The 55291-nt window shown below is 65.0% G+C and carries 56 protein-coding genes and 1 pseudogene (1 of these 57 cut by a window edge); 30 read left to right on the top strand and 27 right to left on the bottom strand.

Translation table 11 applies throughout. From position 1 onward, the window contains the following. The 5 genes from QYL93_RS28265 to QYL93_RS28245 form a co-directional block, all read left to right on the top strand. Positions 1-482, top strand: partial view of a restriction endonuclease subunit S gene (locus QYL93_RS28265; RefSeq protein WP_370877057.1) — the 3' portion only. 835 nt of this gene lie to the left of the window's left edge; only the last 482 of its 1317 coding nucleotides appear in the window; its start codon lies off the left edge, out of view; it ends in the stop codon at positions 480-482. Continuing rightward, entirely contained in the window at positions 479-3502 is a 3024-nt protein-coding gene (locus QYL93_RS28260; protein WP_305746791.1) for an AAA family ATPase, read from the top strand. The genes QYL93_RS28265 and QYL93_RS28260 overlap by 4 nt, the downstream gene beginning before the upstream one ends. After that, entirely contained in the window at positions 3499-4800 is a 1302-nt protein-coding gene (locus QYL93_RS28255) for an McrC family protein (RefSeq protein ID WP_305746790.1), read from the top strand. The genes QYL93_RS28260 and QYL93_RS28255 overlap by 4 nt, the downstream gene beginning before the upstream one ends. Before the next feature lie 39 nt (positions 4801-4839). Then, the gene (locus QYL93_RS28250) at positions 4840-5748 is read left to right on the top strand and encodes a DUF3800 domain-containing protein (RefSeq protein WP_305746789.1); all 909 of its coding nucleotides are present in this window, start codon (positions 4840-4842) and stop codon (positions 5746-5748) included. A 547-nt stretch (positions 5749-6295) separates the two neighbouring features. Continuing rightward, the gene (locus QYL93_RS28245) at positions 6296-9556 is read left to right on the top strand and encodes a type I restriction endonuclease subunit R (protein WP_305746788.1); all 3261 of its coding nucleotides are present in this window, start codon (positions 6296-6298) and stop codon (positions 9554-9556) included. A 58-nt stretch (positions 9557-9614) separates the two neighbouring features. Here QYL93_RS28245 and QYL93_RS28240 read toward each other — a convergent pair whose 3' ends face one another. Next, positions 9615-9926 carry a hypothetical protein gene (locus tag QYL93_RS28240; protein WP_305746787.1) on the bottom strand — a complete coding sequence of 104 codons (312 nt, stop codon included), beginning with the start codon at positions 9924-9926 and terminating at the stop codon, positions 9615-9617. Between the two features lie 62 nt (positions 9927-9988). Continuing rightward, on the bottom strand, positions 9989-10243 hold the full coding sequence (locus QYL93_RS28235; RefSeq protein WP_305746786.1) for a hypothetical protein: 255 nt from the start codon (positions 10241-10243) through the stop codon (positions 9989-9991). Between the two features lie 64 nt (positions 10244-10307). Between QYL93_RS28235 and QYL93_RS28230 the strand changes: the two genes are divergently transcribed. From QYL93_RS28230 to QYL93_RS28220, 3 genes are all read left to right on the top strand, one after another. Continuing rightward, on the top strand, positions 10308-10913 hold the full coding sequence (locus QYL93_RS28230; RefSeq protein ID WP_305746785.1) for an NAD(P)H-dependent oxidoreductase: 606 nt from the start codon (positions 10308-10310) through the stop codon (positions 10911-10913). Between the two features lie 35 nt (positions 10914-10948). Next, entirely contained in the window at positions 10949-11566 is a 618-nt protein-coding gene (locus QYL93_RS28225; protein WP_305746784.1) for a TetR/AcrR family transcriptional regulator, read from the top strand. A 165-nt stretch (positions 11567-11731) separates the two neighbouring features. Continuing rightward, positions 11732-12283, top strand: coding sequence for a hypothetical protein (locus QYL93_RS28220; protein WP_305746783.1), 552 nt, complete (start codon positions 11732-11734; stop codon positions 12281-12283). 21 nt (positions 12284-12304) lie between these two features. On the opposite strand, the gene QYL93_RS28215 is transcribed toward QYL93_RS28220, so the two are convergent. The 5 genes from QYL93_RS28215 to QYL93_RS28195 all read right to left on the bottom strand — a co-directional run bounded on the left by QYL93_RS28215 (position 12305) and on the right by QYL93_RS28195 (position 18011). Beyond that, positions 12305-13159: a hypothetical protein gene (locus QYL93_RS28215; RefSeq protein ID WP_305746782.1), complete on the bottom strand. Its 855-nt coding sequence runs from the start codon at positions 13157-13159 to the stop codon at positions 12305-12307. A gap of 290 nt (positions 13160-13449) precedes the next feature. Beyond that, positions 13450-14955 carry an MATE family efflux transporter gene (locus tag QYL93_RS28210; RefSeq protein ID WP_305746781.1) on the bottom strand — a complete coding sequence of 502 codons (1506 nt, stop codon included), beginning with the start codon at positions 14953-14955 and terminating at the stop codon, positions 13450-13452. A gap of 316 nt (positions 14956-15271) precedes the next feature. Next, on the bottom strand, positions 15272-16117 hold the full coding sequence (locus tag QYL93_RS28205) for a hypothetical protein (protein ID WP_305746780.1): 846 nt from the start codon (positions 16115-16117) through the stop codon (positions 15272-15274). A 6-nt stretch (positions 16118-16123) separates the two neighbouring features. Further along, a complete protein-coding gene (locus QYL93_RS28200) occupies positions 16124-16891 on the bottom strand; it encodes a hypothetical protein (RefSeq protein WP_305746779.1) in 768 nt (255 codons plus the stop codon). Positions 16892-17030: 139 nt separating this feature from the next. Then, entirely contained in the window at positions 17031-18011 is a 981-nt protein-coding gene (locus QYL93_RS28195) for a LuxR C-terminal-related transcriptional regulator (RefSeq protein ID WP_305746778.1), read from the bottom strand. A gap of 899 nt (positions 18012-18910) precedes the next feature. Here QYL93_RS28195 and QYL93_RS28190 point away from each other — a divergent pair. Beyond that, positions 18911-20443, top strand: coding sequence for a methyl-accepting chemotaxis protein (locus tag QYL93_RS28190; RefSeq protein ID WP_305746777.1), 1533 nt, complete (start codon positions 18911-18913; stop codon positions 20441-20443). Between the two features lie 83 nt (positions 20444-20526). On the opposite strand, the gene QYL93_RS28185 is transcribed toward QYL93_RS28190, so the two are convergent. Together QYL93_RS28185 and QYL93_RS28180 are read right to left on the bottom strand one after the other, a co-directional pair. Then, positions 20527-21069 carry a carboxymuconolactone decarboxylase family protein gene (locus QYL93_RS28185; protein ID WP_305746776.1) on the bottom strand — a complete coding sequence of 181 codons (543 nt, stop codon included), beginning with the start codon at positions 21067-21069 and terminating at the stop codon, positions 20527-20529. Positions 21070-21124: 55 nt separating this feature from the next. Continuing rightward, positions 21125-21928 carry a hypothetical protein gene (locus QYL93_RS28180; RefSeq protein ID WP_305746775.1) on the bottom strand — a complete coding sequence of 268 codons (804 nt, stop codon included), beginning with the start codon at positions 21926-21928 and terminating at the stop codon, positions 21125-21127. Between the two features lie 163 nt (positions 21929-22091). On the opposite strand from QYL93_RS28180, the gene QYL93_RS28175 reads away from it, so the two are divergent. The 3 genes from QYL93_RS28175 (at position 22092) to QYL93_RS28165 (ending at position 24717) form a co-directional block, all read left to right on the top strand. After that, a complete protein-coding gene (locus QYL93_RS28175) occupies positions 22092-22967 on the top strand; it encodes an AraC family transcriptional regulator (RefSeq protein ID WP_305746774.1) in 876 nt (291 codons plus the stop codon). 104 nt (positions 22968-23071) lie between these two features. After that, positions 23072-23317, top strand: a complete 246-nt coding sequence (locus QYL93_RS28170) for a hypothetical protein (protein WP_305746773.1) — start codon at positions 23072-23074, stop codon at positions 23315-23317. Positions 23318-23643: 326 nt separating this feature from the next. After that, positions 23644-24717: a metallophosphoesterase gene (locus tag QYL93_RS28165; protein ID WP_305746772.1), complete on the top strand. Its 1074-nt coding sequence runs from the start codon at positions 23644-23646 to the stop codon at positions 24715-24717. A gap of 17 nt (positions 24718-24734) precedes the next feature. On the opposite strand, the gene QYL93_RS28160 is transcribed toward QYL93_RS28165, so the two are convergent. After that, positions 24735-25097, bottom strand: a complete 363-nt coding sequence (locus QYL93_RS28160; protein WP_305746771.1) for a hypothetical protein — start codon at positions 25095-25097, stop codon at positions 24735-24737. 908 nt (positions 25098-26005) lie between these two features. Between QYL93_RS28160 and QYL93_RS28155 the strand changes: the two genes are divergently transcribed. Next, the gene (locus QYL93_RS28155; RefSeq protein ID WP_305746770.1) at positions 26006-26605 is read left to right on the top strand and encodes a DUF2939 domain-containing protein; all 600 of its coding nucleotides are present in this window, start codon (positions 26006-26008) and stop codon (positions 26603-26605) included. 43 nt (positions 26606-26648) lie between these two features. Here QYL93_RS28155 and QYL93_RS28150 read toward each other — a convergent pair whose 3' ends face one another. Continuing rightward, on the bottom strand, positions 26649-26975 hold the full coding sequence (locus tag QYL93_RS28150) for a hypothetical protein (RefSeq protein ID WP_305746769.1): 327 nt from the start codon (positions 26973-26975) through the stop codon (positions 26649-26651). Beyond that, the gene (locus QYL93_RS28145; RefSeq protein ID WP_305746768.1) at positions 26975-27373 is read right to left on the bottom strand and encodes a hypothetical protein; all 399 of its coding nucleotides are present in this window, start codon (positions 27371-27373) and stop codon (positions 26975-26977) included. Before QYL93_RS28145 ends, QYL93_RS28150 begins: the two co-directional genes overlap by 1 nt. Before the next feature lie 390 nt (positions 27374-27763). Here QYL93_RS28145 and QYL93_RS28140 point away from each other — a divergent pair, with 390 nt between their 5' ends. Then, positions 27764-29227 carry a DUF2867 domain-containing protein gene (locus QYL93_RS28140; RefSeq protein ID WP_305746767.1) on the top strand — a complete coding sequence of 488 codons (1464 nt, stop codon included), beginning with the start codon at positions 27764-27766 and terminating at the stop codon, positions 29225-29227. 25 nt (positions 29228-29252) lie between these two features. Here the strand turns inward: QYL93_RS28140 and QYL93_RS28135 are convergent, their stop codons facing one another. From QYL93_RS28135 to QYL93_RS28120, 4 genes are all read right to left on the bottom strand, one after another. Next, positions 29253-29885: a hypothetical protein gene (locus tag QYL93_RS28135; protein ID WP_305746766.1), complete on the bottom strand. Its 633-nt coding sequence runs from the start codon at positions 29883-29885 to the stop codon at positions 29253-29255. Positions 29886-29954: 69 nt separating this feature from the next. Beyond that, on the bottom strand, positions 29955-30566 hold the full coding sequence (locus tag QYL93_RS28130; RefSeq protein WP_305746765.1) for a hypothetical protein: 612 nt from the start codon (positions 30564-30566) through the stop codon (positions 29955-29957). A gap of 921 nt (positions 30567-31487) precedes the next feature. After that, positions 31488-31634 (bottom strand): hypothetical protein, encoded by a 147-nt coding sequence (locus tag QYL93_RS28125; protein ID WP_179679631.1) that lies wholly within the window; start codon positions 31632-31634, stop codon positions 31488-31490. Positions 31635-32176: 542 nt separating this feature from the next. Then, the gene (locus QYL93_RS28120) at positions 32177-33406 is read right to left on the bottom strand and encodes an MFS transporter (protein WP_305746764.1); all 1230 of its coding nucleotides are present in this window, start codon (positions 33404-33406) and stop codon (positions 32177-32179) included. Between the two features lie 86 nt (positions 33407-33492). On the opposite strand from QYL93_RS28120, the gene QYL93_RS28115 reads away from it, so the two are divergent. Continuing rightward, positions 33493-34119, top strand: a complete 627-nt coding sequence (locus QYL93_RS28115; protein ID WP_305746763.1) for a TetR/AcrR family transcriptional regulator — start codon at positions 33493-33495, stop codon at positions 34117-34119. Between the two features lie 180 nt (positions 34120-34299). On the opposite strand, the gene QYL93_RS28110 is transcribed toward QYL93_RS28115, so the two are convergent. Further along, the gene (locus QYL93_RS28110) at positions 34300-34782 is read right to left on the bottom strand and encodes a thermonuclease family protein (RefSeq protein ID WP_305746762.1); all 483 of its coding nucleotides are present in this window, start codon (positions 34780-34782) and stop codon (positions 34300-34302) included. A 490-nt stretch (positions 34783-35272) separates the two neighbouring features. Between QYL93_RS28110 and QYL93_RS28105 the strand changes: the two genes are divergently transcribed. Together QYL93_RS28105 and QYL93_RS28100 are read left to right on the top strand one after the other, a co-directional pair. Further along, positions 35273-35974, top strand: a complete 702-nt coding sequence (locus QYL93_RS28105) for a DUF6796 family protein (RefSeq protein WP_305746761.1) — start codon at positions 35273-35275, stop codon at positions 35972-35974. Between the two features lie 230 nt (positions 35975-36204). After that, positions 36205-36693 carry a tetratricopeptide repeat protein gene (locus QYL93_RS28100; RefSeq protein ID WP_305746760.1) on the top strand — a complete coding sequence of 163 codons (489 nt, stop codon included), beginning with the start codon at positions 36205-36207 and terminating at the stop codon, positions 36691-36693. 9 nt (positions 36694-36702) lie between these two features. Here the strand turns inward: QYL93_RS28100 and QYL93_RS28095 are convergent, their stop codons facing one another. Beyond that, positions 36703-37512, bottom strand: a complete 810-nt coding sequence (locus QYL93_RS28095) for an exodeoxyribonuclease III (RefSeq protein WP_305746759.1) — start codon at positions 37510-37512, stop codon at positions 36703-36705. Positions 37513-37565: 53 nt separating this feature from the next. Then, complete coding sequence (locus tag QYL93_RS28090) at positions 37566-38519, bottom strand: Ku protein (RefSeq protein ID WP_305746758.1); 954 nt, start codon at positions 38517-38519, stop codon at positions 37566-37568. Between the two features lie 139 nt (positions 38520-38658). Here QYL93_RS28090 and QYL93_RS28085 point away from each other — a divergent pair, with 139 nt between their 5' ends. Both QYL93_RS28085 and QYL93_RS28080 read left to right on the top strand, forming a co-directional pair. Beyond that, positions 38659-38997 (top strand): hypothetical protein, encoded by a 339-nt coding sequence (locus QYL93_RS28085; protein WP_305746757.1) that lies wholly within the window; start codon positions 38659-38661, stop codon positions 38995-38997. A 171-nt stretch (positions 38998-39168) separates the two neighbouring features. Next, entirely contained in the window at positions 39169-39540 is a 372-nt protein-coding gene (locus QYL93_RS28080; RefSeq protein ID WP_305746756.1) for a hypothetical protein, read from the top strand. 492 nt (positions 39541-40032) lie between these two features. On the opposite strand, the pseudogene QYL93_RS28075 reads toward QYL93_RS28080, so the two are convergent. After that, positions 40033-40296: pseudogene (locus tag QYL93_RS28075) on the bottom strand (VOC family protein); the annotation flags it as partial. Positions 40297-41077: 781 nt separating this feature from the next. Between QYL93_RS28075 and QYL93_RS28065 the strand changes: the two are divergent. Together QYL93_RS28065 and QYL93_RS28060 are read left to right on the top strand one after the other, a co-directional pair. Next, positions 41078-41491, top strand: a complete 414-nt coding sequence (locus QYL93_RS28065) for a hypothetical protein (RefSeq protein WP_305746755.1) — start codon at positions 41078-41080, stop codon at positions 41489-41491. Between the two features lie 10 nt (positions 41492-41501). Then, positions 41502-41711: a hypothetical protein gene (locus tag QYL93_RS28060; RefSeq protein WP_110533505.1), complete on the top strand. Its 210-nt coding sequence runs from the start codon at positions 41502-41504 to the stop codon at positions 41709-41711. Between the two features lie 1005 nt (positions 41712-42716). Here QYL93_RS28060 and QYL93_RS28055 read toward each other — a convergent pair. Further along, a complete protein-coding gene (locus QYL93_RS28055; RefSeq protein ID WP_305746754.1) occupies positions 42717-43142 on the bottom strand; it encodes a hypothetical protein in 426 nt (141 codons plus the stop codon). A gap of 879 nt (positions 43143-44021) precedes the next feature. Here QYL93_RS28055 and QYL93_RS28050 point away from each other — a divergent pair. Together QYL93_RS28050 and QYL93_RS28045 are read left to right on the top strand one after the other, a co-directional pair. Next, positions 44022-44621 (top strand): hypothetical protein, encoded by a 600-nt coding sequence (locus QYL93_RS28050; protein ID WP_305746753.1) that lies wholly within the window; start codon positions 44022-44024, stop codon positions 44619-44621. Between the two features lie 208 nt (positions 44622-44829). Then, positions 44830-45237 carry a hypothetical protein gene (locus QYL93_RS28045; protein WP_305746752.1) on the top strand — a complete coding sequence of 136 codons (408 nt, stop codon included), beginning with the start codon at positions 44830-44832 and terminating at the stop codon, positions 45235-45237. A 111-nt stretch (positions 45238-45348) separates the two neighbouring features. Here QYL93_RS28045 and QYL93_RS28040 read toward each other — a convergent pair whose 3' ends face one another. The 3 genes from QYL93_RS28040 to QYL93_RS28030 form a co-directional block, all read right to left on the bottom strand. Continuing rightward, positions 45349-45498, bottom strand: coding sequence for a hypothetical protein (locus QYL93_RS28040; protein WP_305746751.1), 150 nt, complete (start codon positions 45496-45498; stop codon positions 45349-45351). Between the two features lie 405 nt (positions 45499-45903). Continuing rightward, a complete protein-coding gene (locus QYL93_RS28035) occupies positions 45904-46716 on the bottom strand; it encodes an AraC family transcriptional regulator (RefSeq protein ID WP_305746750.1) in 813 nt (270 codons plus the stop codon). A 59-nt stretch (positions 46717-46775) separates the two neighbouring features. Further along, the gene (locus QYL93_RS28030; RefSeq protein ID WP_305746749.1) at positions 46776-47063 is read right to left on the bottom strand and encodes a hypothetical protein; all 288 of its coding nucleotides are present in this window, start codon (positions 47061-47063) and stop codon (positions 46776-46778) included. Between the two features lie 227 nt (positions 47064-47290). Here QYL93_RS28030 and QYL93_RS28025 point away from each other — a divergent pair, with 227 nt between their 5' ends. The 3 genes from QYL93_RS28025 (at position 47291) to QYL93_RS28015 (ending at position 48612) form a co-directional block, all read left to right on the top strand. Further along, entirely contained in the window at positions 47291-47626 is a 336-nt protein-coding gene (locus QYL93_RS28025) for a DUF1330 domain-containing protein (RefSeq protein WP_305746748.1), read from the top strand. A gap of 68 nt (positions 47627-47694) precedes the next feature. After that, positions 47695-48102: a hypothetical protein gene (locus QYL93_RS28020; protein WP_305746747.1), complete on the top strand. Its 408-nt coding sequence runs from the start codon at positions 47695-47697 to the stop codon at positions 48100-48102. A 258-nt stretch (positions 48103-48360) separates the two neighbouring features. Further along, entirely contained in the window at positions 48361-48612 is a 252-nt protein-coding gene (locus QYL93_RS28015; RefSeq protein ID WP_305746746.1) for a hypothetical protein, read from the top strand. A 63-nt stretch (positions 48613-48675) separates the two neighbouring features. Here QYL93_RS28015 and QYL93_RS28010 read toward each other — a convergent pair whose 3' ends face one another. After that, positions 48676-49911 carry an MFS transporter gene (locus tag QYL93_RS28010; RefSeq protein WP_370877054.1) on the bottom strand — a complete coding sequence of 412 codons (1236 nt, stop codon included), beginning with the start codon at positions 49909-49911 and terminating at the stop codon, positions 48676-48678. A gap of 177 nt (positions 49912-50088) precedes the next feature. On the opposite strand from QYL93_RS28010, the gene QYL93_RS28005 reads away from it, so the two are divergent. The 4 genes from QYL93_RS28005 (at position 50089) to QYL93_RS27990 (ending at position 52992) form a co-directional block, all read left to right on the top strand. Beyond that, positions 50089-51012 carry a LysR substrate-binding domain-containing protein gene (locus QYL93_RS28005; protein WP_305746745.1) on the top strand — a complete coding sequence of 308 codons (924 nt, stop codon included), beginning with the start codon at positions 50089-50091 and terminating at the stop codon, positions 51010-51012. 148 nt (positions 51013-51160) lie between these two features. Next, on the top strand, positions 51161-51496 hold the full coding sequence (locus tag QYL93_RS28000) for a hypothetical protein (protein ID WP_305746744.1): 336 nt from the start codon (positions 51161-51163) through the stop codon (positions 51494-51496). A gap of 80 nt (positions 51497-51576) precedes the next feature. Continuing rightward, positions 51577-51957 (top strand): hypothetical protein, encoded by a 381-nt coding sequence (locus QYL93_RS27995; RefSeq protein WP_305746743.1) that lies wholly within the window; start codon positions 51577-51579, stop codon positions 51955-51957. Between the two features lie 576 nt (positions 51958-52533). Next, a complete protein-coding gene (locus QYL93_RS27990) occupies positions 52534-52992 on the top strand; it encodes a putative immunity protein (protein WP_305746742.1) in 459 nt (152 codons plus the stop codon). Between the two features lies 1 nt (position 52993). Here QYL93_RS27990 and mnmH read toward each other — a convergent pair whose 3' ends face one another. Both mnmH and selD read right to left on the bottom strand, forming a co-directional pair. Further along, on the bottom strand, positions 52994-54112 hold the full coding sequence (mnmH, locus tag QYL93_RS27985) for a tRNA 2-selenouridine(34) synthase MnmH (protein ID WP_305746741.1): 1119 nt from the start codon (positions 54110-54112) through the stop codon (positions 52994-52996). Further along, positions 54109-55191 (bottom strand): selenide, water dikinase SelD, encoded by a 1083-nt coding sequence (gene selD / locus QYL93_RS27980; RefSeq protein WP_305746740.1) that lies wholly within the window; start codon positions 55189-55191, stop codon positions 54109-54111. Before selD ends, mnmH begins: the two co-directional genes overlap by 4 nt. Positions 55192-55291 lie beyond the last annotated feature (100 nt).

Genomic DNA, 55291 nt, shown 5'->3' with positions numbered 1-55291 from the left:
CTCGGACCAGTGAATTTCTGACTGACGAAGCTGTGTCGAAATTCAACGTCCGGCGCGTGCCAGGCGACACGGTATTGATGAGTTTTAAGATGACCATTGGTCGCGTAGCTATCACTGACGGTGAAATGACTACCAACGAAGCTATAGCTCATTTCAAGTTGGAGCCTGGTGCGCTTCTTTCATCGGAATACATCTACTTGTACCTAAAGCAGTTCGACTTTTCTAAGCTGAGCAGCACTTCTTCCATTGCAGACGCTGTCAATTCCAAGACCGTGCGCGAGATCCCGATACTTGTACCTGGCGCTGACGTGTTCGGTGTATTTCAGAGCCAAGTACGCGTGCTCTTTGCAACACTGAAAAATGCTGAATTGCAGATGCAAACGCTCTCCACGCTACGGGACACCCTCCTTCCCCGCCTAATTTCTGGGCAACTCTGCCTCTCTGAAGCCCAAATCATGATGGAAAGCATTGCGGCCGCATGACTATCGAAACCAATGCCGCCTTTGACCGTCTGGTGGCAGAACTGAAACGCATGGGGCCGGACGCTTGCCAGTCGCCCACGCAGGACCCCAAGTACCAGACCTTCATTCAACGCTTTCCGGCGAGGACGCTGACCAGCCTGACGCTAGACACCTACTGCGTGGGCAAGGGTGACGGCGATTCGTTCTGCTGGTGGTTGGAGCGTGGGCTGGAGCCGATCCTGGGCAGGTATTCGCCGGGCACCTCGCGCGGGCACCTGCTGTACTTTGCCAAGGACCAATCGGTCTACAAGAATGGCAGCCTCAAGGACCTGTCCGACCAGGAGGCTCTGGCTTACACGCTGCGGGTGCAAGCGGCCATTGCCTGGGCCGACCCATCTCAGGATTTGCGCTGGGTGGATGACGATGTGCAGATCTATGCCCGTGCCGGCGTAGTGCCCCGCGTGACGATGGGCGAGGGACGCAAGCTGCGCGTGCTGTCGGCCTACCACCCCGATGCGGTGCTGCCTATCAGTTCGTCGGACCATGTGGCGCACTTCCTGCGCGCGCTGGGTTGCCCGGGCGAGAAAGTTCCACCAGCGGATGCCCCGGTAGCGCGCATGCTGCTGCTGCGCGACTATTGCGACAGGGCGCGGCAGGAATGCCCTGGGGTTACCGTGCATGGCTTTGTGAAGGCTCTTTACGCCCAGGCGCTGGGCCTGGCCCCGATGCGCGAGTTGCTGGAGCACTTCGAGGCGTTGCCTGAATTGATCACCTGCCTGCAGGCGGCAGGGCAGACCGACGTGTTCTGCCAATTGGCGCAGTTGCTGCATGAAGCCAAATTCGATTGGTGGGTGGGGCACTCAGGCGTGATCCACGCTGGCCGTACCGATGACGCCAAGGTCCAGCTCACGGTAGCAGCCCTGGCGGTGGAATGCACACCGCAGGGGGTACGCGCGCGACTCCATGGTTCGGCAGAGGTCGGCGCTGTAGAGCACGGGTGGCAACGGCTGGACGCGAATGGCGCCATCCGTTTGGCCGAGGCGGCGGCGGCTGACGAGCGAGTGCCTGAGTTGGAGGGCCGTGAGGCCTACTGGCCCGATGACTACGACGGGTCTGACACGATGCTCTCGGTGCTCCTTACGGGTGGTGCTGTTCGCAATGGCTACATCAAGGTGCCCAAGCTGCAAGCCTTGTTTCCCAAGGGATGCATTGCTGCCGATGAGAAGGCACGGCCCGAGGCTACGTTCATGCTTGCATTGCCTGATGGAACGCAGATTGAAACCTGGCTACAAGCTGACCGTGGCCGCATCAGGGCGCGCTTCAATGGGTTGTTCACCAAGTCCGGTCTGAAAGAAGGCGACCGCGCAGTGATCCAGAAAGAAGGCGACGGCATGTACCGGCTCAGTTGGGGCCGAAAGGTTGAGACGCATGGCATGCCAGCGACTGTGCCCGCCAAGCCCGAAACCACGAATACACAGACCCAGCCCATGACCGCCCCTTTGAACCAGATCCTTTTTGGTCCCCCTGGTACCGGCAAGACACATGCCACAGTGGATACCGCACTCGCCATTCTGGACCCGTCGTTTCTTGAGCAGAACAGTGCTGACCGCAAGGCTCTGAAATCGCGCTTCGATGCCCTGACCAAAGAGCAGCGGGTGCGCTTCGTGACCTTTCACCAGAGCTTCAGCTACGAGGATTTTGTTGAAGGCATCCGTGCCTCGGTGTCGCCGGAAGAGGGTGAGGCCGCCACGGCGGTGAGTTACGAGGTCAGGCCCGGCGTGTTTGTGGAACTGTGCCAGGACGCCAAGCGGGACAAGCAACTCGACGAGCGCCTGGGCGTGCGCGAAGGGGCCAGGGTGTGGAAGCTGTCCATCGAGGAGGCGAGCAGCGCGGGCGATACGCGCAGGTACTGCCTGGAGCATGGCCAAGCGCGCATTGGCTGGCCTGATTCGGGCAACCTCAAGACGGCGGATTGGACGGCTCTGGAGTCGAAGCTGGGCAGCAACGAGCGCCATTCGCTGAGGGACTTCGGTTTGAACATCGTGCCCGGCGATGTGGTGGTGTGCCTGGCATCGAGGACCACGATTGGTGCGGTGGGCGTGGTGTCGGGCGAATACGAGTACACGCCCGAAGTGCCCGAGGGCGTGCGTGCCGACTATGTGCACAAGCTGCCGGTGAACTGGTTGGCCAAGGGGCTGAGCTTCGGCATGCTGGCACTGAACCAGGGCAAGCAGTTGACGTTGAAGACGGTCTACCAGTTGGGCCGGATCGAGTGGCCGGATCTGCTCAAGGCATTCAAGGATGAAAACATCCCCCTCGCATCTGCCAAGCCAGCGCCTTCATCGGAAGCACAGCCCCATGTGCTGATCATCGACGAGATCAACCGGGGCAATGTGTCGCGCATTTTTGGCGAGCTGATCACGCTGATCGAGCCGTCCAAGCGAGCCGGTGCCGAAGAGGCGCTGGAGGTGGTGCTCCCCTATTCGAAGAAGCCTTTCAGCGTGCCGAAGAACGTCTATTTGATCGGCACCATGAACACTGCAGATCGGTCGCTGGCGGGCCTGGATGTGGCCCTGCGACGGCGGTTCGTGTTCAAGGCCATGCTGCCGCAACCTGGCCGGCTCAAAGGTGCTGCCGTCGAGGGTATTGAGCTGGATCAGATGCTGGAGCGAATGAATCAACGCATCGAGGCGTTGCTGGACCGTGACCACTGTATCGGGCATGCGTATTTCATGCCGCTGTTGAACGGCGAGCGCCGCTTCGCCAGGCTCGGTGACATCTTCCGCAACCAGGTGCTGCCGTTGCTGCAGGAGTATTTCTTTGACGACTGGCAGCGTATTCAGTGGGTGCTCAATGACCACCGCAAGCCGGAGGACCTGCGTTTCGTGCAGGCCCGTGAGGTACCGGTCAATGATCTGTTCGGCGAGGGGGTGGATGTGCAGCAGCGTCCCAGGATCTGGACGATCAACGACAAGGCTTTCGGCCAAATCGGCAGTTTCCTGGGAATCATCGGCAAGGTAGACGCCGTGAGCGGAGAATGACGAAAGCCCAAGGCCCCATCTGCGTTCGCGAGCATGCCTGGCTGTGCACCCACGATGTGCCCGTGTCGCTGGATTGCGCGAAGATCGATCCGACTGCTTTTGACCACCTGTGTCGGCTGAGCGAAGGCTTCTCGGCCAGCGGCGCCAGGCTGGTGCAGATCGAAGGGCGCCAGCGGCTCAGGCTCGACAACTTTGTGGGCGTGGTGCAGACGCCGTGCGGCACGGTGATCGAGATAGTGCCCAAGCACCATGCCGAGGGCGGCAGCCTGGCAGATGCCCGTGTGCTGCTGCGCAAGCTGCTGCTGGCGCTGATGGACCTGGTGCCCACGCGGGATGCAGGCGCTGCTGCGCTGCAGTTGTTTGACGCGCCTTTGTCCGAGTGGGTGATGCAGCAGTTTTTGCAGGCGCTCGACACGCTGGTAGGCCGGGGCCTGCGCTTTGAGTACCAGCGGGTGGAGGATGAGCGGCCCTTTCTGCGCGGGCAGTTGAACCTGACGGCCCAGCTGCGGCAACCGCCGGGCCGGGGCCACCGCTTTCATGTGCGCCACGATGTGTACCTGCCCGACCGGCCCGAGAACCGGCTGTTGAAGCTGGCGCTGGAGCGCGTGCGCCAATCCACGCAATCGCCCGAGAACTGGCGCCTGGCGCAGGAGTTGAGTTTTCGCCTGACCGAGATACCGGCCAGCCGCCAGGTGGCACAGGATTTTCGCGCATGGGGCACGGACCGCCTGCTGGCGCACTACCGCGCGGTCAAGCCCTGGTGCGAGCTGATCTTGAACCAGCACATGCCGCTGGCGATTGCGGGCGACTACCAGGGTATGAGCCTGCTGTTCCCGATGGAAAAGCTGTTCGAGCGCTTTGTGGCGCGCTGGCTCCGGGGCATGCTGGCGCCCGGCGTTGAGATGCGAACCCCTGCGCGCAGCCTCTCGCTGTGTGAGCACCTCGGGGCGCCCATTTTTCAGTTGCAGCCAGACATCCTCATCGCTCACAGCGACCATCAACGTTGGGTGCTGGACGCCAAGTGGAAGCTGCTGGATGCGGGCAACCGCGACGGCAAGTACGGGCTCAGCCAGTCGGACTTTTACCAGCTGTATGCCTATGGCATGAAGTACCTGGGCGGCACCGGGCGCATGGCGCTGGTCTATCCCTTGACGGAGCGCTTTGCGCAACCACTTGCGCCTTTTGCTTTTGGCGACGGGCTGAGCCTGGAGGTGTTGCCGTTTGATCTGGATCGGGAGCGGCTGGTGGGGGTGGAGCGGCTGGGGTTGCCGATGGCGGGCCAGATACTGGCTGCTTGAATGGCAATGAGCACGCTGAATTGTTTGAGGATAAGGCGAATGATCACACCAGGTACCCAATACGCGCTATTTGAATCCGTTGAAGCCATCCCGGTGGAGCCACTCTCCCGAGATCCCATGGCAGCGCGTCGCTTCAGCGATTTTGTTGTGTATGTGGATGAAAGTGGTGACCACTCTCTTGCGAGCATCGACAAGGACTACCCCGTTTTTGTATTGGCGCTGTGTGTTTTTCACAAACGCCACTACGCAGAAAAAATAATTCCTGCAGTCGAAAAATTCAAGTTCAATTATTTTGGACATGACAGCGTGGTGCTCCACGAGAATGAGATTCGCAAGCAGAAAGGCGACTTTGCTTTTCTGAGTCATCGCCCGACACGGGAGCAGTTCATGGCAGGACTGTCCTCGATCATGGATGCCAGCAACTTCATTCTCATCACTTGCGTGGTGGACAAGACCCGCTTGACCCGGAGTGCGGGATCAGCTTCCAACCCGTACCACATTGCGCTTGGCATTTGTTTGGAGGCGCTGCGTGGGTTCCTGGCGGAAAAAAGCCAGGATCAACTCAAGACCCATGTTGTGGTGGAGTGCCGGGGGAAGAAAGAGGACGCCGAATTGGAGCTGGAATTTCGTCGCATCTGCGATGGCGACAACCCTGGGAACCGCGTACTGCCATTTGACGTCGTGTTCGCGGACAAGAAAACCAACTTGGCAGGGCTGCAGTTGGCCGATTTGGTGGCACGGCCAGTGGGGCTGAGCTACATCCGGCCGGAGCAGACCAATAAGGCGTTTGAGATGCTGAAGAACAAGTTTTTTTGCGACGGGGGACGTTCGCAGGTAGGAGCAGGCTATGAGAACGTTGGCCTGGTGGTCTATCCACCCCAGAAAGCGAAAAGCCCCGATGAACCCACCGAGGCTGTAGCGCCGACCGGGAACCCCCAATCCACTTAGGTTGTTAGTTTAGCCTAACTGTCCAGAAGTGCAATTTAGGCAGTGCCGGGAGCACGCTGTGCGGACAGACCCGCTGCCAGCAAGTGTTGACTGCAGTCAGGTCTATAGGCGATGGCATTGCTGTCTGCACTTGCCGGTGCAGGCCCATCCCTGGGCTGCTCGGTCGATGGTTGCGAGCTCCGGTAGTAGCGCTTCCAGCTCCGGTAGTTGGAGAGGGGCGCTCCGGGAACAACACAGGCCGCCGCAATGGCTGTGTTCCATGCATTGTTCTCGGAGGACCTCCTGACGGCGCTCTTGCATAAAAAACGCCTGTTTCTATGTATATGGCGTTTAACATGCATAGAAAACGCGATTTTCTATGCACTTCCAAGGTTTGCGCACTGCTCGACCAAGGGGGATATGGTTACTGCGCGCTGGAGCGCGAACTGTGCAGGGAAAGCGAAATGACGAAAGAATCGACATGTAGTGAGGATGTGTCGATTCCGGGCCAAAAAATAAACATATCCAGAATTCATGTCGATGGCATGAACATGAGGGACTGCGCAGGATGACCGAAGACCAGCTCGAAAAAGAAGCCCTCTCCTGGCTGGCCGAGGTGGGGTATGCGGTGCACTACGGCCCTGACATCGCGCCCGATGGCGCCAGCCCGCAGCGCGCGGACCACCGCCAGGTGGTGCTGAGCTTTCGCCTGCGCGAGGCCATTGGGCGGCTGAACCCCGGCATTCCCACCAGCGCGCGCGAAGACGCCTTGCAGCGGGTGATGGATCTGGGCATACCGGCGCCGCTGTCGGCCAATCGCGCGTTGCACAAGCTGCTGGTGGGCGGGGTGCCCGTGCAGTACCAGAAGGGTGGCGAGACGGTGGGCGACTTCGTGCGCCTGATCGACTGGGCGGAGACCGCGCGCAATGAGTTCTGGGCGGTGAACCAGTTCACCATCAAGGGGCCGCACCACACGCGCCGGCCCGACGTCATTCTCTTCATCAATGGCCTGCCACTGGTGCTGCTGGAGCTGAAGAACCCGGCGGACCTGAAGGCCGATATCTGGAAGGCCTATGACCAGATCCAGACGTACAAGCACCAGATCCCTGACGTGTTTTTGTACAACGAGTTGCTGGTCATCTCGGATGGCTCGCAGGCGCGCATGGGATCGGTATCGGCCAGCCCCGAGCGGTTTTTGCAGTGGCGCACCATTGATGGGGTACACCTGGACCCGCTGGGCCAGTTCAACGAGCTGGAGACGCTGGTGCGCGGGGCGTTGGCGCCGCAGGTGCTGCTGGAGTACCTGCGCTACTTCGTGCTGTTCGAGGACGACGGCACCCTGGTCAAGAAGGTTGCGGGCTACCACCAGTTCCACGCGGTGCGCTCGGCCATCGGGCATGTGGTGGCAGCGTCGCGCGCCGACAGCCCGGCCGGCGTGCAGGGCAAGGGCGGCGTGGTGTGGCACACGCAGGGCAGCGGCAAGAGCATCACCATGACCTGCTTTGCCGCGCGGGTGATGCGCGAGCCTGCGATGGAGAACCCGACCATCGTGGTCATCACCGACCGCAACGACCTCGATGGGCAATTGTTCGGCGTGTTCAGCCTGGCGCAGGATCTGCTGCGCGAGCAGCCGGTGCAGGCCACCACGCGGCCCGAGCTGCGGCGGCTGCTGGCCAACCGGCCGTCGGGCGGCATTGTGTTTGCCACCATCCAGAAGTTCATGCCGGGGGAGGACGAGGACATGTTCCCCGTGCTCTCGGACCGGCGCAACATTGTGGTGATTGCCGACGAGGCGCACCGCACGCAGTATGGCTTTGAGGCCAAGCTCAAGACGCGCAAGCTGGCGGCTTCGGCTTCGGCTTCGGCTTCGGCATCCGGGAGCCAGGGGGCACTGACCACGGGCGATGGCGCAAGCACCGCCGCCACGGTGCAGTTTGCGCCGCCCGAATACAAGGTGAGCTACCAGGTGGGCTATGCGCAGCACCTGCGCGATGCGCTGCCGCAGGCCACCTTCGTGGCCTTTACCGGCACGCCAGTGAGCAGTGCCGACAAGGACACGCGCGCGGTGTTTGGCGACTACATCCACGTGTACGACATGCAGCAGGCCAAGGAGGATGGGGCCACGGTCGCCATCTACTACGAAAGCCGGCTGGCCAAGCTGCGGCTCAAGCGAGAAGACGAGCTGGCGCTGATCGATGACGAAGTGGATGAGCTGGCCGAGGACGAGGAGGAAGACACGCAGGCCAGGCTCAAAAGCCGTTGGGCGGCCCTTGAGAAGGTGGTGGGCGCCACGCCGCGCATCGCCAGCGTGGCGGCCGACCTGGTGGCGCACTTCGAGCAGCGCAACCAGGCCCAGGACGGCAAGGCCATGGTGGTGGCCATGAGCCGCGACATCTGCGTGCACCTGTACGACGAGATCACCCGGCTGCGCCCCGAGTGGCACCACGCCGACCCTGACCGGGGGGCGGTGAAGATCATCATGACCGGCAGCGCCAGCGACAAGGAGCTGCTGCGCCCCCATATCTACAACCACCAGACCAAGAAGCGCCTGGAAAAGCGCTACAAGGACCCGGCCGACCCGTTGAAGCTGGTGATCGTGCGCGACATGTGGCTCACGGGTTTTGATGCGCCGTGCGTTCACACCATGTATGTGGACAAGCCCATGAAGGGCCACAACCTGATGCAGGCCATTGCGCGCGTGAACCGCGTGTTCAAGGACAAGCAGGGCGGCCTGGTGGTGGACTACATCGGCATTGGCAACGAGCTCAAGGCGGCGATGAAGGAGTACACAGCCAGCCAGGGCCGGGGCCGGCCCACGGTGGACGCGCACGAAGCCTTGTCGGTGCTGATGGAGAAGGTGGATGTGCTGCGGGCCCTGCTGCACGGGTATGACTACTCCGGCTTTCTGACCGGCGGGCACAAGACGCTGGCGGGGGCTGCCAACCATGTGCTGGGCATCAAGGCCGAGGGCAAGGACAGCCAGCGCGATGGCAAGCGGCGCTTTGCGGACCAGGCGCTGGCCATGAGCAAAGCGTTCAGCCTGTGCTGCACGCTGGACGAGGCCAAGGCGTTGCGTGAAGAAGTGGCGTTCTTGCAGGCCGTCAAGGTCATCCTGACCAAGCGGGATGTGTCCGCCCAGAAGAAGACCGACGAGGCACGCGAGACGGCCATTCGCCAGATCATCAGCCAAGCAGTGGTGAGTGATCGCGTGGTGGATATTTTTGACGCGGTGGGGCTCGACAAGCCCAACATCGGCCTGCTGGACGAAGAGTTTCTGGCGCAGGTGCAGCGCCTGCCCGAGCGCAACCTGGCCGTGGAACTGCTGGAGCGCCTGCTGGAGGGCGAAATCCAGTCGCGCTTTGCCAGCAACGTGGTGCAGCAGCGCAAGTTCTCGGACATGCTGAGTGGGGTTATTGCCCGTTACCAGAACCGCAGCATCGAGACCGCCCAGGTCATGGAAGAGCTGGTCGACATGGCCAAGAAGTTCAAGGCGGCTGCGAGCCGGGGCGAGCAACTGGGGCTGACCGAAGACGAAGTGCGCTTTTACGACGCCCTGGCCAGCGACGAATCAGCAGCGCGGGAACTGAGCGACGAGACGCTCAAGAAGATTGCCCACGAGCTGACCGACAACCTGCGCAAGAACATCACCGTGGACTGGAGCGCGCGCGAGAGTGTGCGCGCAAGCCTGCGCCTGATGGTCAAGCGCATTTTGCGCAAGTACAAGTACCCGCCCGACCTGGCCGATGCGGCGGTAGAGCTGGTGCTGCAGCAGGCACATGCCTTGGGGGATAGCTGGGACGAGCAGGGCGAGCTGGAGCCGGCAGCCTGAAAGCCGTTTTGAGGGGGCATACGCGGTGGCGCTTGCGCGCTGTAGCCTTGCCCTCAGCTCACCCTGCACCCACCTTGCGCAGCAAGCCCGGCGAAACCTTCCAGCCCTGGCCTTCGTCGGTGCGCACGCTGGCGGTCTTCTTGTTCAGGCGCTGCACGACGCCCTGCTTGATGCTGCCATCGGTGGCGGTGAACTGCACCCGGTCGCCTTCGGCGAACTGGGCCAGCGCCACGGTGCTCTTGGCCTGGGCCAGCAGGTTCAGGCGTTCGATCACCATGCGGTTGAGGTAGAGCAGGTCTTCTTCGCCCATGTGGCGCAGGGCTTGGGTGAACAATTCGCGGTCCACAATGGTGTGCTTGGGGCTCGTCATCGGTGCATGTCTGTGCCGCCCGACGTGGCGGATCGGGCCGATTTTATGGCAAAGGGGCGGCCTCAATGGATGGCTGCGCGCCCTGCCGCCGCTGCCCCCAATGGTCCGTCCACGGTGCTGCCATGGACTGCACCATCATCACCCAGGCCCGCACGGGCTGCCGGTCGCCGGGGATGGGCCGGGTGGGCCAGGGTGAGCAGCATGAGGCAGGCGATGTGCACAGCGGGGTACCGCAGGCAGGCGACAAGGGTATTGGTGCGCCGGCGGCTACCCGTTCTGCCGCGAGATGCCCCGGCGGTGATGGGGCGAAATTCCACGGGGTCTTCTATATACCAATAGTAAGTTACGATGGGTATATAGCAATCCAATGGAGTCTTTCCCATGCACGCGCTCATCGTCGTTTCGCACCCCGACCCGGGTTCCCTCACCCATGCCGTGGCTGCCCAGGTGGCGCTGGGCGCAGCGTCCGGTTGTCAGGTGAGCCCGCACACCACGGAGACTGCCGACCTCGCCGCAGAGGGGTTCGATCCGCGTTTCACCGCGAACGACGTGGCCCTGCACCTACAGCAGGCAGAGCCTGCCGCCGACGTGGCGGCGGAGCACGCCCGGCTGGACCGCGCCGACGCCCTTGTGCTTGTGTACCCGGTGTACTGGTGGTCGTTTCCGGCCCTGCTCAAGGGGTGGATCGATCGGGTGTTCACCCAGGGCTATGCCTATGAGGAGGGGGCTGACGGCAAGCTGGCGAAGAAGTTCGGGCACCTGCAGGTGCACCTCTTGGGCATTGGCGGGGCCGATGCCGGCACCTATGAGCGGCACGGCTACGTCGACGCCATGAACACGCAGATAGACCATGGCATCTTTGGCTACTGCGGCGCGCCGGTGGCCACGTCCAGGCTGCTGCTACAGTCGTCGCAGGAGGGCATGGCCGCAGCGCATCTGGCGGCAGCGCGGGAGCTGGGCAGCCGCCTGTTTCCATCCTCGTCCTGACCCGTTCCTTTCTGTCTTTCCTTCATCGCATCCGCATGCCCCGCAAGCTGACCGCTGCACCGCCACCAGAGCCCGCACCTCGCCGCCGCATGGCGCGGAGCGAGCGCGCGCGCCAGTTGCTCGATGTGGCGTGGACGCTGCTGCGCGCCGAGGGCGCCGACGCCCTCACGCTCGGGCGCCTGGCCGAAGAGGCCGGTGTGACCAAGCCCGTGGTGTACGACCATTTCGGCACGCGCGAGGGGCTGCTGGCCGCGCTGTACCAGGACTTCGACGTGCGCCAGACGGCGGTGGTGGATGCCGCCATCGCCGCTGCGCGGCCCACGTTCAAGGACAAGGCCGGTGCCATTGCTGCGGCCTATGTGCAGTGCGTGCTCACGCAGGGCAGCGAGATACCCCAGGTGCTGGCGGCGCTGCAGGGCTCGCCCGAGATGGCCGCCGTCAAGCGCCAGTACCAGGAGGCCTTCATCGCCAAGTGCCAGGCCATTCTGGCGCCGTTTGCCGGTGGCCAAGGCCTGGCGCGCGCCGGCATGTGGGCGATGCTGGGCGCGGCCGATGCGCTGTCGGATGCGGCGGTGGGCGGGGATATCACCGAAGAGGCGGCGCAGGCCGAGCTGTTTGAGACCATTGTGGCGATGGTCAAGCGCAGCAAGTAACCGGGCAAGGAACGCGCCGCCCGCTACCATGCACTGCCGCCGGTGCATGGGCGCCGACATCCACCCCATCGGGAGCTATTCCAATGCAACAACGCCAACGGGGTGCCCATGGCCCCTTGACCTCCGCCATTGGCCTGGGCTGCATGGGCATGGAAGGTTGATGCCGTGCACAGGCATGCCGCGCTGTTGCTGGCCCTGGCCATGATGACCAGCGGCGCGCACGCTGCCGATGGGGGCGTGCCGGCCGAGCCGGCCCGGCCCCGGATCGACCCGGTGGTGAGCGCGGGGTTCGAACGCATTGTGGCGCGCTGCCGGTTCATCTACACGCAGCCCTTGCGGCCGCTGCGGCGGGTGATGCTGATGGAGCGGGAAGACGTGCCCGCCACCTACGCGCTGGCGGGCATGGCGCACGACCTGGTGATGACCTCGCACCCCGTGCGGCCCTACCTGGGCCGGGTGATGCTGCGCTACGCCCTGGTGCTCAAGGAGCCGCCCGTGGATGCGCAGGCGCAGGCCGAGGAGGCCCGGTACGGTACCCGCATCGTCGAGACGCTGGACTTTGCCTGGCAGGACCGGCGCTGGGTGTTCCGCGGGGTGTCTGCAGTGCTGGTCACCGGCGAGCACGACCGCCCCGGCCTGCCGGTGGTGGACAGGACACCCGCCGAGGGCAGGGCAGAGCATGCTGCGGCGCTGCGGGCCTGCCGGGGCGGGCTATAGCAACCTGGGCCAAAGGAAGGATCAGTCGGCCGCCTGAAGAACGGCGCCTTGGTGGCCCAGCATCACGGGCAGGCCGGAGGCGGACATGATCGCGGTGGGGCTCCTGGTTGCGGTGGCGGCGGGGGGTGCTGCCACCGGCGGCGGGGCGGCAGGGCCGTCACCGCTGACGGCGTCGATGGGATCGGGAGCGCTGCGGGTGTTCCAGGTGATCGCGGCATAGCCGGCGGCGTACTTGGGCATGTCGACGTCGATGGCGCCCTGGTAGGTCATGAGCGGTGCGCCGCTCAACTGGCGCACATAGAGCCACTGGCCCTGGTCGGTGCTGCCGCCATTGGCATCGAGCTGGCCGCCCATGAAGCGCAGGCTGCCGCTGCCATCGTGCACGACGAACTGCTCGGCATCTTCCTTGACCAGGCGAGAGAACAAGGCCTCGACGTGCTGGCCAGTCCTGGCGGCCTGGTATTCGGCATCGCTCAGTGGGGCCAGACGGACAGGTTCCTTGCCGTACCTCAGCACAAAGGCCGACTGGGTGGCGAGGGGTGCATACCCCGAGAGCAGGAGCGAGCGCGTCCCTGCGGGAATGAAGATCTTGAACTCCTTGTGGTGTTGCAGTTGGGCGCCGGTGAATTCGGTCAGCGGCAGGGAGCCTCCGCCCGGGAAGGCGCAGCCACCCGTGCCGAAACCGATCGCGCAGCCCGTCACGCCGGTCGGTGCGTACTGCTCCTTGAACCCGACTTTGGTGTCAAAGGTGTAGGTGAAGCTGCCGGCTGCGGGGGGGAGTGGCGTTTTGTGCGGGAGCTGGTGAATCGACACAAAGTTTGCAGCCTGTGCAAACGTGCTGAACGCCGCCAAAAATACCAGAAACAGGGACCTCATTGAAACACTCCAAAAATTACGCTCGGCAAACGCTGGCCGCCCCTGGCCGGCCCCACCCTGGGCATGAACTGCCATGCTTGGTGGGGGGACCTCTTCTCATCGCAAAAGCAAGGTCGGGGCGCTGAAGCGGCGCAGCGTACCTGAGGTTGCGTGGAGGGGGGGCGTTATCAAGGGGGCTATTCCCTTCAATTCGCAGGGTCACCCGGCCGCATGAACCGCATGGCCCATGGACTCCCGATGGCGGGCGCAAAAGCGCCCCCCAGCCCATGGGCCGGGCCCGCTGCGGGGCTTTAAGGTTTGGTGCCTGCAGTAGCGGCCGCGCCGTCGTAGTTCGCCTCGCGGTCCATCGCCGGCATGGCCACGCCGGTATCGGCCGCGGTGCCGGTGGCGGGCAGGTCTTCTTCCTTCAGGGGCCGGGCCGCCAGCGAGTTTCTGCGCCAGCCGCCATAGCGGTAGTACAGCCCCGCCAGCACCACCGAGGTGACCGAGCCCAGCGGAAAGCTCCACCACACGGCCTCGGCGCCCCAGGCATCCTGCAGGCCCCAGGCAAAGGGCACGCGCACCAGCAGCATGGATATGAACAGGATGATGAGCGGCGGCAGCACCGCACCCGTGGCGCGCACCACGCCGAAGATCACGATGGTCACCCCGAACAGCACGAACGACCAGCTGGCCACGTTGTTGATGTGCACCGCCACGCCGATGGCGCCGCTGTCGCCCGGCAGGAACAGGCCCAGCGCGTAGCGGTCGGCTGCATAGAGCAGCAGCACCAGCGCGCCGGTGAGCAGCAGGTTGAACAGCACGCCCGCGCGCGCGATCTGCTCCACGCGGTCCCAGCGGCCGGCGCCCACGTTCTGCGCGGCCATGGACGAAACCGCCGCACCTGTGGCCAGGGCCGGCATCTGCACATAGGTCCACAGCTGCGCGGCCACGCCATAGGCCGCTGCGGTCTGCACGCCATAGCCGTTGACCAGGCCCATCATCACCAGCGCGGCGGACGAGATCACGATCATCTGCAGCCCCATGGGCACGCCCTTGACCACGATGGTGCGCAACAGCTGCGGCCGGGGGCGAAAGTGCGAGAGCTCGTGCCGCCCCGGCAACAGCGGGTGGTGGCGCCGGGCCAGCAGCACCAGCAGGCCGGTGAAGCTGATGCCCTGCGCCAGCAGCGTGGCCAGGGCCGAACCGGCGATGCCCAGGGCCGGCAGCGGCCCCGCGCCGCGGATCAAGAGCGGGTTCAAGGCCACGTCGATGGCGACCGACAAGGCCATGAAATAAAACGGCGTGCGCGAATCGCCCGAGCCGCGCAGCACGGCCATGGCGAAGGCAAAGGAATTCATGATCGGCACCGCCACGAAGATCACGCGCAGGTAGGCCACGGCCAAGGGCAGGGCGGCCTCGGGTGTCTTGAGCAGGCCCAGGATCTCGGGCGTCCACACCCAGCCGGCGGCCGCTATCAGCGCCGATACGGCCAGGAAGAAGGTGGCGCCCGTGCCCACCACGCACTTGGCGCGCTCGATGTCGCGCGCGCCGTAGGCCTGCCCGATGAGGATGGTGGCCGCCATCGACACACCGAACACCGCGCCCAGCAGCAAAAAGAGCACCAGGTTGGCGTTGGAGGTGGCGGTGAGCGCCTCTTCGCCCAGCAGGTTGCCGATCCAGATCGCGTTGACCGAGCCATTGAGCGACTGCAGCACGTTGGCACCCAGCACCGGCAGCGCAAAGGCGATCAGCGTGCGGGCGATGGGGCCCTGGGTGAGGTCTCGGTTGGGGGTGTGGCGGGGAGGTGGGGTCATGGCATGGGCTTGTGCGCTGCTGCAGCAATCCGTGCCCAGGCAGGGCACGGGAAGCAGGCAGTCTACGTGCTGGCCCGCCGGGGTGCGTAGGACGGCATCGGGAGCAGGGTGAGTGCCGACCGCACGACCCTCGCCAGCCGTGGCTGTCGGCATTGCCTCAGCGGCGGGCAGCTTCTTGCGTGCCTCACAACGAAAAAAGCGGGTGAACGGCGCGCGGTTGCACCGTCCACCCGCCAAGCCTGAAGAGTAAGAATCAGTCGAAGGTGACCACGCTGCGCACGGCCCGGCCATTGAGGTCGTTGTAGCTGATGCCCAACTAGGCGGTGGTCGGGAGAACCATTTTCTGGGGTGGTACGCCAATGCCGGCATTCACCGAGGTTGCGTTGGATGCCGGATAGGTCGTGCGTTCGATTCGCACCAGGGGGTAGGCGTTGGAGGCGGTGACCCGGCCCTGCTCGAAGGTGTAGACATTGTCCAGGCGCAGCGGCGTGCTGGCTTTGGCCGGCTTCACTATCGTTGCCTGCAGCGCCGCCGCCGTTTTGTTGCGCACGGCGGTTGCGATGTCCACAGGCGTGAGCGACAGCGTCGCTTCCAGATAATTGACGGACGTGCCAGCCGCCAGCGCTGCGGCACTTTCTGGCAGCGCGGCAAGGCGGGTCTGGTAGGTGGCAATGGGCGTTTTGCCGGCCTGGCCGTTCACGGTCTTCCAGCCATCATCGGCATACACCTTGAGCGTGTAGGTGCCCCCTGCCGTGAATCCCAGGGCTCCAAACGCCTGGTCCAGCGCGGCCGCATCGGTGTTCTGCACGCGCAGCGCGTTGAGCTCGGCGCCGTTCTGGGTGCAGTCGGCCACGGCTGCGTCGGCCAGGCCGGCAGATCCGGCGGCCCAGCAGAGCCTGAACGAGTCCTCGGGCAGCGGGTCTTGCGTGTTGCCTGGCTTGCCTGCGAATTCGGGTGCCGTTGCCAGCAGGCGGGGCGATACCAGCTTGTAGGCGCCAGCGATCCCTGGCCCGGAGACGGTGGCATAGGTGGCGGTGGCGCTGGGGTCTGTCACGGTGAACCTGACCTCGCTGCGAAAGCGCCGTGCGGGGGACTGGGGCGTGCCGTCGGCCAGTTTGAAGCGGTTGAACACCGTGCTGATCGAAGAGAGATTGAAGCCCACGATGCGCTAGTTGCCCAGCAGCCGAAGGTCCTGCGAGTTCTGGGCCATGGCGCAGGCACCCGCTACCGTCGATGTGCCGGCCGAACTGCCCTGAATCAGGGTTTCGGTAAGGCCGCGCTGCACCATGCCGTCGGCAAAGCTGAGGTTGTAGCGCACATCGATCTCGCGGCGCGCGCTGCCGTCTGCATTGGTGGTGTTGCGCTCGGCCAGCACTTCGACATCCGTGCGCCTGGCGCCCACGCGGCGGGCCAGGTTGGCGCGTGCCTCGGCGTCGGTATCGAAGCGCGCCACTTCGCTGGCGCGGGTCGCGCCGTTGTGGAAGTAGCAGGTGTCATGGTGTGCATAGGCTTGCGCGCCGGTGGCGGGCAGGCCGGTGGCGTACAGCGCATCCAGACCCGCCAGGAAGGTTGTCGCCTTGGCCGGTGTGTCGCTGGAGACGCAGCTGCTGGGGTGCACGCTGCACGCAAAGTCACCCAGGGCGCCCACCGCCTGCAATGCATTGCCCGTGGCGGGGCCCAGTACGTAGACGGTGCTGCCTTCCACTCCGACGTAGTTGCCGGTGGAGTACGGGCCCCGGTAGGAGAAGCCGGGTGCCACCACGCTGGCCTGGGTGCCTGGAAAAACCGTGGGCAGTGAAGTCTGAGCCCAGTCGAACAGCTCGTTTGCGGTGGGCACGCGCGGTGCGGCCGAAAGGCCCAGAGGGCTCAGGGCGAGCATGCCCATGGTCGCGGTCAGCGCGAACTGGCGGGCGTGGGATGGGATGGTTGTCGGCACGGTCGTTTCTCCTTTGAATGGGCGCCGCCAATGCAGCGCACAGGGAAAAATGTATGCAACCGTTACAGCATGGAGAATGGTGCAAATGCATCATTTTTGCTGCGCTGTGGTGAAGGCAGAATCGCGCAATGCCACGCAGTTACGCAGCCACCCGCCGCAGCTCTTCGATGAGCCCGGCGATGCTGTTGACCTCCAGCTTGCCGTAGATGGCCTGCATGTGGTTGCGTACCGTGGCGGGCGCACGACCGAGTTCTGCGGCGACCTGTTTGTGGGTGTCTCCCTTGGCCATGAGCCGGGCCACTGTCAGCTCCCTGGGCGTGAGGTCGTCGGCTCGGTGGCGAGGCCGGGCGTGCAGAAACAGCAGGCCGCGTTCGGGGCGGCAGCTCACGACACTCAGGCGGCCGCAGAATTTGGGCTGTCCACTTCCAAAGTGCTGTACCACCACGCCGGGGAGTGCGGGCGGCTTCCAGTGCGCCCATTCGGCCCGTAGTAAATCCTCGAAGTGGGAGTCTGCATGGTGCAGGATGCCGCGCGCATCGGCAATCGCCAATCCGGCGCACGGCGCCAACTGGTGGTGCAGCCGGCCCAGGTGCAGTATGCGGTTGTGCTCAAGCGCCTGCCGAAGGTGTGGCGCCACGGCAGCAAGCAGTTGCCGTTCCTGCTCGGTGCCGTGTGCGTCGGGGCTGGCCCGGAACAGGCTGACCCAGTGGGTGAACCTGGTTTCGCGGTTCTGGGTCGAGCTGATGAAGAAGTTCTGCTGCTCAAAGCGCTTGCCGTAGTCCACTAGCGCACGCTGGGATCGCGCCGAAAAGCATGACGCTGTGTGGAAGGACAGGGTGGTGGTGGTGAATTTGGCCACCTCTGCCGCTGCCGTGTCCAGGTGCTTGATAGCCTCGTAGGCAGCCAGCATTTCCTGCGGCTGGTTGTGCAGGTGGATGGTGTGGATGTCGATGCCTGTTGCCGCCTGGGTGGCTGTGCCCCACATGCACGAATCAAACACCAGGCTGCGGCGCACCAGCCGCAAGGCCTCGTCCTGGAACTGGTGCAGGGGGCATTCCAGCGACAGGCGGTACAGCGCCAGAAGCAAATGGTTGAACTCGTCGTGGGCATTGCTGAGCATGCGCCGCTGCCTTCCTGTTCTGGGTGATGCCGATGCACCAGCCAAGTGCATGTAACCATTGTTCATTGTCGGCAGTGCATTGCGGCCCTTCTATCCCCCGTATGGGCGAGGCGGCATGCTCCACAGGAGCGTGGCGATTGTGGGGCCCTGGTTGTATGAACCTACGGCGTTGCCCAGCGCCTGTCCCGGCGCAGCATGTTTGTGAAGCTGGTCTGCCGCCACGCGCACTTCTACCGGGTGGTCGGGCGGGTGGGCGAGCTGATCAAGCACAAGCGCTTTCGCGAAGCCGAAGAATCCCTGGCACTCGGCTCCGCCTTCTCCCAGGCTACGGCGGAAGTGGTGAGCACGCTCTCTAGGAGCGTGCGCGGCAGAAGGAGCATCGGCTGCAACGCCCGACAAACCGGTCTCGCCGGGTATCACCTCCGGCGCCCAGGGGGCCACCCTGGGCTTGTCGGTACTACCCAGCGATCCCCGGTTTTCGGACGTTTCGCTTCGATGCCTTCTGCCGCGCACGCTCCTAGCGCCAGGCGCCTGCGCTTTTGACACGGGTGCTGTCGCAAAACCAGACCGAGCTGCTAAAAATTGTTGAAAATGATTGTCAATGCCATTTTTCACTATATTTTTAGCACCTTGTGGGCACCCTTGCACCACGTGGTTGCGCGTCGGTGACCTCGGAAGCCATTTTTGGCCATCAAATACGTGCCAAACAGCGCTTTTCCCCCCCTGAATTGCGCCTTCTCTTGATACCTGCTTGTTCAGCCGGGTCTGTGTCATCCACAGCACCAAAATTTCTTGTGCGTGTCTTATTGATAAAAATGATAAAAACAGATAAACTGTGGCGCACAGTCCTCTCCAGGCGTTCTGGCGACGGACTTCCATTCATCAATCGACTGCAATCTATGAACCGTCTCTCAATTGGAACCCGTCTGGGCCTGGCGTTTGGCCTGGTACTGCTGGTCACTGCGCTGATCACCATGGTCGGCATATGGCGCCTTGCCGAACTCAAGAATGCCAGCGAGCGCATCGCCACCGTGGAGCTGGAGCGCAACGCCCTGGCCCAAAGCTGGAAGGCTGCCATCGACCTGAACTGGGTGCGTGCGTCGGCTTCGCTCAAGTCCAGCGATACAGGCTATGTCAAGGCGCTGGGCGAGGACATGACAGCCACCTCCGGTAAGGCCAGCGAGGCGCAAAAGCGGCTGGAAGAAATGCTCGTCGATGACGCCAAGGGCAAGCAGTTGCTGGCCGAGGTGGCCAAGACCCGCGCTGGCTATGTCGGCGCGCGAGCGCAGTTGCTTGAGCGCAAGAAGGCGGGAGACGAGGTCTCTGCCCTGGTGGACCGCGACCTGCGGCCGTTGGCCGACCAGTACCTGCAGTCCCTGGCTGCTGTGGCCAAGTACACCGAGGATCAGCTCAATGAGTTCGAGCAGCAGATCATTGCTGACACCGTGTCGAGCCAGTGGGCCCTGGGTATCGCAGCGGCTGTCTCCGTGCTGCTGGGCGCTGTGTTTGCCACTTGGGCCACACGCTCCATCACCACCCCGGTGATGCAGGCGGTTCAGGCTGCGCAGCAAATCAGCCAGGGCAACCTGGCCATCGGCATCTCCGCCCAGGGCCGGGACGAGATGGCCCAGTTGCTGCAGGCCTTGTCGGGCATGCAGCAGAGCCTGGCGGGCGTGGTGCGCCAAGTGCGTGAGGGGTCCGAGAACGTCTCGACCGCGTCCACCGAGATATCGCAGGGCAACAACGACCTGTCCGCGCGCACCGAGCAGCAGGCCAGCGCCCTGCAGCAGACGGCAGCTTCGATGGAGGAGCTCAACGCCACCGTCAAGCAGAACGCGGACAATGCGCGCCAGGCGAACCAGCTGGCAATGAGCGCCTCGAGCGTGGCTGTGCGCGGGGGCGAGGTGGTGGGCCAGGTGGTGAGCACCATGAAGGGCATCAACGACAGCAGCCGCAAGATTGCCGACATCATCAGCGTGATCGACGGGATTGCCTTCCAGACCAACATACTGGCCTTGAATGCCGCAGTGGAAGCTGCGCGTGCCGGCGAACAGGGCCGTGGCTTCGCCGTCGTCGCATCGGAAGTGCGCAGCCTGGCAAGCCGCTCGGCCGACGCGGCCAAGCAGATCAAGACGCTGATCAGCGATAGCGTGGAGCGCGTGAGCCAGGGGTCTGCGTTGGTGGAGCAGGCGGGTGCCACGATGACCGAGGTGGTGGGGGCCGTGCGCCGCGTGACCGATCTCATGGGCGAGATCAGCGCTGCCAGCACCGAGCAGAGCCAGGGTGTGTCGCAGGTGGGCGACGCAGTCACCCAGATGGACCAGGTCACGCAGCAGAATGCGGCGCTGGTCGAAGAGATGGCCGCAGCCGCCAGCAGCCTCAACCACCAGGCGCGCGACCTGGTGGAGACGGTGGCGTTCTTCCGGCTGTAGCAAGGCCTGCCGGCCCCGGGCGGCCACTTGCCCCTGCGGCCGCATCCGGCAGGTGCAAGGCGCCAGGCAATGTCAGCGGTTTCTCAGCGGCGCAGCGCCACCGACGGAAAGTCCACCGGCACCGCGAACGCCACGTTCACATAGTTGGTGAACAGGTTGAGCGCCACATGCGCCACGATTTCCACCAACTGGCCGTCGCTGAAGCCGGCGCTGCGCAGGGCCTGCACGTCGGCCTCGGTCACCTTGCCGCGGGCTTCCACGAGCTTCAGGGCAAAGGCCAGGGCGGCGGCGGTGCGCGGGTCGTCGGACTGGCCGGTCTGCGCCGCGCCCATCTCGGCGGCGCTGGCGCCGGCCTTGCGGCCCAGGGCGGTGTGGGCGGCCAGGCAGTAGTGGCAGTCGTTGCGGTTGGCGACGGCCACGGCGATCTTCTCGCCGAGTTGCGCGTCGATGCTGCCGCCGTTGCCCAGCGCACCGAAGAAGCCCCACATGGCGTTGAGCGCAGCGGGCGACTGGGCCACCGTGCGGAACATGTTGGGCGTGGCGCCAAAGGCGCCGTGGATGGCGTCGAGCGTGCCGGCGACGTTGGTGGGGGCGGATGCGCGGTCGATCAGGGGAATGCGGTTCATGGTGGTGGTTCCTGTGTCAAAGTGGGTAACGGAAGAGAAGTGGATGGGGAAGGAATCAGCGGTCTACTTTTCCGGGCAGGGAGAGGTCGCCTGAGGCGACCTTCATCACATCCGGCACGCACAGCAGTGGCGCATGCACACTGGCGTTCACGCGCAGCACGGCGGCCACGCCGTCGAACGAGGCGGCTTGCACGGCGCCGATGTCGTCGAAGGGCACCTTCACCTCCAGCGTCTGGCCGCTGAAATGCGGGTGCCAGCCGGGGCTGTCGATCAGGATGGGCAGGCCGGGCCAGGTCTTGGGGAGGCGGGGCTTGGCGCCGGCGGGGATGTCCACCACCTTCAGGTTGCCCTTGCCGCAGGCGTCGTCGGGCTGCAGCACCACCCAGTGCGAGTGCCACACGCCGCCATCGTTGGCGGGGTTGCCGTCGCCGTTCTCGTCGAACAGCGGCGTGTCGTCGAAGTCGGGGTGCGAGGTAACGGCGAACGCCAGGATGCCGGCCTTGGGCTCGAAGCCCACGGTGGCGGGGTCGAGCGTGGTTGGCCAGACGTACGAGAACACGGAGCTGCCGGCCAGCTTGCCCGATTGGGCGGGCTTGGTAGCGCCGGCCTTGCCCGATACAGCGACGTGAAAGATGGCGGTGTTGCCCTCGGTGCTGATGCGGGTGTGGAAGATGTCGAACGCCGGTTTGACCTTGGGCGCCGGTGCGGTGCGGATGCCGCCGGTGTGGGCGTCCTTGGCGCCGGGCTTGTGCGACTTGTCGTGGTGCGCGTCGTGGGCGCTGGCGCTGCAGGCCAGGGCTGCCAAGGCCAGAGCGGTGGCGGCGCGGTGCAGGAGGCTGCTGCGGGAGGTGTGTCGCATTGCTGACTTTCCTTGTGTGGTGTCGATGGGGCTTGTCGCGGCGCCTGCACTTGTCTGTGACTGCTGCAGAAACCGTGGAATGAAGTTTCCGCCGCAACGCAGTAAAATATGTCGCATTGAATCCTTTAAACATGCCATTTCGTCCTGTATGGGCCCCGCCGCCATGAATGCCCCACTGCCGCCGTCCCCGCAACCCGTCGACCGGCTGTCTGCCTTGCTCGAACGCTTTCGCCTGCGCGCGCACCTGTTCCACGCGGGGCCGCTGTGCGGCGTCACGCACTTCGCAGCGCAGCCGGGGCGGGGGTTTCTGCACGTGCTGCGCAGCGGCGAGATGGAGGTCACGCACCGCGCACGCGGCGTCAAGCGCCGGCTGCAGGTGACCGAGCCCACGCTGCTGTTCTACCCGCGCCCGCTGGCGCACGACTTTCACAACGCGCCGGTGGACGGGGCCGATTTCGTCTGCGCCACGCTCGACTTCGACGGCGGCGACAGCCACCCACTGGTGCGCGCGCTGCCCCCGCTGCTGGTGCTGCCGCTGCGCGAAGTGGATGGGCTCGAACACACGCTGGCGCTGCTGTTTGCCGAGACCGAGCGCCTGCGCTGCGGCCAGCGCCTGCTGGCCGACCGCCTGTTCGAGGTGCTGGTGATCCAGCTCTTGCGCTGGCTGCTGGACCACACGGGCGAGACCGAGTTGCCCCCCGGCCTGCTCACCGGCCTGGCCGAGCCGCGCCTGGCGCGCACCCTGGTGGCCCTGCACGAGCGGCCCGAGGCCGACTGGACGCTGGACACCATGGCCGCACAGGCCGGCATGTCGCGCAGCGCCTTCGCCGCTGCCTTTCGCACCCACGTGGGCCAGCCGCCGGCCGACTACCTGGCCCAGTGGCGCATGGCGATTGCGCAGACCCTGCTGCGCGGCGGCACCCCGGTCAAGGCCGCGGCCGAGCAGCTGGGTTATGCCAGCGCGTCATCGTTCTCGCGCGCGTTCACGCAGGTGGTGGGGCAGGCGCCGCGCAGTTGGGTGCAGGGGCTGCAGGGGTAAGCTGCAGCCAGAGTGCCAACTGGGCGCTGCGGGCGCAACTTATCGGCCTGGCGTCGCTCTCACCACCATGGGCTGGCCATCGTGGCTGGCGAGGTGGTCACGCCATGAACGAACTTGCGCTCCTCCAGGGGCTGGGCCTGCAGATGCCGAGCCCGGCCTATCTCATCGGCTCGCTGGTTTTCAGCCTCATCGGCTGGGGCGTGTGGCGCCGCGGGCGCAAGCAAACGCTGCCGGTGCTGACCTGGAGCGGGGCGGTGCTGATGTTCTACCCGTACTTCGTCACCCGCGCATGGTTGCTGTGGGGCGTGGGCCTGGCCCTGTGCGCCTGGGTCTACCTGCAATGGGAATGACCTGGCTGGGTAGTGCCGGCTGGCCGCGGCCTGCGGTGGCCGGAGCCAGCCCTCAACAGAACACCAGCGCCAGCAGGGCGGGGTCGTCCATGAGATTGAGCAGGGCGTAATCTGCCCAGCGGTAGGCCAGAAACAGCGTTTGTTCGATCCAGTGGTCCAGGGGCATGGGCGAGGATTATGGAGGATGCTGCGGCCCGAACCCCGGGCATGCCGGCGCCTGTTGGCGCCCGGGCGCATTGCGGGCGGGTATGCTGACGGCATTGTTGCGACAGCGGCATGACCACCTCCCCCCATCGACGACGACACCCCAGGAGCCTGTTGCCCCCATGAGCCTGATCCAACCCCTGCCCGACGGCCCACTCGACATCGTGGGCGACATCCACGGCGAGTACCAGGCGCTGGTGCAGTTGCTCGGCCACCTGGGCTACGACGGCGAAGGCCGGCATGCCGAGGGGCGCACGCTGGTCTTCGTGGGCGACTTCTGCGACCGGGGCCCGGACAGCCCGGCCGTGCTGGCGTTGGCGCAGCGCCTGGTGCAGGCAGGCCGCGCGGTGGCGGTGCTGGGCAACCACGAGATCAACCTGCTGCGCGAGGATGCCAAGGACGGGTCGGGCTGGTTCTTCGACGCGCGCATGGTGCGCGACCACGACAAGTACGCCCCCTCGGCGCGGCCCACGCCCGCGCAGCGCCGCTCCATCGTGGAGTTTCTGTCGGTGCTGCCGATTGCGCTGGAGCGCGAGGACCTGCGCGTGGTGCACGCCGCCTGGCAGGAGGTGCAGATCGAGGCGGCGCGCCTGCTGCCCCTGGGCTCGGTGCGCAGCGAGTACGACCACTGGGAGCATGCCGCCAGCCGCCAGGCGCGCGAGACCGCGCTGGAGCAGCGCATGGCCCAGGAGATGGAGCACTGGCTGCATGGCCTGGAGAACAACCTGCACCAGCCGCCGTTTTTGCACGCGCATGCCGAGAATGAGGCCAACAAGCAGATGCTCAACCCCCTCAAGGTGCTGACCTCGGGCGTGGAGAACACGGGGCGCTCGCCCTTCTTCGCGGGCGGGCGCTGGCGTTTTACCGAGCGCCAGGCCTGGTGGGACGCCTACACCGACGATGTGCCCGTGGTGGTGGGCCACTATTGGCGCCGCCTGCGCCCCATTGACCGCAGCGTGGTGGGCAAGGGCGATGCGGACCTGTTTGCCGACACCCATCCGCTGGCCTGGCACGGCCAGCGCGGCAACGTGTTCTGCGTGGATTTTTCCGTGGGTGGGCGCTGGACGGAGCGCAAGGCCGGCAAGGTGGTGGGGCACGACTTCAAGCTGGCGGCTTTGCGCTGGCCGGAGCGGGTGCTGCAGTTCGATGATGGGGCGGTGCAGGAGACGCAGGGGTTTGGGGTTGGCAGGCCCTGATCGCTTTTTGTCCTTCTTCAGTCCTGCGAGCGCAATTGCCAGACGCAGATTGCGAGAAATCCGGCCGCTGCGGCCAGGGCGGCGATGCCGGGGCCGTATTGGCCAAGGGCCAGGTAGGCGAGGCCGAGGATCACGGCCATTCCGTTGCCTCCACGCATGAGTTCATCGGGGTGCGCGAAGTGCCAGGCGCCTATGCCTGCGAACAAGAAGGCGAGCAGCAGGTGCAGTAGCCATTCGAGGGGGTGAGGGGGCTTGTTTGGGGGCTGGCTCTCTGCGGTCTTGCTCTTGCGCCTTGCATCGCGCAGGGCGAGAAAGATGGCGGCGAGCAGGCCGATGATGATGAGGATGGTGAACGTGCTGATGAGTGCGGTGGCAAGCATGGGGTGCTACGGTAGCACGGTGCTTGCTGGTCGTGGTGGTGCGTGATACTGGTTGTTTTGGGTGTGGTTGCTTCGGTTCTTTTGCTGAGGGCGGAGGCCGGGGTGTGCGCCCGGCGGCGCAGTAACTTTCTCTTGCTTCGCCAAGAGAAAGTCACCAAAGAGAAGGCGACCCCCAGTCTGCGTCCCCCGTTCGCCCTGTCGGGCGAACGGGGGCAACCTGCGATGCTCGGTCCTGGGGTGGTGCCGCAGAACTCGCTGCGTTCTTCGAACTCCGCTCAAACAGCTGCGGCAAGCCAGATCACGAAGTGCGTGTGTCCTGCGGCACACGCACCCACCCCAGCTCCTGCGCTTCTCGGCGCAGCCAGCAGGGGTGGGGAGCGGGTACCACACGGCTGCTGCTTCGCAGCTGCGCCGTGTGTCGGTGATGGGCGCTGCCGACGAGACTGGCGCGATCGCTCTGCCCAGGCCGAGCGAAGCAATGGCCCGTGTGGAGCCCGCTCCCACCCCCTTCTGACCGTGCCGAGAAGCGCAGGGCCTGGGGTGAGCGCGTGCCGAAGGACACGCGCATCGTTGTCTGGCTCGCCGAAGCTTTTTGACCGGAGCTGCCTCGCAGAGGCAGCGCAGGGAGTTCTTCGGCGTCACCCCAGGACCGAGCATCGCAGGCTGCCCCCTCTTACGGAGTGCGAGGGGGACACGGGCAGCGGGGTCGCCTTCTCTTTGGTGACTTTCTCTTGGCGACGCAAGAGAAAGTTACTGCGCCGCCGGGCGCACACCCCGGCCTCCGCCCTCTGCCAGAGAACAGAAGTAACCACAGACACCAAGACGCAGCACAAGTAAACCCCCACCCCTCACCGCACGTTGAAACCAGTGACCAGTCAACAACCAAAAAAACCGAGGGACCAACCAACATGACCGCAACGACGAACGCGACAAGCAGCAGCAAGAAAAAAGTCCTGGCCTTCGCAGCGACCATCGCCGTGGCAGCCGGCGCTGCCATCTACGCCTCCCCCTACTGGGCCCTGCACTCCCTGTCCAACGCCGTGCGCGACAAGGACGCAGCCAGGGTGTCCGAGTACGTGGATTTCGTGCAGCTGCGCGACTCGGTCAAGGAGCTGCTGACCGCACGCATGGACGCGGAAATGAAGACCCGCGGCGTGCCTGCCGACAACCCCTTTGCCAACCTGGCGCAGACGTTCGTGAAGAGCATGCTCACGCAGGCCGTCGACGCCATGGTCTCGCCATCGGGCGTGGTGAGACTGCTGCAGGGCAGCGCGGGTGCGTCACCTGCGGCGGCACCGCCTTCGTCCACGGGCGGTGGTGTCGCCGAGCCCGCCAACGGCAGCAACCAGCACAAGCCGCGCTTTCATGTGAGCTACCGCGACTACTCGACCGTGCACGTGAGCTCCGAGGGGCGCGAGGTGGGCTTTGTCTTCCACCGTTATGGCCTGCTGTCGTGGAAGATGGTGGCCATCAACGGGACGCTGCTGGACACGCCTGGCGCGCGTTGATCTGGAGGGTTGGTTGCCTGATTGCCTGCGAGCACGCCATCCATCAGCGCCCGCTGGCGGTGACTGCAACGGGCGCGCCCTCGGTCGCTTCGCGCAAGCACTCCACCGTGTTCGCATTCACCCACTGGTAAGCCACCCCATGCCCGCACACGAACTGTGCCGCCCCATGCCGGCGCTGTTCTGCGCCGGGCTGTGGCTGCTGCTGCTGCAGGGCCTGCTGCGCCATGCGCGCGCGCTGCTGCTCGTACAGGGCATCCTCGTGCATCGCCCACAACAGCGTGCACACGATGGCCAGTGCGCCGAGCACGAGAACAACCGCGTTGGCAGGCGTGACCGCGCGCCCGGCGCCTTGCATTTGCGGCCTGTCCATCACACCGCCTCGGTATGCGTTTCGGCCCAGGTGCGGGCCAGCAGCTCGACGGCCTCGCGCGCGAGCGCATGGCCCTGCTGGGCGCACGTGACCAGGGCGTGCATGGCGCGGGTGTCATTGTCGCGGTAGTCCATCGCAGACAGCAGGCGCGCATAGTCGCCGCCACGCGCAAAGGCCAGGGTTTCGCGGTGGGCGACGTCTTCGGCGGCGTACTGTGCATCGGACGCTGCAGCGCGCGCTTCGTGGTGGTGGACCGCGTCGCGTACCGGGTCGTTGGCGCTGCGGCAGAACAGGGCCCTGTCCCTGTCCACGCCCTTGTCCATGCCGGTGGTCGGCGGGGCGGCGAAGGGTGGGCGGTACGGTGCGGCGGCGGTAGCAGAGGACAAGGCGGTTCGCATGGTGCGGTGCTCCTGGCAAAGGGGCCAACCCATCCGGTCTGTGACCGGATGGCATGGGATCGGAGGGGAGGAGGAGGCGGCAGCCCCTGGCGCGTGCGGACGGTGGATGGATGAATGAATGGATCAGATCGGTTGGCGCCGCGGTGCGCAGGGGCTGCCATGGGGTCTATTGTTTAGTAATGTCTAAACCAAGTCAAGATAAAACTAGACTGCAGTTAAGGAAAGTCTTGACCACAGGGCCTGCGCCGTCATGGCGTAGTTCATTTGTTAAGGTTGCAATTAGGTAATTAACTAAATACACTGCATCTACAGACCGGCCATTTACCGGACTTGCAGCTTGACGAACTCCCCAGAACACCCAGGCCGCCACCAGGAAAAGGAAGCCGACGCATGAACAGCACTACGACCACTGCCACCCTGCGACTTGCCCGCCCCGCACTGCGGTTGACGCGCGAGACGGCGACCTTTCCGTTTGTGGCGCTGCCCACGCGGCCGGGCGCGCTGCCCATCGAGGTGACCCTGCTGGCCCGGTTGGACCGGGGTGCGGGCACGGGCATGTGCCGCGACATGATGGCGCGCCAGGGGCGGCACGGGCGCTTCATCGACGCGCTGGACGAGCCCTCTGCCAAGCTCGGCGGCAGCGACTTCGCCAAGGGCGATGCCACGGCGCTTTACAGCTTTGGCGTGGGGCAGGGCGGGCACCCTTTCCACCGGCATGCGGGGCACCGGGTGTTCACGGCAGTGTCGGGCAGTGCCGGGGCGCAACTGCGCTTTTCCAGTGCCACACCGCAAGAGATCGCGCACGACCCGGTGGCCTTTGTGCGGGCGCTGCGCCATGTCGATGTGCCGCCGGACTGCCTGTTTACCGTGCGCTTTTCTGGCGAGAACTGGCACCAGTTCGTGCCAGGCGTTCAAGAGGCCGGGCACCCGGCGTTCTTTGCCCTGTCCACCCACACCAACGAGCTGGGCGGCGAGCTCAGCGCGGCGTTGCGCAGCAAGGTGCTGCAGGACCAGGGCGACAACCCCTCGCTGACCGAGCTGCTGCCCGACGCCGTGCAGACCCTGTTGGCCAGCGCGCCGGTGCAGGCCCGGCAGGTGCCCACCACGGTGCTCTCGCTTGGCGAGCGGCCCGGCGGCTGGCTGGCGGCTGCGTGCGGTTACTACCGCGCACAGGCGGGCCGCTTGGGCCCTGCGCTGGCGAGCGTGTTGGCGCCCCTGCAGGGCGGGGGCTATGTGAGCGAGCTGCGGCCCAGTCGCGTGCAGGAGCAGCCTGGCCTGCCAGCGGACAGCCTGCTGCGCCAGGCGCTGGCCGGCCATGCGCTGCACCACGAGGACTACTTCACGCTGGTGACTGCGTCCCCGGCAGGCGCTGCGCCGGACGCTGTGGCGCAGCTGGCCGGTCTGCTGGGCAGCTTTCTCGTGCACCGGCACCCAGGTGTATCGCGCATGATGGCCGTGCGCAATGCCGTGGTACGCCCGCTCGGGCTGCGTCGCTCACCGCTGGCTTGCCCTGTGTCCTCGCTGCAGCCGCCCACGGCAGGCCAGGCCATGCCCGAGGGTAGCTTGCTGTTCGCCGGCCGCTACCCCGTCCATGCCAGCCAGGTGGCGGCCGATGGGCGCAGCGCGCAGGTGCTGCTGGGCGCGGACGACAGGCACCTCGCGTTTCGCTCGTGTGTGGGCGTGCGCTGCCTGGACGACGGACGCGTGGAATACTCCCTGGCCACCCGTGTGGCCTGCCGCAATGCCTTTGGCCGCCTGTACATGGCGCTCATCGAGCGCATGCACCGCAGCTACATTGCGCCGCACCTGCTGCAGGTGGCGGTGGAGGGGATTGAGGGTGGAGCCCCGCTGTGACGGACGGCCGGGCTGCAGTGGGCGGTCAGCGCTTGCCGGTGCCGCGGTAGCGCAAGGTATCGAGCGCCATGGTGAAGCCGGGCTCCACGGCCTTGGCGGATTCGTCGGCCACCTGGGTCATGATGATGGCGGTGGTCTCGCCCAGGTTGGCCTTGAAGAAGCGCGCCTCGTGCGGCAGTTTCTGGCCCAACAGGCGGATCTCGAAGCGCTGCGAGACGCCCTTGTTCTCCTGGCCCGCCACAGTGCGGGTGATGGGCGCCGAGGCCACGGGGCCAAAGCGCAGTTGCTGCGCGACTGCGCTGGCATTTTTTGCGGATTCGGCGCGGTTCTTCGCCGTGTTGGCTGCGAAGGCCTCGATGTTCTGGTCCTTCAGGAAGGGGCTGAACATGAAGGTGACGACGGCCTCGTCGGGCCCTTCGAGGTCGATGCTGCGCAGGCGGGTTTCGTCCTGGGCGACCGAGTCCTCGGTCACCTTCCAGCCGGCGGGGTGCTCGAAGCTCACGCCGTCCTTGCTGTAGGTGGTGTTGGGCGCTGCCAGGGCGGGCTGGGCCAGGCTGGCTAGCAGCGTCATCATCATCATGAGGCCGAGGGCTGCAGTGGTGACGCTGCGGCGCGTGGCTGCGCGGAGGGTGGGGAGCTGGGTTGCGCAGAGGTGCATGGTGCGGTGCATGGGTCAGGGAGAAGAGGGGAGGTCGGGAAGGGGGGCAGGGCTTGTTACTACATGCCCCTACCGCTTGGCGCGGTAGCGCAGCGTGTCCATCACCAGGCCCAGGGCGGCGTCCACCTGCTTGGCATCTTCGGCCATCGACTGGGTCATGAGGTTGGCGCTGCTGGCATCGCCGAAATCCATGGAGAAAAAGCGCGCTTCGAGCTGCACGGTTTCGCCCCCGGAGGTGTAGCCGAAGCGCTGCAGCACGCCCTTGATTTCCTTGCCGCCCACGCGCCGGGTGATGGCGCTGGAGGCCAGGCCCGTGGGGGTGATCTTGTCCGGGCCGTCCTTGGCCGCAGCGCCCTTGTCCATCTGCGCGCGGTGCTCAGCGGCGCGCGTGGCCAGGGTCTCGATGTTCTGGCCCGACAGGAAGGGGATGAACATCAGGCTGATGATCGCCTCGCCCGGGCCTTCGAGGTCGATGCTGCGCATGCCGGCGCCGTCTTTCTCGATCTCGTCGCTCATCACCTTCCAGGTGGTGGGGTACTGGAAGCTGATGCCGTTCTTGCTGTAGGACTTGGGTGGTGCGGCCTGGGCGGGCAGGGCCAGGCAGGCCAGGGCGGCGGCTAGGAGCAGGGTCAGGGCGCGCAGCAGGTTGTTAGTGGGCAGGTGCAGGGTGGGGGAGTGCATGGGGATGTGGGGTTTGCCGGGGGGGGGCTTGGTGGGGCTGGTGGATTCTCGCATTCGTGTGGGGGTGTAGGCAGGGGCGATGGTTGCTTCTGCTCTCCTGCAGAGTGCGGAGGCCGGGGTGTGCGCCCGGCGGCGCACCTACTGTTCGTTTGCTTCGCCAAAAGAAGGTAGGCCAAGAAAAGGCGACCCCGCTGCCCGTGTCCCCCTCGCCGGTGGCGAGGGGGCAGCCTGCGATGCTCGGTCCTGGGGTGACGCCGAAGAACTCCCTGCGCTGCCTCTGCGAGGCAGCTCCGGTCAAACAGCTTCGGCGAGCCAGATGACGATGCGCGTGTCCTGCGGCACGCGCGCCACCCCAGCTTCTGCGCTTCTCGGCACGGTCAGAAGGGGGTGGGAACGGGCTCCACACGGGCCATTGCTTCGCTCGGCCTTGTGGTCCTTCGCTGCGCTCGGCTCGCCAGAGCGATCGCGCCCCATCTGTCGGCAGCGCGCCTAGCGCGCGTCCCCGACCCCAGGCGCAGCTGCGCAGCAGCAGCCGTCTTTGACCCCGCTCCCCACCCCTGCTGGCTGCGCCGAGAAGCGCAGGGCCTGGGGTGGGTGCGTGTGCCGCAGGACACACGCACTTCGTGATCTGGCTTGCCGCAGCTGTTTGAACGGAGTTCGCCCGAAGGGAGAACGCAGTGAGTTCTGCGGCACCACCCCAGGACCGAGCATCGCAGGCTGCCCCCGTTCGCCCGACAGGGCGAACGGGGGACGCAGACTGGGGGCCGCCTTCTCTTTGGTGACTTTCTCTTGGCGGCCAAGAGAAAGTTACTGCGCCGCCGGGCGCACACCCCGGCCTCCGCCCTCAGCAAAAGAACAGAAGCAACCACAGTGCGCAATCGCGCCATCAGCAGGGCTGAGCCAAAGACCCAGCCCGCACCCTCATCCCAATGGCTTCCACTGCGGCGCATCCGGCTCCGGGTACAGCAGCACTTCGCGCGCAGGACGCTGCATGGCCTCCCACTGGCGGCGGCGCTTGATATCGCGGGGGCGGATTTTTTCGGGCTGGGTTCTGTGGGTACGGGACATGGTGACTACCTCCTCTGGGGGTGGTGTGGTAGCCCCATTGGCGCGCAGACCGTGCCCCTTGGATGTCAGACGGCTTCGACGCCGGGCATCGGCCACCGCCGAAGCGACGTGCAGGGCCATACCGACTGCAATCCAAAAAAAACAGCCCGCAGTGGGCGGGCTGTGAACTTGCTGTTCAGCAAGGGAGGGGTGGGTGTCGATGCGGTATCGACAGGAGTAATACTAAAGAGCCCACCACGCCGTTTTTGTAGGACGGAGCCCCGTTGCAGCGTATGCAAAAGAGAAGGGCGCCAAACCACCAATGGGGTGATCCCCTGCGTGTGGGGGCGCTCGGCCTGTAGGCATTGTCTGACCCGCCGGGTTTGCAAAAGACTGCATGCAATTGTTGCAGTGCGTTCTAAGCTGATGCCTTCTTCACGGAGGACCACATGCCTATCTTGGGAATCGTCTTTGGCATCCAGGCCATTGCCATCGTCGCAGCGCTCTCGCTGAGCCTGGCCATCTACTCCTGACCTGCATTGGGGTTGGGCGATGGGCCCCGCTCAGGGCGCCGCCCGCCGCAGCATCAGCCCCAGCGCCACCAGGCCCAGTGCCAACACTGCCAGCCCAAAACCCAGCGCTGTGGCATGCAGCCCGAAGCTGCCCGCAGCCAGCCCGGCCACGATGGCCGGCAGGCTGAATGCCAGGTAGCTGAGCACGAAAAAGCCCGACATCAGGCCCCCGCGCTCTGCCGGCGTGGCGGTCACCACCAGGCTGCGCAGCGAGCCGTTGAAGCCCGAGCCAAAACCCACCCCCGCCACCACCGTCCCTGCGAAGAAGGCCATGGTCGAATGCAGAGCCACGCCCGCCAGCGTGATCACCAAGCCCACCACCAGCGCACCGGTGCCCAGCAGCAGCACCTGCCGCGGCGGCTGCGTGCGCACGAAGGCGATGGCCACGGCACTGGTCAGCACCAGCGCGCAGATGAGGGCGCCGCCCACCAACGGCGCATGGCTGCCCGTGATCACCCGCGCCAGCGTGGGGCCGAGCGACAGGTAGAAACCGCCCAGTGCCCACAGCGCCGTGTTCAGCGGCAGGATGCGCACCAGCGTGGCGCGAGAGCTGGCCGGTATGGCAATGCGCGGGCGCAGCGAGCGCCAGGCCCCCGGCCGGCGCACCACCGTTTCGGGCAAGAAGACAGCGGCCAGCGTCTGCAGCACGAACAGCACCAGCAGCAGCTCGAACACCAGCGCCGTGTGCGTGGGCGCAAACTGCACCAGCGCACTGGTGCCCAGCGCCCCGACGGCCATGCCCAGCATGGGCGCCACGCTGTTGACCAGGGCACCGCGCTCGGTGTGAAGGTCGATCAGCGCTGCGCTGAGCACGCTGGTGGCGATACCCGTGGCCAGGCCTTGCACGATGCGGGCGGAAAACAGCCAGGCCACCGAGTCGGCCTGCCAGAAGAGCACGGTGGAGGCGATCTCCAGTACCAGCGCCAGCAGCACCACCTCGCGCCGGCCCCGGTGGTCCGAGAAGGTGCCGAACACCAGCGCCGCGCCCAGCAGTGCAAACGCATAGCTGGCAAAGACCAGCGTCAGCGTCAGCGCCGAGAAGCCCCAGCTGTCGCGGTACAGCGCATACAGCGGCGAGGGCGCGCTGGACGCCGCCAGAAACCCCACCAGGATGGAGGCCAGCAGCCACAGGGCCATGACATGGCTGAGCCGCCGTGTGGGCGCGGAGGGCGGGGCGATGGCAGCCGCAGTGGCAGCAGCGGCGCTGAGGTTCGTGGCCATGGAAGCTCCAGTACGAGACAAAAGCAAAGAATTTGCTTTTGCTTATTAAACCACTAAAGCAATGTTTTTGCTTTAGCATGGTGGCCATGAACCCCAGACCAGCCCCTCGCCCCGGGGGACGCAGCGCCCGCGTGCAGGCCGCCGTGCACCGCGCCACCCACGAGCTCACCGAGCAGATCGGCCGCGCGCAGCTCACCGTGCCGCTGATCGCCGCGCATGCGGGCGTGACGCCCTCCACCATCTACCGCCGCTGGGGCGACTTGGCCGAGCTGCTGGCCGATGTGGCGCTGGACCGGTTTCGCGCCGACACCGAGCCTGCGGACACCGGCAGCGTGGAGGGTGACCTGCAGGCCTGGGCCGAGCAGTTCTTTGAAGAGATGGGTTCCGAGGTCGGGCAGGCCATGCTGCGCGACGTGCTGGCCGGGCGCAGCCAGGGCGAGATGCCCGTGCCCTGCCAGTGCGCGGCCTACACGGCCAGCCAGATCGAGATCGTGCTGGCGCGCGGCACCGCGCGCGGCGAAGCCGTGCCGGCAGTGGACGCCATCATGGACGGCGTGGTGGCCCCCATCATCTACCGCACCCTGTTCGGGCCCACCCGTGCCAGCCATGCGCTGGTGCGTGGGCTGGTGCGCGGTTGCATGGCGGGCGCGGGCCACCAACCCAGCGATTCTGATCTGGCGCTGGCCGGTGCGGCGGGGCCGATGCTGGATTGACCCACTAGGAGCGTGCGCGGCAGAAGGCATCGAAGCGAAACGCTCGAAAACCGAGGATCGCTGGGTAGTACCGACAAGCCCAGGGTGGATCCCTGGGCGCCGGAGGCGATACCCGGCGAGACCGGTTTGTCGGGCGTTGCAGCCGATGGCTCCTTCTGCCGCGCACGCTCCTAGGGCGTATCAGGGGTACCTGAGCGGGCCCGCCACGGGGCCCGTGGGCTTTTTCTTGCGTGTTTCGCGCCAGTCCCACGGCGGCAGCGGGCTGGTCTGCGCCCACAGGCCGCGCCCGGCCGCCTGGGCGCGCAGCTGCACATCGGCCAGCGCCTCATACCCCAGGCCCACCTTGGGGTCGTACCAGGCCATGCCGGCGCGCAGCTGCTCGGTGGCAGCATCCTTGCCCTGGCATTCCACGTCGGCCACGGTGCGGCCAAAAACGTCGACGGTGATGTTGCTGAGCTTGACCTTCTGCGGTATCAGGCACAGGTTGACCAGGCTCTTGTGCGACAGCTCGCCGAAGGGTTGGCGCATCTCGGGCGCATCGATGGCGCGCACGGCGACGAAGGTCTCTTCATTGCGGGTCACATCGGCGCAGCGGGCGCGAAAAGAGTCGCCATCGTGGATGGCAACGACCAGGCAGAGCAGGGTGGCGGTGGTCAAGGGCATGGTGTGGCCGGGCGGTGCAAGGGAGCAGGGGAGGGGGGGGCAACCGGCTGCGGCGCAGCCGATGGAGCGGCTCTTGCGCGCGTGTGCATGCCGATGCATGTGAACCGGCCATGCAGCAGCCATGTGCGGCCGCAACGGCCTGTGCTGCGGTCCTTGCCAGCCATCATCCCTCTCACCCCGTCGCTTGCTTGTTTGTTGTGGATTCGTTTCTGGTGCCATTGTGCCAAGGCTTGCGCGGCGTGGCGTGCGAAAAAAGCATCTTTAGAGTCATGCATGCAAAGCCGCGGGGCGGGCCCCAGGCCCATGCCTGGCGGGGTACGCCTCGCCCGCCGGGGCCTTTGGACGCGGGGAGGATGCATGGCAATCACCCGATTGGGTGTGGGGCGCGCCGGGGGCATCTTGCCCCCAGGTGGCGCACCCGCGTGCGCTATCCTGCGCGGGCATCGTTTGCGCCCGCACACCCGGTTTTCTTGCAAAGGCAATCCGCTCCATGGCCACTTTCGCACCCGTACATTCCGCTTCTTCTTCCACCCACCGGCTGACCGGCTGCATCGGCATCCTCGGTGCCCTGCTGCTGTTTGCGGGCGACATGCTGCTGCTGGGCCACTTCGGGTCGGCCACCGATTTCCGCGCCGGCATGCTCGAAACCATCCGCTCGGCCCCTCCCGCGCGCCTCTTGGCCGGCGGGTTGCTGGGCCCGGTGGCGGGCGCCCTGCTGGTGGCCGGCTTCTGGCAGGTATGCCAGCGCGTGCAGGAGCCCAAGGGCCGGGCCGCGCGGGCCATGTTGGGGTTGTTCGTGCTGTTTGCGGTGGGCATGGCCGCCATCCACTCGGTGTGGGCGGTGTTCGAGCTGGTCATCCAGTCCTGCGGCAGCGCCGACAGCACTGCCACGGCAGCCTGCCAGGCGCTGGCAGCGTCGGTGCAGGGCTATATGCGGCTGTCGCTGCTGGCCCTGGCCGTGCCGGGCGCCATCGCCTCGGTGATCCTGGCCGTGCTGGTGCTGCGCGGGCGCACGCACCTGCCGCGCTGGACGGTGCTGGCCAACCCGCTGCTGCTGGTGGCGGTGCTGTTGCCTGCATTTGCCGCCGCGCCCGCGCCCATTGGGGCGGTGCTGCTGGGCGGGTCGGCGAGCATTCTGCTGCTGGTGTTTTTTGCCGTGGCCCAGGGCAGCATCTGGGGTCGTGTGCAGTGAACAAGCACGCGCAGACCTCACTGTGAGCGTTTTTTTCAGCGCACGGGCCGTGGCCGGTGCCCCTCCCTGGCTGGGGGTGTCATGGGAGTCAGGCATGATGGATTGCCGCCCCAGGCAGGATGGGCATTCCCTGGGTCGGCTCGGCCAGGCGACCCATCGCAAGCATTGCCGTGGCGGCAGTGCCCGTGCCGGAACAACGCCATTCACCTCTGACCTGGAAGGTAACGCACATGTCTGACGCCGTGAACGACAACGACGACCACAACCCCTATGAAGACGCAATGGTCGCCTACGACCGGGGGCACCTGAACAAGGCCTTCAAGCTGTTCCTGGCGGGGGCGGAATCGGGCGACGTGGATTCGATGGCCATGGTTGCCGTGATGTATGGCGCGGGCGAGGGCGTGCGGATCGACCTGCACCAGTCCATCGAATGGGACCAGAAGGCCATTGCGGCGGGCAGTGAGCTGGCATTTCTGAACATCGCCATCACCTACCGCTGCGTGGGCGACCTGGTGAATGCCAGGCACTACTTCGAACGCGCGCTGGAGTCCGGGGACGGGGAGGCCGCGCTGCAACTGGCCAAGCTCTACATGGTCAGCGACAAGGAAAGCGAGACGGTGCGCAAGTACCTGAACATCGCCATCGACAGTACGAACGCCTTCGACGACACCAGGCAGGAAGCCCGGGACCTGCTGGCGCGGGGCGTGCAGCGCGACTGACGGTCTGGTTCAGCCGCCGGTTTTCCTCTTTGTGCTCGCCCGCTTGCGGGCCTGCGCCAGTTCGGCCCACACCGGCGCATGGTCGCTGGGGCTTTCGTGGGCCCGCTCCTGGCGGTCCACACCGGCGCCCACCACCTTCAGTTGCTGGCCGACCAGGATGTGGTCGATGCGCAGCCCTGCATCGCGCTCCCAGCGCCGACGCCGGTAGTCCCAGAACGTAAACAACGCAGGCTCCTTGGGGTGCGCCTGGGCCAGGGCGTCGGTCCAGCCCTGGGCCAGCAGCTGTGCAAAGGCTTGCCGAGGCTCGGGTTGCAGCAGCGCGTTGTCGCGCCAGGTGTCGGGCTTATAGATGTCGGCGTCGGTGGGCACCACGTTCCAGTCGCCCAGCAGCACCACCGGGTGGCCCGTGGCCCAGAGTTCTGCAGCCCGCTGCTGCAGGCGCGAGAACCAGCGCATCTTGTGGTCGAACTTGGGGCCGGGCCAGGGGTTGCCGTTGGGCAGGTACAGGCACGCGAACAGCACGCCCTCTATGGCGGCCTCGACGTAGCGGGCCTCTTTGTCTGCTGGGTCACCGGGCAGCGTGTTGGCCACCGGCAAGGGCTCGGCGCCGCGCGCCAGCAGGGCCACGCCGTTCCAGGTGCGCTGGCCCACTGCCACCGCGCCGTAGCCTGCGGCCTGCAGCGCATCGGTGGGGAACTGGGCGGTGGTGCACTTGAGCTCCTGCAGGGCCACCACGTCGGGCTGGGTGCGCTGCAGCCAGTCCACCAGCTGGGGCAGCCGCTTGTGGATGTTGTTGACGTTCCAGGTGGCGACCCGCATGGCATCACGGTGCTGGGATGGCGCAGGTTGCCGTGGTCACAGGTCCTCTCTTTTCACGCGGCCTTGCGGTGTGGGGTGGTCGTGCCGGTCTTACTGGCTGGCGCGGCTTTGGCGGTGGCCTTTTTGGCGGGTGCCTTGGCCTTGGGTGCAGACTTCGCGCCTGCGCGGCCCTTGTGGCCCAGGCTGCGCTTGAGCAGGGCGGTCAGGTCGATCACATCGCCGCTGGCCTGCGGTGCTTCCTCCTCGGGCTTCAGCACGGTCTGGGCCTTGCCTGCCTTGGCTTTTTTCTCCACCAGCTTCATCACCTGCCGGCGAAACTCGTCCTTGAAGTCGCCGGGGTTCCAGGGGCCCGACATTTCCTGGACGAGCTGCGTGGCCATCTTGAGCTCGGCCGCACTCACACTCTTTTTGCCAGCAGGCGGTAGCTTGAGCGAGTCGAGCGTCTTGACCTCGTCGCCCCAGCGCAGCAGGTTGAGCACCAGGGCCGGGCCCGAGGGCACCAGCGCCGCCAGGTGCTGCTTGGTGGCGATGACAACGCGCGCCAGCCCGATGTTGCTGGTGGCGATGAGGGTTTCGCGCAGCAGCGCGTAGACCTTGTCACTCTTGTCCGTCGGGGCGACGAAGTAGGGCCGCTCCAGGAAGATGAATGGCATCTCGGCGGCATCGATGAAGCGCTCGATGGCAATGGTCTGCGTGGTCTTGGGGAAGACTGCCTCGATCTCCTCGGGGCTGATGATGACGTACTTGCCTTCGCCATACGCCACGCCCTTGACGATGTGGTCGCGGTCGATCTCCTTGCCCGTGCGCTTGTTCACGCGCTTGTAGCCCACGGGGTCCATGGTGCGCTTGTCGAGCCAGTCGAAATCTACTCCCTCGGCCGTGGCCGCCGTGTGCAAGCCCACGGGAATGTGCGCCAGGCCGAAGGTGATGGCGCCTTTCCAGAGGGTGCGGCTGCCGCCTGAAGACGCTGTTGCGGCTGCTGCCTTGGATGCTGCTGCTTTGGCCATGATGGATACTCCAAACGGGAACCCCGGGTGGCAGCAGTCTGGCGCGCTGCGCTGGTGCGGGCTGTAGGCGTGCGCTCACGCAGTGGGTAGGCATTCGGGCAACTGCCGCGTGTGCCGCAGTCACCTATGCTGGAGCCCTATGCCCGCCGCCACGCTTCGCCCCATCGCAGTACACGTGCAAGAGGCTGCGCCAAGCCGGTTTCACTGGGTTCTGACCGAGCGCGGCAGCGGCAACGCCTGGGCAGAGATCCAGCGCGCGCCCGCGCCCGCCTCCACTTTCCGGCAGGCCATGGCCGACGGGCTGCTGGCACTGCAGGCATTGATCGACGACCTGGACATTGGCCCGCGCAGCGCCGCCGCGCAAGCCCCTGGCCAGCACGGGCCGCCCGGGCGGCGTGCTCGCCAGGCTTCATCGGATGCCGCCCCTGCACCTCTGCCCGCCAGGCGCTCGCTGTTCGGATTCGGCCCGGCCACGTGACAGGCAGTGGCCCTTTGACGGCCACTTGGCGCAGGTCACCATCCCGTGAGATAAAACCCTGGGCGGCGCAAATGGGACGCGCCAACGGCACGCAGTCCTACTGCTGGGTATTTTTGCGACTACGTAGTATGAGTGACGGCAATTTGACCGTTATTCACCGGAGACAATTCCATGTCGAACCCATCCACACCACGCACCCTCCCGTCCCTGCGCCACCTGGTTGCCGCGCCCCTGATCGCAGTGGCCGCGTTGGGGCTCACCGCCTGCGATACCTTCAAGTCCAGCGGCTCCAAGTCTTCGTCATCGCAGATGAGCAGCCCGCAGGCCAGTGGCACCAATTCCGGCGCCATGGGGGGCTCGACCACCAATTCCAGCAGCCCCGGCAACTCGACCGGCATGAGCGGCACGGCGCCCTCCTCGAGCGGTAGCGGCACCGGCAACTCGGGCACCGGCACCGCCGGCGGCACTGGCAGCGCGGGTGGCACCGGCGGCGCCGGTCCTGGCGCTGCGGGTGCCCCTGGCGGCAGTGGCGGCTCGCGTTAATGGTTTTGACGCCGTGACATGGGCGCCCCGCCAGGGCCCCAGGAGGCTATTGCCACCTGGGGCTTTTTCATGCCCTCTCGAGACACGTGCCTGCCCACATCCCCGCCGCATGCCTGTGCTGCACCCAGCATGCCCCCGGGGCATCAGCCGCCGTTCATCAGCGCATCGTATCGGCGCTGCATTTCCTCGGGCGTGACCTTCTCGATGGGGTGGCCGATGTCCAGGGCGTGCCATCATTCATTTCACCCCCGCGCTGGCCCCGGCATGCGGATGGATGCGCGAAGCGCGGCGCAGCCAATAGCCGGCTATTGGCAAGCCGTGCGACAAAGCAGGCGCCGCATGCCGGGGCCAGCCCGAAGGGAAAGCCTGCAGCGCGGCGCATTGCGGCGTTGCCCTTCGCTTGCGTAGCCGTGCTATGCGGCACTCAGGGCGCCTTGCACTGCGCCGCGCTGCAGGCTTTCGCGGGGGTGAAATGAATGATGGCACGCCCTGGCGGTGGCCGAAGGGGTCGCGCACCACGCCCGAGCGCTCGCCGTAGAAGGCGTCCTGCGCGGCCCGCTCCAAGGTGGCGCCGAGGGCCACGGCCCGGGCGATCACCGCATCCGCATCGTCCACGTGCAGGTGCAGCGACACGCAGGTGGGGGCGCCCGGCCGGGGACCGAGGATGTCCATCTCGGGGTACTCGTCGCTCAGCATCAGCGTGGTGCCACCAAAGTCCAGCTCCGCATGGCCCAGCAAGGGCCTGTTCACACCCATTTCGGGGTCGCGAAGGCGCTTGCCGGCGTGCCAATCTAGGCGTGCGACGCCCCGTGTGCCCTTGCACACGCAAGGAGCGCAACGACGAGTGGCGCGCCGGCAAGGGCCTTCCCTTCGGGTTGCCCGGCCTGGGGGCCGTCTGCGGCGTTGCCCGCGCTTGCAAGGTGCCTACCTTGCTGCGCACGGGTGCCTTGCATCCAGCCCCCAGGCCGGGCAACGCGATCCCCGAAATGGGTGTGAACAGGCCCTGGTCGGGGGCTCGGTCAGGCGGAACAACTCGCGCGCGCCGAAGGCTTCCTCATAGAAGCGGATCGCCGCTGCGCCATCGGTGACGTGCAGGTAGGGAAAGAGTTCGTGGACCATGTTGGGCATCTCCTGGGGTTGCAAGTTCAGCACCACTGTAGGCAAGGCGGCCAGGGATGTCTTGAAGGAAATTGACCCTGGACCGGTTTTTTAGCTGCGTATTTCGGCACTTCTGTACAGCCAGTTCGGCACCGTGGACACAGAAGCCGGCACCGAGAGCAGAGGCGCAAATGGCCGGCCGAACCATCGCTGCAGAACATTTGAGGCCGTGGGCTAGACTTCGGGTATCGGCCATTTGCAGTCGTTCGGTCAAAGCCCCGTCCCGCAAGGCAAACACGGCCAATGTCGAACACTTCGCATCTCAAGGGGCATCGCCCCGCTGAAGCCAAGTTTGAAAATCACGAGCGGGACTTTGGGGCGTGATGGAGGATAATTTGGCCCTTATAGCTGTGGCTTATTGAATCACGAGGAAAAAAACGTGCTGTTAACTGATATCGCCGTCGAGCACACGCTGGCGTCTAAAAATGGAGGACCTCGTGAGACGGTTTTTATGCATCCCTTTACGAATACTCAACGGGATTCTCTTGGCAAATTTGAGATCGTCCGTAGCGTCCGTAAGCTTGGGGATAAAGAAGTGAAGTGCTCAACATTCGTGTCGTTTCAGCATTTGGCGGAGTTATACGCAAAAGGGGTACTCGACGAATTCGGGTTTTCCGTTCGCATGTGTGCTGCTGGGGGCAAGCACCCCAGTACGAATCCCATAAAAAAAATACTCCCAACCAGTATCAAACCTGGCTCACCGTTCGACCTGGCGGTTCAAGGCATCGATGTTTCAAAACCAGCCACCCGCGAATTGAGAACAGCGTTGCTTCGCACTGACATCAAGCTTTAAGGGCACACCTGTGAGTCAATCTGTTGCCGATTTCGAAATCATTGCCACTTTCAAGCGGGCGCAGGCAGATGCTGCTCACAAGTCCGGATTGATCAAAGCTGCTGCGAAAAAGGGGCCGAAGGCCATCCAGGCAGCCGTTGACGCAGCTGCGAAGGCGGCAAAACGCCGGGACGCATACGCAAAGAAGCTAGATGCCTTGGGCGTGAGTCTCAAGGACTGAGAGGCTGAGAATCTTTCGTCCACGCCCACCTTGCACGCCAAAACACCCCGGATCGTCGAAAGAAAATGCTCGCCATAGCCCGAGGTATGGCTGTGCTTTGCGCCTAGTGTTCTGTCCCGCAAATAGATGCCAAAAATAAAACCGATGGATTTCGCGCCAGGGCAAGGCGCAAACCGCAGCGATAGCCGTAGCTATCGCGAGGATTTGCAACGCTGCCTTGGCGTGAAAGACGCGGATTTATTGGCATTTATTTGCGGGATAGGACACTAGATCCGAGGCGTTGTGACGCGCACTTCGGACACGGCCAAAAAATTCCCAGCCTCTGATACGGATTTGCATTCGATCGTATAACTAGGCGGGAGCCGCAGACAGTGCTGTAGTACGGCAAGGCGAACCAACGACGTTATACAGTTGAAGGCAAATCCGTATGAGGCGCCATCCGCCGATTTCCGGGACCAGCTGCTGGTCGGAACGGTCGTCGGGCTCGCCCTGCGGACCGCTGAAAGGCGGGGGCGCCGTCGTTCGCCACCGGCAGTACCTGGCCGATTTTGCTCTTTCGAGATTCATAGCACCCTATCGTGGCGACGTCCGTCAACACGGGACGGCGCCGTCGCACCTTCGATAGGAGCACATCATGGAGCATGACAAATCGACTGTCGCATCCCGGCCGATCATATGGCCGCTTGTGGAACAGATCCGGGTGCTCTTGGTACCACTCTTTCATGGCCTGCATCGCCGTCCGCTCTACCCAAACGTTGAGCGACCGCTTTCCGGAAGAGGTGACCGGCAGCTTTGGGCCGAGGCTGTGTGAAAACGTCGATAAACGACTCTTGCAGGGGTACTGCAACCATTGCTCGTATCGAGATCGTGCGTTGTAGGGCGGTCTGAGCGGTCCATTTCTGAGCGGATCGTCAAACCGAGGGCCCCACGCGCGTTTTCACACAGCCTCGGCCCATACCGGACGTTGCCCTTGGCCATAGCGCGACTCGTTTTGATCACCCATCGTCAGTGGATATCGAGTGCCCCTCCGGGGGTTTTGAGCTGCTTTAAAGCGTCAAGGCAGGACGCCACCCCTTCCTTGCGCATTTTGGCTCGAAAACCAGAAAGCATCTCTGTCTTTGTATTGGCTATCAAAGTGCGAAGAGCCTGGAGATCATCCCAAGATGCGTTCTTCGATTTTTCGCTCAGATCGCGAGAGCATCTGGCTTTGGCGGCATTTGCTTTCGCCAGATTGCGGTCGCGCCAAACGGAGATGGCGTCGTTCGCTTGGAGTGACAGGTCAGGAAACTGGCCAGAGCATATTTCGACCATATCGCGATTTATTTCCTCCGCATTGCACTCATACAAGGAGCCGTAGATCATCCCTTCCGAAGCAGGCGAGATCAACGGTACGAGCAAAAGGAAAGCAGCGAGGATCGGGCGAATAGACATGGCGGCCATTAGTTTGAAAAAAGTCACGGTACATGAGGTCAGACAGAAGGGGAATGGCCGCTTCTGGCCGATGGCAGCCATCGTAGCAGCGGCAGCCACGGGCCCAAAGCGGAAGTTAGCCTTGATCTACTGCCGTCATTCGCGCCCCTGCACTTCATCGGATATCCTGACCGTATGAGAACCAGCTGCCCACGGTGCAACGAAGCGACTGCCTTTAGCGATGCTGGAGGGTTGTTTGAAAATCGCTGCACAAGCTGTGATTGGATGCAAGAGGGCACTGTCAGCTATAGCTGGTCGGAAATGCCCAGGTCGGAGCCCATGCCAGTCATGGCGGCGAAGGTAGCCGCCCCGGTAACAGCGGCAGCACTAAAGTGCTTGCGAGACATCTTCATCGAGGCGCGGCGGCTTCCTTTGAGCGAGCTTGCAGCGCGACTCTCATCAGATAGCGGTCTACTAGTTGGCACCTTGCAGGCGTATCGCATAGCAGAAATGACCCCTAGACTTTCCTCCGCAGGAGTGCAGTTGGTGCGAGTGCCTCGTGAGGAGGACGACCACTAATGGCCTAGCTAGGTCGGCTGTTTCGATCAGACCTATGACCGCTGTTGGCCGATGGCAGCCATCGTATCAGCGGCAGCCACGGGCCCTGAGCCGCCGGTGAGCAAAAGTACCCCAAAGCTGCCGTTGATTCGCTACCCGCTGGCTTGCAGTCCAAACTGCGTGCTCTCATTGTCCGGTGCCTGCCTACTGGCAAGCTATAGTTTGCTGAGTTGATGCTTGCCGGGCTTAGCGGAAATTTTATTCCTGTGCTTTTGAACAGCGCACTCACCGCAAGCCCAAGCTGCAACCGCAGGTTGTGCGGGATACATTACGTTAGGCGGCATGAAGATCACGACACATCTCGGAGAAGTTCAGATAGTTGACGAACCGGCCTACACGTTTGGCTCCGCCGACAACGTTCGCTCCTATCACTTCGCCAGCAATCTCAGCTCCGAATCAAATCCTGTTTCAGTACACGGGGTATTGCTGAATGACGAACCGCTGGTTGTCATCGGCGCCACTGGCGGAGCCACGGGCATCAATCCCCACTCTGCGCTTTGGCTGAATGACCGCCTCTATTTGGCGGTCTGCGACACAGTGACCTGCATAAAGCTGAGCCCTTGCGAGATCTTTTGGTCATTGCGCGTAGACAGTGCCACATGCTTTGGCATTCATTTCCACGCTGAAACCAAATCGCTGCTATCGCATGGTGAGCTTGAAATCACCCGTTTCACTGAAGCTGGTTCTATCCTTTGGCAGTCGGGCGGTTACGACATCTTCACTGGCGCATTTACCTTGACGCCAAGCTTCATCGAAGTTGAGGACTTTGAAGGCTATCGGCACCGTTTCCTCTATACCACGGGCAAAATGCCGCATCGCCCTTCCACCGAGGGTGACGTCCAAGGGCTAGCGCCCTTGAACGCCCCTCATGTCAAACGTTGAGAGTCCGCTTTCGCAAGCGGCGACCGACTGCTTCTGGCCGATGGCAGCCATCGTAGCAGCGGCGCCACGGGCCTTGAACAGTCCATCGCATAGCGGCGGCAAAGCTGCCAGTCGTTGAGTCCGGCCCTTCACTTACGGGCCCGCTCATTGCGCAGGCTATATTGGTAATTCAACTGTAATTGGTCGAAAAACTAGCTCTATGCATGTCATGCTTGTCGTCAAAAATTTAGCCGTTGCTGCATTGATAGCATCACCGTTGGCGCTTTCTATTGGGTCGGCGTGCTCTGCTTTGATTGCCCCTAGTGACACTCGAGAGTCTGCAACAGCTTGGATCCTGATTGCCCTGGCATCGATGGCAATGGCAATCAATCTTCACCTTTCGTTTTTACGACCTGCGCTGCACGCCAAGCTCCATGGCAAATCAATGAAAGGCTACAAGCATGCTTCTGGGATTCCCCTGGTCGGTTCAATCCTTGCAGCGATTGCAGTTTTAGTCGCATGGGGAAAGCTGTCGGTAGCTGCCACCAGCTTGCTGATACTTTTCGCCGACACCGGGAGCGTTGTTTGGTTGTTTGCAGCCCTTGCTCGTGACAGATCATTTTGGAGCGAATCGTAAGGCGCTTGACTCGTTATGCGAACTCCGGGCCTGCTGCCGCCGGTGAACGCAAACATTGAGCGACCGCTTTCTCAAACCGCCAACGGCAGCTTCTGGCCGATAGGAGCCGGATTACTGAAAGATAGCCGCTACAACCGGGGCGATAAGAATTGCGGCAATCACCACTATGACTGCCACAAAACCACGGCTTGGCGTCGCCAATCCAGATTTCTCCTGAAACCCCTGCCAGAGGCGATCTTTGTCTTGATTTGGTGTTTTCATGGTGATGCAAAAATTAATTGCTGGGATGAGGTGACGAGTGTCCGCTCGGGCCGATAGCGGAAGTCTAGTTGGTCGCGCCAGTGCCCTGTATCACCCAAGAAGGCGACCAGGAGCCTGTCGGACTTGGAAATCGTCGGCTGCAAATCGGCCGCAGCGGTCCATTTTCCACCGCCTTTTTGCCCCATAGCTGGCTATGGGGCTGCAAATCCGGCAAAAACTGTCCTCGCTGAGGCTGATTTTCGCTTTCGACGCTCCAAGTCCGACAGGCTCCGAGACGAGCCGAACAGATGCTCATCGTCAGCGACCTGGGAATGCACACGAGCGCCGATCTCTGTGTCCAATTCCCGCCGTTCCCGCTGTCCAAGTCAACCCGCCCCCACTGTCCAGCAGCGACCGAAATACGCATCAGCCCACGCGCACATGGTTGCGCTGTGTCGGTGCGGCGCGCAGCCAGTCGGTAGGCGTCACGCCGGTGAGGTCGCGGAACTCGCGCGTGAAATCCGCCTGGTCGGCAAAGCCCGCGTCGGCCGCGACATCGGCGGCGCCCAGGCCCGGCGTGCCGAGTGCAGCGAGCGCCATTTGCAGCCGCAGCACGCGCGCATGCTGCTTGGGCGCCAACCCGGTGGCCTCGCGGAAACGGGCGACCAGGTGGCGGTGACTGAATCCGCTGGCGCGCACGGTCTCGTGGACCGGTGCGCCGCCGTGCAGGCTGGCCAGGGCTGCCGCCACGGCGGGGTGCAGGCCGCGCACCTGGGCGGCCATGCGCGCCAGCAGCCAGCGTTCCAGCACCTGCAGGCAGGCTGCGGGGTTGCCCTGTGCCTGCAGGCGCTCCATCAATTCAGCGACCGCGCCCGGGCCGCACACGTCGGCCAGCGCGGTGTGGCGCTCTGCCAAATCGGCGGCACTGGTGCGCAGCAGGACGCCGGCCGCGCCGGGTTCGAACTGCGCCCCCACCGACCAGCCGTGCGTGCCGGCCTGCTTGGCGTAGTAGCCGGCCCGGGCCCCGCCCACTACGGCATGGCCGGGGGATTCGACCTCGCTGTGCTGCGCACCGCCCAGCAGGTGCAGCGGGGGCCCGGCCCAGCGCAGGGCCAGGTGCATGTGGCCGGTGGGCAGCACATGCTCGCGCGCGGGGCGGGCAGATGCCAGCCGTGTGAAGCCCGCCCACAGCAGGCGCACAAAGGGGCGCAGCGGGGCGATGGGAGGGCGGGCGAGCATTGGGGCGGCCCTGGGTGGGTGTATCCGCCCCGTTCAATTCTGTGGCAAGGGGCTGCCGGTCAGACCTTGAGCTTGCGGGACTGCAGCGCGGCGGCGTAGTCCGCGACGATGCGGGCAATGGCGCTCTTGTCGTTGGCCTCCAGCGCAGTGCGCTCCTGGAACAGCTTGCTGCGGTCGGCGACCAGGCGCTCCATCTTGGCGGTGTCGGGGTTGGGGCGGTTGCTCTCGTGCTGGATGTCCGCCGCCAGGGCTGCGAGCCAGGCTTCCAGGCAGGCGCTGGCGGCCTGGTGGTGGGTGGTGGGGGTGGTCTGTGCTGTTGGCTCTGGCGGGGCGGCAGTCATCGTCATGGCTCCTGGATGGTCTTGCGGGGTGGGGCAGTGGTGCCCCCTCGACTGCTTGACTGTAACGCGGGATGGCGTGAAAGCCGGCGGCGCAGGCGCGCTGTCGTGCAAAACATGACCTCGGACGTAATCGACGCGCAACACGGTCGTTTCTACAGTGGCACCTGACGGCCCGGGCGCAGTGCCCCGCCCAAGGGTTCATCCACCACCTTTTTCTTCCAAGGACATCCATCATGACCGCCTACGCCATCGGCCTGCTCGAAGACCTGCAGTTCGGCCCCGACATCGTCACCTACCTGCAGCGCATCGACGCCACGCTGGCGCCGTTTGGCGGGGAGTTTCTCGTGCACGGCACGCGCCCGGAGTTGAAGGAGGGCAAGTTCGGCGGCGACTGCGTGGTGATCGCCTTCCCCTCCATGGAGCAGGCGCGCGCCTGGTACGACTCGGATGCTTACGCGCCGCTGATCCCGCTGCGCACGCAGCATTCACGCTCCACGGTGTTCTTGCTGGAGGGGGTGAAGGAGGTGCCGTACCGGGCGGTGGGGTTGCTCCAGAAGTTGGGGGTGTAGGGCCGGGTCGATCCGGGTCGTGCAACATCTGAGTTGCCGACTGCTGGAATTGTCGATAACGTCTCGCCGTGAACAAACCCATCGAAGTATCAGCAAATGTCCTGCTCTGCGCTGCAATGACGAGAGGCGTGTTGCTTTTGCTCGCTGAAGTAAATTGCGCCTTGTCAGCTGAAATCTGGGTCTACTTCAGTGTAATGATCGCTGTATGCGCTCTTCTCTTCAAAAAAGAAAGTCTGCCAAAAAATGCGGGGGAAGGAGCTGCGATCCTGGGGGTTTTTGTCTTGATGGGGATGGCTGCTTGGGGCCTGGATGTGCTTCTTGGTTTCGTCGTCATCAACCTTGGCGAAGGGTGTTTTTTTCTGGTCGATAAGTCCATGAGCCCCATCTTGAGTTTCTTGATATTCCCATGCCTGGCTATTGCGTACGCTGGCAGCCTCGTGGTGAATGTGGTGGCAAGGCAGTTGGACGTGTCTTGATTGATATGAGCGGTCACGCCCTTCTTCCGAGGTTGGTTTTTCGAAAAAGCTGTGGATGAGAGATGGGGAATATTCGTCGAGTGATTGCCTTGGGCCTCCTGGTTGCCTCTGGTACGCTTTTGGTCGTGCATAGATTTTTCCGTTCATTTCTTCAGTACGGGCCGACATGCTGAAGTTTGGATTGGGCGCGACCTGCATCCTGTGTGCGTCTTGGCTTGTGAGCGCGAGATGGTGAGGAAACTCCTGCCGACGAGCGCAGTGTTCCTCCTGGCCTTGGCTGCCGCAATGGTTTGGATGGTCGAGGCGAACGGGATGGCCATTGCCCACTCTTCGGGTGCCAGCGTGTTGCTCGTCCTTTGTCCCGGGATGATCCCGGTGTTCATAGGACTTTTCAGCGGCATCAACGACTATGTTGCATGGGCGGTTGCTACCTTGTTGACGGCAGTCTGCTACTGGTTCGTGGTACGGTTTTTTCTGGAACTGAGAGCATTTCTGCGCAAGAAAGAATGAAGACGAGGCTGGCTCAGCAGCCTCTTCGGTGATACGAGCTCTGGTGTCCTTGCACCCGGTTGTTCAAGCTGCCGCCAACCGCACCACCCGAGCCTCCTTGATCGGCAGGTTCACCAGCGCCGCGGCCAGTGCCAGCGCCGCATCGGCCCACCACATCCACGTGTAGGCGCCCGTGTTCACCACGGTGAGCCCGCCCAGCCAGGCGCCGAAGAAGCCGCCGATCTGGTGGCTCAGCAGGGTCAGGCCGAACAGGGTGGCCAGGTAGCGGGTGCCGAAGAGCTTGGCGGTGATGCCGGCGGTGGGCGGCACGGTGGCCAGCCAGGTGGCGCCGAGCACAGCGGCGAAGGCGTAGAAGGTCCATGCGTCCTTGGGTGCGGCCAGGTAGAGGAGGATGGCCACGGCGCGCGAGGCGTACATCCAGAACAGGATCATCTTCATGCGCACGCGCGAGCCCAGGGCGCCGGCTGCCAGGCTGCCCGCCACGTTGGCCAGGCCGATGATGGCCAACGAGGTGGCGGCTACGTTGGTGCTGAGCCCGCACAGGGCCACTTCGCCGGGCATGTGGGTGACCAGGAAGGCGATGTGGAAGCCGCAGGTGAAAAAGCCCGCGTGCAGGCACCAGTAGCTGCGGTCGCGCAATGCGATGCGCAACTGCTGGCGCAGGGTTATCGTCTGCTGGCCATCGGCGCCTGTTGCAGAGGCCTTGTTGTTGTGGTTGCTGCCGCGCAGCCACCAGGCCATGGGCGCGGTGGTGAGTGCCAGCACGGCCATCATCCACATGGCGCTCATCCAGCCGAAGGCCGACATCACCGCCTGGTTGAGCGGCGCAAAGATGAACTGCCCCGCGCTGCCGCCCGCGTTGATCACGCCGCCGGCAAACGACCGGCGCTCTGCTGGAATGCGCTGCGCGGTGGCGCCGATCAGGATGGAAAAGCTGCCCGCCCCGGCACCCGCCGCGCTGAGCAGGCCGATGGCGAAGATCAGCCCGAACTGGCTGGTCACCTGGGTCGTCAGCGCCGACCCTGCCGCCAGCAGCACGGCCCCGAGCACGATGACGCGGCCCGGGCCCCAGCGGTCGGCCACCGCTCCGAAGACGGGCTGCACCGCCCCCCACACCAGTTGCGCGATGGCCATGGCAAAGCTGATGCTGGCCACGCCCAGGCCGGTGTGGGTGTTGAGCGGCGAGAGGAACAGGCCGAGCGACTGGCGCGAACCCATGGTGACCATGAGGATGGCTCCGGCCACGCCGACGATAAGCCAGGGGTTGGGGCTGGTGTTGCTGCTGCTGTGTTCTGGCACGGGTGAAGAACTCTGGCTGTTGTGTTGTCGGTGGCGAGGCGCTTTGCGCATGCACATGGGGGGCGCTGCATGGTGCACTTGCCAATGGCGCAGGCTTGCAGTGCAGATTGTGGTGGTGGACACCCTGGCCGGCAATCGATTAGATTTGCGCCATAGCGCAGAAAATCTGCACCATCCATGACCACCACCCCTGTTCCCATCAAGGCACTGCTCGCCTTCAATGCCGCGATGAAGCACGCCAGCTTCAGCCTGGCCGCGCAAGAGCTGCACGTGACGCCCGGCGCCGTGGGCCAGCAGATCAAGAACCTGGAGGACTGGCTGGGCACGCCGCTGTTCGTGCGCTCGGTGCGGCAGGTGCAGCCCACGGCGCAGGCGCTGGCTTACTGGGGCACGGTGGGTCCTGCGCTGGCACGCATCGGGCAGGCCAGCGAGGAGCTGCGCGCCCAGCAGGTGCAGCAGGCGCAGTTGCAGCGCAATGCGGTCTGGCTGTCGATGCCGCCCACCCTGGCGGCCAAGTGGTTCGCGCCGCGCATGGCGGCGTTTTTGCAGCACCGGCCCGATGTGTCGCTGCACCTGGGCGCGACCACGGTGCTCAGCGACTTCGAGCGCGAGCCGGTGGACCTGGCCATCCGCTATTTCGACGGCAGGGACCGGGCGCTGCGCAGCACGCTGCTGTACCCCGACGAGGCCCGCCTGTACTGCGCGCCCGCCTACCTGCGCAAGCTGCGCCTGAAGGCGCCCGACGACCTGGTGCGCGCCACGCTGCTGCACACGACCTTGCTGCCGTACTGGAAGCCCTGGCTGCAGAGCTTCAGCGGCCTGGCCGAGGCGCGCATCGACGCCATTGCGGGCCAGCATTTCGACCAGAGCATGATGGCGCTGGAGACTGCGCGGCACGGGCAGGGGGTGGTGCTGAGCAGTGCCATCCTGACCGAGGTGGAGTTGCGGGAGGGGTGGTTGGTGGAGCCGTTTCCGGCGCTGCGGTTGCCGGTGGGCAAGGGGTATTACCTGGTGCAGCGGCGGGATGTGGTGCTGCGGCCTGCGGCGCTGGCGTTGAAAGAGTGGTTGGTGGCTACGGCGAAGGCGGAGAGGGCGGGGTAGATGGGGTCGGTTTAGCGTGCGCTGGGATATGCCAAGGTTCTTTTGCTTGCACGACCTTCTTCGTTATATAGAAGTCCAAGCCTGCTGCATAGCGGCGTCAAAGCAGCTACCCATAGTCAGGATCAATTTGAGCGGGAGTTTATGAACGATGACTGATCAGGAAACGATCCAGGAAATCAAAGCGCTGGTCGCAAGTTTCAACCACATTTTTAATGAGCGGCCAGGGATGCTTGGTGACGCCGTTGAAGTGAACGCGAAATTTCACGTCATTGATCAACTGCACTCTTTATTGCACAAGGGTCGGCGCATCGATGTTGATGAGTCGTGGATAGCCTTCTTGATCTCCAAGAAGCACATCAGGGGTGCCGAGAATCACTTCAGATCGGCGTTGAACGCGGACCCCTGTGATTTCTCACTACTGCAGAAGACCAGGCGGGAGTATGAGGAATGGGTGTCCAGGATCGATGGCCCTGTGCAGCCATGATTGTGATTGCATCCTCGGCACCGTCCTGGTGGACCTTGGCTTGACATGGCCTGTGCAGCCGTTGCCAGGAGCAGGTGGTTATGCGCGTTGAATCGATGGTCCGGTTGGCCGCAGCGCTGGTAATGACGTTGGTGTATGCGCTGTGGATCGCGTTGATCGCCAATCAGCAGCCCTACCTGGTACTTCTTGCGGTCTATTTCCTCGTGCTTGCGGCTGCGTGGTTGGCCTATCGAAAGGTTTGCTGGAAAAGGTCGCTGATGCTGGATTGCATTGCTGGAGGTGTGGCGGGTTACGCATCGATGGTGATCGTTTCCGTGGTTTGGCGATGCTTCATCCACCCTGGGGGCTGCGCTGGCTTGAATACGGAGGCAGACCTGTATTTTTTTCCCATGGTTTCGATGGGGTGGCTTTACGGAGGTGTGCTGTTGATGCTGATGGGCGGTCGGAGAAGGCGTCTGTAGTTATGAAGTGGGCCTGCGGCCAGTGGGGCAGGGCAGCGTCTTGCCTGGGCTTGCCGTCTGTGGTCGCTGCGTGCTTTGGTGTGGAGGGCGGAGGCCGGGGTGTGCGCCCGGCGGCGCAGTGACTTTCTCTTGCGTCGCCAAGAGAAAGTCACCAAAGAGAAGGCGACCCCCAGTCTGCGTCCCCCATTCACCCTGGCGGGCGAACGGGGGCAGCCTGCGATGCTCGGTTCTGGGGTGGTGCCGATGAACACGCTGCGTTCCCCCTGCGGGTGAACTCCGCTCAGACAGCATCGGCAAGCTAGACAACGAAGCGTGTGTGTCCTTCGGCACACACGCCCACCCCAGCTCCTGCGCTTCTCGGCGCAGCCAGAAGGGGTGGGGAGGGAGTACCACCCGGCTGCTGCTTCGCAGCTGCGCCTGGGGTCGGGTCGCGCTGCGCGCTGCCGACGCGAGTGGCGCGAACGCTCTGCCGGGGCCCAGCGCGGCGAGGTAGTTGGGGCGCCTGCTTGGCGATTCGGTTGGCACCGTGGATGATGGCGCCTTGGCCGCCTCGCGTGGAAAAACGGAACGACCGCCATGAACGAAGAGCTCACCGCACTGGCCCGGTCCCTGGACCTGGCGCATGAATCCCATGCGCAACTGCGCTATGCCTTCGGCTTGGCCTGCGTGGAGCGGGTGCGGCATTTGCTGGAGGATGCGCGCGCGGTGGCGGCGCTGGACCGCCTGGGGGCTTATGTGGCGGGCGCGCTGGACTTTGCCGGCCTGGAGGCGGCCCGCGGCGAGGTGGAGCGGGTTGCGAGAAGCCACCCGGGATCGAAGTCGATCGACGGCGCGGCGCATGCGGCGGTGTCTGCGACGAATGCGGTGGCACATGCGCTGGCCGGGCGTGCGCTGGATGCTGCCAGCTACGCGGCCTATGCCTCGGTGTATGCCTATGGCGGCGCGGCGGTGATGGACCGGTCCGCCTTTGGTGACGAGTTTCGGTGGCAGGAGCAGGCGCTCACGCGGCTGGCGGGGCTGCGCTCGGCGGCGTAGTTCAGGGGGACGCTGGCGCTCCCTGAGCCCCTTGCGGTGCTTGCCCTGCCTGTTCTTCTTCGCCGTGGCCTTCTTCGTTGCGCAAGCCAGTAATCCTGTACGCCAGCGCCTCGATACCCGGCGGCGACAGGTCCGCCGCGTCCACCACCTGCCGCTGCTCCCACGCGCGGAAGTACGAGCGGTGCGAGCGCGCGTATGACGGGTCGTAGTGCCGGGTGGCCAGGGCTTCGAACAGCTGGGGCAGCTGGCGCGCGAGGGCCATGGCCTGCCAGGCGGCGATGGTCTCGTTGCCGTGCAGGGGTTTCAAGGGCGCCAACTGGTCGGCCAGCCACTGGGGGCGGTCGCCCAGGTAGGCGTAGTCGCGCAGCAGGTATTCCACGCGCGCGGCGGTGCTGGCGCGCAGCTCGATGCAGGGGCTGGCGCGCATGCGCTCGACCAGGGTGAGGGGCACGGTGAGGCGGCCGATGCGGCGGCCTTCGCCTTCGATGTACAGGGGGCGGGCCGGGTCCAGGTGTTCGAGCACGCTGGCGATGGCGGTCTCGAAGGCGGTTTGCGAGGGCTGGGCCACGTCGGGCAGGGCGCCGAGCAGCGAGCCCTTGTGCCGGGCCAGGGCCTCCAGGTCCAGCACCTGCTGGCCCTGGGCGGCCAGGGCGTGCAGCAGCCGGGTCTTGGCGGTGCCGGTGGCGCCGCACAGCACCACCAGGGGCAGGGCGGGGGCGCGCTGCTCGATGGTGTCGATGACGTGGCGGCGCCAGGCCTTGTAGCCGCCGGCCAGTTGCTGGGCGTCCCAGCCGACCATGCGCAGCCAGGTGGTCATGGAGCCGCTGCGCAGGCCGCCGCGCCAGCAGTAGACCAGGGGCTTCCAGCCCGGGGGGCGGTCGGCCAGCGGGCCCTGCAGGTGGCGCGCCAGGTTGGCGGCCACCATGGCGCCGCCCACGCGCCGCGCCTCGAAGGCGCCGACCTGCTTGTACAGGGTGCCGACGATGCGCCGCTCTTCGTTGTCGAGCACGGGCAGGTTGATGGAGCCGGGGATGTGGTCGATGGCGTACTCGGCCGGGCTGCGCGCGTCGATCAGGGTGTCGAAGGCGTGCCGGTCGTGCACGCGCGCGGGCTCTTTCATGGCGCCACCGTGAGGCCGGCGGGGCCGCCTGTTGCGTCGCCCTGCTGCATGTGCCCCACCACGGCGGCATCGGCAAAGCCCTGCTCGCGGAAGGTGCGCAGCACGGCATCGACCGCCTGTGGCGCGCAGCTGACCAGCAGGCCGCCGCTGGTTTGCGGGTCGGTGAGCAGGGCCTGGGCGGTGGCAGGCAGGCCGTCGGCCAGCGTGACCTCGGCGCCATAGCCCTCCCAGTTGCGGCGCGATGCGCCGGTGACGATGCCCTGTGCGGCCCATTCGGCCACGCCGCCCAGCAGCGGCAGGCGGTGCCAGTCGAGCACGGCGCGCAGGCCGGCGCCGCGCGCCATCTCCAGTGTGTGCCCGGCGATGCCGAAGCCGGTGACGTCGGTGAGGGCGTGCACGCCGTCGAGCTCGGCCAGCGCGATGCCGGGGGTGTTCAGGCGCGTGGTGGTCTCCACCAGGCGGGCGTAGCCGGCGTCGTCGAGCAGGCCTTTCTTCAGCGCGGCGGAGAGCACGCCCACGCCCAGCGGCTTGCCCAGCACCAGCACGTCGCCGGCGCGCGCATCGCGGTTGCGGCGCACGCGCGAGGGGTGCACCAGGCCCATCACGACCAGGCCGTAGATGGGCTCGACCGAGTCGATGGTGTGCCCGCCGGCAATCGGTATGCCCGCCGCGCGGCACACGGCCTGGCCGCCTGCGAGCACGCGGCCGATGACCTCCACCGGCAGCTGGTTGACCGGCATGGCCACGATGGCCAGCGCCATGATGGGGCGCCCGCCCATGGCATACACATCGCTGATGGCATTGGTGGCGGCGATGCGCCCGAAGTCGAACGGGTCGTCGACGATGGGCATGAAGAAGTCGGTGGTGGCAATGAGGGCCTGCTCGTCGTTGAGCTGGTAGACGGCGGCGTCGTCGGCGGTTTCGATGCCTACCAGCAGTTCTTTGGGGAGCAGGGCGGCGAGTCCTCCACCGCTGGTTTTCAGGATTTCGGAGAGGACGCCGGGGGCGATCTTGCAGCCGCAGCCGCCGCCGTGGGAGAACTGGGTGAGGCGGACGGGGGTTGGGGTGGTTGTGGTCATGGAGGTGGGGCGTGCTTGGGGCGGCTGGCTGGATTGTTGGTATTGTGCTTTGTGGTGCTGCTGCGGCTTGGTGTCTGTGGTTGCTTCTGTTCTTTTGCTG

It is taken from the genome of Acidovorax sp. A1169 (assembly GCF_030704685.1).
GTDB lineage: Bacteria > Pseudomonadota > Gammaproteobacteria > Burkholderiales > Burkholderiaceae_C > Acidovorax.
This window is presented reverse-complemented; position numbering and strand designations above follow the sequence as displayed.

Coding starts and splice junctions, on each gene's coding strand:
- QYL93_RS28260 (WP_305746791.1), top strand. CDS start 479: ATGACTATCGAAACCAATGCCGCCTTTGACCGTCTGGTGGCAGAACTG.
- QYL93_RS28255 (WP_305746790.1), top strand. CDS start 3,499: ATGACGAAAGCCCAAGGCCCCATCTGCGTTCGCGAGCATGCCTGGCTG.
- QYL93_RS28250 (WP_305746789.1), top strand. CDS start 4,840: ATGATCACACCAGGTACCCAATACGCGCTATTTGAATCCGTTGAAGCC.
- QYL93_RS28245 (WP_305746788.1), top strand. CDS start 6,296: ATGACCGAAGACCAGCTCGAAAAAGAAGCCCTCTCCTGGCTGGCCGAG.
- QYL93_RS28240 (WP_305746787.1), bottom strand. CDS start 9,926: ATGACGAGCCCCAAGCACACCATTGTGGACCGCGAATTGTTCACCCAA.
- QYL93_RS28230 (WP_305746785.1), top strand. CDS start 10,308: ATGCACGCGCTCATCGTCGTTTCGCACCCCGACCCGGGTTCCCTCACC.
- QYL93_RS28225 (WP_305746784.1), top strand. CDS start 10,949: ATGCCCCGCAAGCTGACCGCTGCACCGCCACCAGAGCCCGCACCTCGC.
- QYL93_RS28215 (WP_305746782.1), bottom strand. CDS start 13,159: ATGAGGTCCCTGTTTCTGGTATTTTTGGCGGCGTTCAGCACGTTTGCA.
- QYL93_RS28210 (WP_305746781.1), bottom strand. CDS start 14,955: ATGACCCCACCTCCCCGCCACACCCCCAACCGAGACCTCACCCAGGGC.
- QYL93_RS28195 (WP_305746778.1), bottom strand. CDS start 18,011: ATGCTCAGCAATGCCCACGACGAGTTCAACCATTTGCTTCTGGCGCTG.
- QYL93_RS28190 (WP_305746777.1), top strand. CDS start 18,911: ATGAACCGTCTCTCAATTGGAACCCGTCTGGGCCTGGCGTTTGGCCTG.
- QYL93_RS28185 (WP_305746776.1), bottom strand. CDS start 21,069: ATGAACCGCATTCCCCTGATCGACCGCGCATCCGCCCCCACCAACGTC.
- QYL93_RS28180 (WP_305746775.1), bottom strand. CDS start 21,928: ATGCGACACACCTCCCGCAGCAGCCTCCTGCACCGCGCCGCCACCGCT.
- QYL93_RS28175 (WP_305746774.1), top strand. CDS start 22,092: ATGAATGCCCCACTGCCGCCGTCCCCGCAACCCGTCGACCGGCTGTCT.
- QYL93_RS28170 (WP_305746773.1), top strand. CDS start 23,072: ATGAACGAACTTGCGCTCCTCCAGGGGCTGGGCCTGCAGATGCCGAGC.
- QYL93_RS28165 (WP_305746772.1), top strand. CDS start 23,644: ATGAGCCTGATCCAACCCCTGCCCGACGGCCCACTCGACATCGTGGGC.
- QYL93_RS28160 (WP_305746771.1), bottom strand. CDS start 25,097: ATGCTTGCCACCGCACTCATCAGCACGTTCACCATCCTCATCATCATC.
- QYL93_RS28155 (WP_305746770.1), top strand. CDS start 26,006: ATGACCGCAACGACGAACGCGACAAGCAGCAGCAAGAAAAAAGTCCTG.
- QYL93_RS28150 (WP_305746769.1), bottom strand. CDS start 26,975: ATGGACAGGCCGCAAATGCAAGGCGCCGGGCGCGCGGTCACGCCTGCC.
- QYL93_RS28145 (WP_305746768.1), bottom strand. CDS start 27,373: ATGCGAACCGCCTTGTCCTCTGCTACCGCCGCCGCACCGTACCGCCCA.
- QYL93_RS28140 (WP_305746767.1), top strand. CDS start 27,764: ATGAACAGCACTACGACCACTGCCACCCTGCGACTTGCCCGCCCCGCA.
- QYL93_RS28135 (WP_305746766.1), bottom strand. CDS start 29,885: ATGCACCTCTGCGCAACCCAGCTCCCCACCCTCCGCGCAGCCACGCGC.
- QYL93_RS28130 (WP_305746765.1), bottom strand. CDS start 30,566: ATGCACTCCCCCACCCTGCACCTGCCCACTAACAACCTGCTGCGCGCC.
- QYL93_RS28125 (WP_179679631.1), bottom strand. CDS start 31,634: ATGTCCCGTACCCACAGAACCCAGCCCGAAAAAATCCGCCCCCGCGAT.
- QYL93_RS28120 (WP_305746764.1), bottom strand. CDS start 33,406: ATGGCCACGAACCTCAGCGCCGCTGCTGCCACTGCGGCTGCCATCGCC.
- QYL93_RS28115 (WP_305746763.1), top strand. CDS start 33,493: ATGAACCCCAGACCAGCCCCTCGCCCCGGGGGACGCAGCGCCCGCGTG.
- QYL93_RS28110 (WP_305746762.1), bottom strand. CDS start 34,782: ATGCCCTTGACCACCGCCACCCTGCTCTGCCTGGTCGTTGCCATCCAC.
- QYL93_RS28105 (WP_305746761.1), top strand. CDS start 35,273: ATGGCCACTTTCGCACCCGTACATTCCGCTTCTTCTTCCACCCACCGG.
- QYL93_RS28100 (WP_305746760.1), top strand. CDS start 36,205: ATGTCTGACGCCGTGAACGACAACGACGACCACAACCCCTATGAAGAC.
- QYL93_RS28095 (WP_305746759.1), bottom strand. CDS start 37,512: ATGCGGGTCGCCACCTGGAACGTCAACAACATCCACAAGCGGCTGCCC.
- QYL93_RS28090 (WP_305746758.1), bottom strand. CDS start 38,519: ATGGCCAAAGCAGCAGCATCCAAGGCAGCAGCCGCAACAGCGTCTTCA.
- QYL93_RS28085 (WP_305746757.1), top strand. CDS start 38,659: ATGCCCGCCGCCACGCTTCGCCCCATCGCAGTACACGTGCAAGAGGCT.
- QYL93_RS28080 (WP_305746756.1), top strand. CDS start 39,169: ATGTCGAACCCATCCACACCACGCACCCTCCCGTCCCTGCGCCACCTG.
- QYL93_RS28055 (WP_305746754.1), bottom strand. CDS start 43,142: ATGTCTATTCGCCCGATCCTCGCTGCTTTCCTTTTGCTCGTACCGTTG.
- QYL93_RS28050 (WP_305746753.1), top strand. CDS start 44,022: ATGAAGATCACGACACATCTCGGAGAAGTTCAGATAGTTGACGAACCG.
- QYL93_RS28045 (WP_305746752.1), top strand. CDS start 44,830: ATGCTTGTCGTCAAAAATTTAGCCGTTGCTGCATTGATAGCATCACCG.
- QYL93_RS28040 (WP_305746751.1), bottom strand. CDS start 45,498: ATGAAAACACCAAATCAAGACAAAGATCGCCTCTGGCAGGGGTTTCAG.
- QYL93_RS28035 (WP_305746750.1), bottom strand. CDS start 46,716: ATGCTCGCCCGCCCTCCCATCGCCCCGCTGCGCCCCTTTGTGCGCCTG.
- QYL93_RS28030 (WP_305746749.1), bottom strand. CDS start 47,063: ATGACGATGACTGCCGCCCCGCCAGAGCCAACAGCACAGACCACCCCC.
- QYL93_RS28025 (WP_305746748.1), top strand. CDS start 47,291: ATGACCGCCTACGCCATCGGCCTGCTCGAAGACCTGCAGTTCGGCCCC.
- QYL93_RS28005 (WP_305746745.1), top strand. CDS start 50,089: ATGACCACCACCCCTGTTCCCATCAAGGCACTGCTCGCCTTCAATGCC.
- QYL93_RS28000 (WP_305746744.1), top strand. CDS start 51,161: ATGACTGATCAGGAAACGATCCAGGAAATCAAAGCGCTGGTCGCAAGT.
- QYL93_RS27995 (WP_305746743.1), top strand. CDS start 51,577: ATGCGCGTTGAATCGATGGTCCGGTTGGCCGCAGCGCTGGTAATGACG.
- QYL93_RS27990 (WP_305746742.1), top strand. CDS start 52,534: ATGAACGAAGAGCTCACCGCACTGGCCCGGTCCCTGGACCTGGCGCAT.
- mnmH (WP_305746741.1), bottom strand. CDS start 54,112: ATGAAAGAGCCCGCGCGCGTGCACGACCGGCACGCCTTCGACACCCTG.
- selD (WP_305746740.1), bottom strand. CDS start 55,191: ATGACCACAACCACCCCAACCCCCGTCCGCCTCACCCAGTTCTCCCAC.